This window comes from Pontibacter chinhatensis (assembly GCF_900113285.1).
GTDB lineage: Bacteria > Bacteroidota > Bacteroidia > Cytophagales > Hymenobacteraceae > Pontibacter > Pontibacter chinhatensis.
Genome location: NZ_FOOT01000002.1, coordinates 806,124 through 863,794, shown reverse-complemented (window position 1 = coordinate 863,794; position 57,671 = coordinate 806,124). Strand labels below are relative to the sequence as shown.

Genomic DNA, 57,671 nt, shown 5'->3' with positions numbered 1-57,671 from the left:
AAGCAGTGCCATACCCTGGTTGTTAATCGGCATTACAATCTCTTGCATCTGTGTTAAAAGTTTAAGCTATTCGGCGTATGGTTAGGGCTGTTACCACTTCAGGTAGTTCAGCAGTTGTACATCGGTAGAGCGGATGTTACGGTAGGTCATCACGATAATGGCAAGACCTACGGTTACTTCGGCGGCTGCAACAGCCATGATGAAGAACACGAACACCTGCGCACTGGAGTCGCCCCTGTAAGAGGCGATGGCCGTCAGCAGCAGATTCACCGAGTTCAGCATCAGCTCCACACACATAAAAATCACGATGGCGTTGCGGCGCGTCAGTACGCCGATAACACCGATTACAAAAAGAGCCGCGCTGAAATACAGGTAGTAGTCTAACGGGATGGTTCTGATGACCTCAGGAATGTTGTTCATTTTTGTGTGACTGAGAACGTATTACTCTTAAATTACGATCCAAAAATCAAGTCGCAAAGTTATCCCCATTTTTGTAAAAACCATAACATATTTCCCTATTCTTCTTGCCCTGCAGCGGGCTTCCGTGCACAGTTAAGGCGTTCTCAAATCCGGCTTTTGATATTTCCGTGAAAGGATGATACAAACCCGGTTTATACTTTTGGAACCTGTTTCCGTAGCTATGGGAATTACTGTTTATACTTATGAGGAAATGCCATTTTTTATACTTTCTGTTGACCCCGCTGCTCCTGCTGGCCTGTAAAACAGAACCGCCTGCAACCAGCAGTACTGCTGCCCGACATACAGATCTGCCTGAGCCAGTACAGCTATCTGCCACCACCACCCGGCAGGTGTTTTATCAGGATCTGCCCTCTGCCTCGGGGCTGGAGTATGCCCAAGGCGCTTTTTTTGTACTCGGTGATGACTCGCCGTATCTTTACCGGCTGAACGAAAAGTATGAACTGACACAGCGCTACCCCATCTTCGACACGACAAGTATAAAGGGTGGCCGTATTCCGAAAGATCTCAAGCCAGACCTCGAAAGTATGGCGCTGCTTACCTATGGCCGTAACGAGATGCTGATCATGCTTGGCTCCGGGTCCGCTAAGAATCGGGAGGTAGGGTATTTGGTTAATCTGACCAAGGGTATGGAGGTGAAGGAACTGAATCTGTCGCGGTTTTATACTTTCCTAAGGCAGGTACTGCGGCTGGAGGCTACCGAGCAACTGAACCTGGAGGGCTTGGCAATGGACAAAGCCTATACTTATCTGTTGCAGCGTACCTTGAGTAAAGGGCAAAATGTGCTTTTCCGTTTTGAGGCGGATGCTTTTGAGGATTTTATACTTGGCCGTGGTGGTATCCCGGCGGTTGCGGTTTATTATTTCAGCCTGCCGCAGTTAGGGGAGCTGCATGCAGGTTTCTCCGGGGCCTTTGCCTTGGATGGTGAACTATTCTTTACGGCCTCAGTGGAGGAAACCCCCAACGCCATTGACGACGGCACGGTGCACGGTAGTTTCCTGGGTAGGATAGACTTGAAGATGCTGCCGCATGCCTCCGATGAGGCGAACCCTTTGGCGGTGCCGGTGGTGCAGCTAACGAACGAGGATGGCGGCCCTTACGTGGGCAAAGCTGAGTCGGTGGTGGTGCGAAAGGGGGAGGAAGGAAAGTATAAAGTGGTGGTGGTGTCGGATGATGATAAAGGGCACTCAGAATTACTGGAGCTGGATTTGTCGATTGCGCAGGGGCAGCTGTAACGTATAAAAGTGCCAACCTATAAAAAGCAAAAGGCCGGAAGTATGAACTCCGGCCTTTTGCTTTTTATACTTGTAAAGAAGCTTTGATCTAGAAATGGCTTTCGCCCTGCTCTTTTTTGCCAATCATTACGGCACCCACCATGGCTACCAGGAACAAGACAGAGGCAAGCTCAAAAGGCAGCAGGTATTCAGTGAACAGCACATAGCCCAGGTTCTCCACCATACCCGCCTGCGAGTTGTAGGTCTCCGGGTTAAGGCCTGCGATGGTCGCATCTTTCAGGGCGGCAACCAGTACCACGAACATCATACCGCCGGCTATGGCCCCTGCAAACTTGCTGATGGTGGAGGTTTTAATCTTGTCTCCCGCTTTACTCATGTTCAGGAACATGATCACGAAGAGGAAGAGTACCATGATGGCACCCGCGTATACAATGATGTTCACCACGGCCAGGAACTGCGCGTTCAGCAGCACATAATGGCCGGAGATGGTGAAGAATGTAATGATCAGGAACAGTACGCTATGCACTGGGTTCTTAGAAAGAACTACCATCAGGGCGCACAGCAGCGTTAGTGAAGCAAGGAAAAAGAAAAGGCTGTCCATTATGGCTATTTCGTTTCAGTGGTTTTCAGTGGCTCAACCAGGCGGTCTTTGCCATAGATAAATTCGTCGCGCTCAAAGCGGGCAGGGGCAATCTTATCGTCCTGCAGGAAGATGGCCGCCTTCGGGCAAGCCTCCTCACACAGTCCGCAGAAAATGCAGCGCAGCATGTTCACCTCGTAGGTTACGGCATACTTCTCCTCGCGGTACAGGTGCTCCTCACCGGCTTTGCGCTCTCCGGCCGTCATGGTGATAGCCTCGGCTGGGCAGGCTACGGCGCAAAGACCGCAGGCGGTGCAGCGCTCGCGGCCCTGCTCGTCACGCTTCAGTACGTGCAGGCCTCTCCAGTGCTCGCTACGCTCGCGCGTCTGCTCCGGGTATTGTACGGTTGCTTTCTTTTTGAAGAAGTGCTTCAGTGTGATTCCAAGCCCCTGCGCGATAGCAGGAAGGTAGGCGCGTTCTGCGAACGTCATCTCCTTCTGCGTCACTTCCTTTCTTCTATTTGATAGTGGTTCCATCTCTATGTCTTTTTGATAGCAGGGCTGGCAGTTTATATTTTAACATGCTGCCTGCCGCTGGCATTCAAAGTTCGATACTATAGTTTAAAATAAATAGTCTTTCAGCAGAATTCCGGCCGCTGTCAGCAGGATGTTCAGGATAGACAGTGGAATCAGGATGTTCCAACCCAGTTTCATCAGTTGGTCATAGCGGAAGCGCGGCAGTGTCCAGCGTACCCACATGAAGAAGAAGATGAACAGGAATATCTTGATGAACATCGCCACCACGCCTATAATCGTTACCACGTTATTGGCCAGCACCGGATCGCTGATTGCCTGGCGCAGGTTCTCCATGAATGGGAAGTTGTAGGCGCCAAAGTATAGCGTAGACATAACCGCCGACACTACAAAGATGTTGATATACTCGGCAAACAGGTACATGCCCAGCTTCATCGAGCCATACTCCGTGTGGTAACCACCAATCAGCTCGGCCTCAGACTCCGGTAAGTCAAATGGCGTTCTATTTGTCTCCGCAAAGGCACACACCAGGAAAATCAGGAAGCCCAGCGGCTGGTACCAGATGTTCCAGTTAAAGCCGGCCTGCTGCTCGGCAATCTCGCGCAGTGACAGGGAACCTGTCATCATCAGCACCGCAATGAGGGAAAGGCCCATGGCTAGCTCGTAGCTGATGGCCTGCGAAGCCGCACGGATGGCGCCTAGCAATGAGTACTTGTTATTGGAAGCCCAGCCACCGATCATCAGACCATATACACCCAGCGATACCACACCAAAGATGTACAGCACCCCGATGTTTACTTCTATTGCCTGCAGGTATACTTCGCGGCCACCAATAATGAGCATGTCACCGAAGGGGATTACCGCACTCGACATGGTCGCTACCAGCATAGCCACGCCCGGGCCGAGGATAAACAGCGCCTTGTTAGCTTTCGTCGGGATGAAATCCTCCTTGAAGAACAGCTTGCCGGCGTCGGCCAGTGGCTGCAGCAAACCAGCCGGACCGGCACGGTTTGGGCCCACACGGTCCTGGATAAAGGCGGCTATCTTACGCTCAAAGTAAGTAGAGTAGGTGGCTATCAGCAGGGTAATACCGAAGATAACCAGAATGTAAATCGCTTTGTATAATAGGTCTACAGACTCCATTTCTTATTCCTGTGGCAGGTTTTTCTTAGTGGATGTTGGCAGGTTTGGAACGATCGGAACATTTACCACCGGCAGCTCATAATGGTTGGCAGAGATTACAGAGCCTCTGTCGATGTGGCGAGGACCTTCAATCGTCCAGTCTTTCACCTCTTTCTTGTCGAAGCGGCAGGTGTTACAGATAAACTCCTCCACCTCGTTGTACTGGTCCTTGCGGGCCGTTACGCGCAGCACCTCTTCGCCTCGTGTCCAGAGCGTAACCTTGCCGGAGCAGGTAGGGCAGTCGCGGTGGGCATCCATTGGTTTGGTAAACCACACACGGTTCTTAAAGCGCCATGTCTTGTCTGTCAGGGCTCCCACCGGGCACACATCAATCACGTTACCAGAAAAATCGTTGTCGATCACGTTTTCGATGTAAGTACCGATCTCGGCAGCATCGCCACGACCCAGTACGCCATGCACGCGCTTCTCCGTGATCTGGTCGGCCGTATACACACAGCGGTAGCACAGGATGCAGCGCGTCATGTGCAGTTGGATGTATGGGCCCAGATCCACTTTGTTGAAGGTGCGGCGCTCTTCTTCGAAGCGCTGTCCGCTAATACCGTGCTCGTAAGAAAGATCCTGCAGGCTACACTCACCGGCCTGGTCGCAGATAGGGCAATCCAGTGGGTGGTTGATGAGCAGCATCTCCACGATGCCCTTGCGGGCGTTCAGTACATCCTCGTTGGTTGTGTTTTCCACCACCATGCCATCCTGTACCTGCGTGATGCACGAGGCAACGAGCTTCGGCATCGGGCGTGGGTCTCTGGTAGAGCCCTGCGTTACCTTCACCAGGCACACACGGCACTTGCCACCGCTGCCCTTCAGCGGGGTATAGAAGCACATGGCAGGCGGTACTACGTCGCCCCCGATTTTTCTTGCAGCCTGAAGTATGGTAGTTCCGTCTTCTACCTCTATCTCAATGCCGTCTATCGTTACTTTAGCCATTGTTGTTATCGTTGTCCGTTTTTCGGTATTCGTTGATCGCGAACACGTTAAACGATTTTAGCTATACTGTTTTAAGCCTTCCTACCCCTTATGTATGCAGGAAGTATGATTTTATACTTAAGCTGTTACCGTGTCAAGCTGGCCTCTGTACACCGCACCCGGAGCGGTTGCTTCCTTCGGATGCTTGATGTGCCACTCAAACTCGTCGCGGAAGTGACGGATAGCAGCTGCTACCGGCCATGCCGCCGCATCACCCAGCGGGCAAATGGTGTTACCCTCTATCTGCTTGGCTACGCTTACCAACAGGTCGATGTCCTGCTGATGGCCGTGGCCGTACTCGATGCGGTGCAGCACCTTCTCCATCCAGCCTGTACCTTCACGGCACGGGCTGCACTGGCCGCACGACTCGTGGTGGTAGAAGCGGGCATAGTTCCACGTGTTACGCACAATGCACTGGTCCTCGTCAAACACGATAAAGGCACCCGAACCCATCATCGAACCGCTCACAAAGCCACCGTCGGCTAGCGACTCGTAGGTCATCAGGCGATCTTCGCCGGCTGCTGTTTTAAGGATAAGGTTGGCTGGCAGAATCGGCACGGAAGAACCGCCCGGTACTACCGCCTTCAGCTGCTTTCCTTTCCAGATACCGCCCAGGTACTCATCGGAGTAGATGAACTCCTCTACCGGCACGCCCAGCTCGATTTCGTAAACGCCTGGGTTATTGATGTTGCCGCTGGCTGAGATAAGCTTGGTACCGGTGCTTCGACCAATACCGACCTTGGCATACTCTGCGCCGCCGTTGTTCACGATCCATGGCACAGAAGAAATCGTCTCCACGTTGTTTACCACGGTAGGGCAGGCAAAAAGGCCTTTCACCGCCGGGAACGGAGGCTTGTTACGCGGGTTGCCGCGCTTACCTTCCAGCGACTCCAGCAATGCGGTTTCTTCACCGCAGATGTAGGCACCACCACCGGGGGCCACGTGCAGATCCAGGTCATAGCCGGAGCCAAGTATGTTTTTGCCAAGCAAACCAGCAGCATACGCTTCTGCGATGGCCTTCTCCAGTATGCGCAGCACAAACAACAACTCACCACGAATGTAGATATAAGAGGTGTTGGCACCGAGCGCGTAGCTCGATGTGATCATGCCCTCAATCAGCGCATGCGGGTTTTTCTCCATGAACCAGCGGTCCTTGAAAGTGCCCGGCTCCGACTCGTCGGCGTTGCACACCAGGTAACGCGGAACACCCTCCGGCTTGGCCAGGAAGCTCCATTTCATACCCGTCGGGAAGCCAGCGCCACCACGGCCACGCAGGCCGGATGTCTTTACCTCTTCCACCACCTCATCCGGAGACATCGTTTTCAGGGCTTTCTCTACCGAGCGGTAGCCGCCGTGCTTACGGTATACTTCCAGCGTTTCGATGCCGGGAACGTTGATATGCTCAGTTAATATTTTAAGTCCCATTTTAGCAGGATATCTATGTCGGCAGTTGCCTATGCTGGTAACTAGCCATGGTTCATCTATTTATCTGGACAAAGGCGTTTTTGACAAAGGACAAAAGACTTTTTAATGGTTTGTGTCCTTCTCCTCTTTTGTCTTTTGTCAATCAGTCTTTTGTCAAAATTACTACTTCAGGTGATGTGGCTTTTCCACTTCGCTCTGGCGCATCATCTCCAGGAACTCGTCCAGCTTTTCTTCGCTGTCGAGGTTCTCGTAGAACTTCTCGCGCACCTGCAGCATCGGGCCTGAGCCGCAAGAGGCCAGGCACTCCACCGGCTTCAGCGTGAACATCCCGTCGGCAGTGGTCTCGCCCTCCTCAATACCCAGCTTCTGCTTGATCAGGTCGATGATCTGGTCGGCGCCGCGCAGGCAGCAAGGGCCGGTGCGGCATACTTCCAGCACATGCTTGCCAACCGGCTTGAGGTTGAACATGGTATAGAACGTCGCTACCTCGTATACTTCGATCGGCTGTATGTTCAGGATTTCGGCAACCTTGTCCATTACCTCCGGGCTCACCCAACCGCCAAACTCTGCTTGCGCAATGTGCAGGATCGGAAGTATAGCAGACTTCTGGCGTCCTTCCGGATAGTGGCTGATGTAGCGCTGGATCTCGGCCATTGCCTCATCAGAAAACTTCACTTCGTTTATTGTCTCTGCCATTTTATTCATTTATCATCTATCATTTAGCAATGATCAATGATCAATGGGAAATGATAATTGTTCTAAGTTTATGCGTCCAGTTCCCCGGCGATTACGTTCAGGCTGCTCAGCGTCAGAATCGCGTCGGCCAGCTGTCCACCTTTAATCAGCTCAGTATAAGACTGATAGTAGATGAAGCATGGGCGGCGGAAGTGCAGGCGGTACGGCGTGCGGCCGCCATCGCTGATCAGGTAGAAGCCAAGCTCTCCGTTGCCTCCCTCCACGCTGTGGTATACTTCACCCACCGGAGCCTCAATCTCACCCATCACAATCTTGAAGTGGTAGATGAGCGCCTCCATGCTGGTGTATACTTTCTGCTTTGGCGGCAGGTAGTAGTGCGGGGCATCGGCGTGGTAAGAGCCTTCAGGCAGGTTTTTGTAGGCCTGCTCAATGATCTTAAGGCTTTGCCATACTTCCTCGTTACGCACCAGGTAGCGGTCGTAGGTATCGCCTTTGGAGCCCACCGGGATTTCGAACTCGAAGTCGTCGTAAGAAGAGTATGGGTTCATCACGCGCACGTCGTAGTCAACGCCGGTGGCGCGCAGGTTCGGACCGGTAAAGCCGTAGCTCAGGGCACGCTCAGCGGAGATAGCGCCCACGCCCACGGTTCGGTCGATGAAGATACGGTTGCGGGTCAGCATTTTCTCGAACTCCGCCCATACTTTCGGGAAGCGCTTGAGGAACTCGTCGATCAGGTGCAGGGCCTTCGGAGATAGGTCGCGCTCCATGCCGCCGATGCGTCCCATGTTGGTCGTCAGACGGGCACCGCATACTTCCTCGTAAATGTCATAAATGTGCTCACGCTCCTGCATCACGTACAGGAAGCCGGTAAAGGCACCGGAGTCCACCCCCAGGATCGAGTTACAGATCAGGTGGTCGGAGATACGGGCCAGCTCCATCATGATCACGCGGATGTACTGCGCGCGCTTGGGCACCGTAATGCCCAGCAGCTTCTCCACCGTCATGTGATACCCCATGTTATTGATAGGGGAGGAGCAGTAGTTCATGCGGTCAGTCAGCGGCGTGATCTGGTAAAAAGGCCTCCGCTCTGCTATCTTCTCGAAGGCACGGTGGATGTAGCCAATCGTTGGCACCGCATCCACAATCACTTCCCCATCCATTTGCAGGATGTTCTGGAAAATACCGTGCGTGGCCGGGTGGGTTGGACCCAGGTTGAGCGTGGTAAGCGGCCGCTCTTCCTTAATGGAGAGTCCGTGGTCTTTGCGGAACTGCTCTATCTCGGTAAGCTCGGCGGTTTTATTTTCAGTAGCCATTATGGTCTCCTTTTCTGTCAGTTATAGTATGGGTAACTATAAAAAACTGGCTTAACGTCCGAAAAATGTGTTAATCTTATCTTCCCTGGTCTGGTCTTCCAGCGGGTACTGCTTCAGCATCGGGTGGTACTCCATCTCCTCGATATTGAGGATGCGCGTCAGGTTCGGGTGCCCGGTAAAGATAAAGCCGTAAAAGTCAAAAGCCTCACGCTCCATCCAGTTGGCGGTGGCGTAGAGGTCGGTCATGGTTGGCAATACCGGGTCCGAAGCAGGCCTGTACACTTTCAGGCGGATGCGGTAGTTGTGGCGCAGGCTGTGCAGCTGATACATCACACACATTTCCTTATCGCCCTGGCCCGGGTAGTGGATACCGCACATGGTCGTCAGGAAGCTGATCTGCAGCTCCTTGTCGTCGCGCAGGTACTTTATCAGGTCATGAATCGTTTCACGGTTTGTCGTGATCGTCATGATACCATCCGGATTGTATGGGTCCTGGATGTTTTCTTCCCCAAACTCGCTGATGATCTTGCCGAGTACGTTTTCGTTTGTAAGCTCCATGCTGCTTATTTAATGTTGTATGAGGCTAACAGTGCCTGGTATTCCGGAGAGTCGCGGCGGCGAAGCGATTCGCTTTCAGCGAGCTCCTGCACGCGCATCAGGCCGTCCAGGATTTGCTCAGGGCGCGGCGGGCAGCCTGGCACGTATACATCCACCGGCACGATGCGGTCGATGCCCTGCAGTACAGAGTAAGTGTCGAAGATACCGCCGGAAGAGGCGCAGGCACCTACGGCAACCACCCAGCGCGGCTCGGCCATCTGCTCATACACCTGCTTTACCACCGGTCCCATTTTCTTGGCAATGGTACCCATTACTAGCAGAATGTCGGCCTGGCGCGGCGAGAAGCTTGGGCGCTCCGAGCCAAAGCGGGAGATGTCGTAGTTGGCACCCATGGTGGCCATGTACTCGATACCGCAGCAGGAAGTGGCAAAAGGCAATGGCCAAAGCGAGTGCTTACGGGCCAGGCCAATTACTTTCTCCAGGGAGGTGGCAAAGAAACCTGCGCCGGAATAGCCCTCAGGGGCCTCTGCCATGGTAATATCTTTATTGTTTGTATCGCTCATGTCAAGATTATTTTGTTGCTCTGAAAGTATGGTTTGAACCGGCTTTAAGAACAACGGTTAATCCTCAAAAGTTTAATGTTCAGGTCCTACTTAAGTATGCCTTTCTTGATTTCGTAAAAGAAGCCCGCCAGCAGTACAGTAAGGAAAATCAGCATCGGGGTGAAGAAGGCCATGCCATACTCCCGGAAGTTTACCGCCCAAGGGTACATGAAGATGATCTCCACGTCGAAGAGCACGAACAGGATAGCCGTGATGAAGTATTTGTAGGAGATCGGGGTACGGGCATCACCTACGGACTCGATACCACTCTCAAAGGCGGCGCCCTTTACCTCACTGGTTCGCTTGGGGCCAAGGATGTGGGTAAGCACCAGTGCAAAAACCACAAACCCGAGCGCAGCCGCAAACTGAATCAGGATAGGGAGAAAGTCCGATGGTAGATACTGATTTACAGATGGTTCCATTACGTTGTGTCGCTTTCTTGAAATTTGGGAGCAAAATTAGGTATAAATAGCCATTAATCAAAAGTATACCTGCACTGCAAAATAGCTTAAAAGCGTTAGGATAGGTAGGTTCTAAGAAAAATAAAGTTAAAACAATATTAAATATACAAAGGCCACGCCCCGTTATAGGGCGTGGCCTTTGTGGTGGCTGCCGTTTGGCCGGCGGTTACTTGTTCTCTCCCAGGAACGGGTAGCGGTAATCCACTGGCGGAACGAACGTTTCTTTGATAGAGCGGGCCGATACCCAGCGCAGCAGGTTCAGCATGGAGCCGGCCTTGTCGTTGGTGCCGGAAGCGCGGGCGCCGCCGAATGGCTGCTGGCCTACCACCGCACCGGTCGGCTTGTCGTTGATGTAGAAGTTGCCGGCTGCCTGGTCCAGCTTCTTGGTGGCGTACTCCACAGCGTAGCGGTCCTGCGAGAAGATGGCGCCAGTCAGGGCGTAAGGCGATGTGGAATTTACCAGCTCTACGGTATCCTCGAAGTTGTTCTCGTCATACACGTATAGGGTGATAACCGGTCCGAAGATTTCCTCGCACATGGTCACGTACTGCGGGTTGTGCGCAAGAAGCACCGTTGGCTCCACGAAGTAGCCTTTCGACTTGTCGTAGTTGCCGCCGGCAATTACCTCTACTTCGTTGCTCTCCTTGGCGTTGTCGATGTAGCGGGCAATTTTGTCAAACGACTTCTCGTCGATAACGGCGTTAATGAAGTTGCCGAAATCCTCCGGCGCGCCCATCTTGAAGGACTTCAGGTCTTCCTGCACGTAGCCTTTCACCTCGTCCCACAGGTTGCTTGGGATGTAAGCGCGCGAGGCGGCAGAGCACTTCTGGCCCTGGAACTCGAACGCGCCGCGGGAGATGGCTGTGGCCAGCGCCTTGGCATCGGCCGACTTATGGGCAAGTATAAAGTCCTTGCCGCCGGTCTCGCCCACAATGCGCGGGTATGATTTATACTTGTGGATGTTGGTGCCGATGGTCTTCCAGATGTTCTGGAACACGCCGGTGCTGCCTGTAAAGTGGATACCGGCAAAATCAGCGTGGTTGAAGATAACGTCTCCGGCTGTTGGGCCGTCCACATACACCAAGTTGATGACGCCGTCCGGCAGGCCTGCCTCGCGGAACAGCTCCATGATCATCTGGGCAGCGTAAATCTGGGTGTTGGCCGGCTTCCATACCACCACGTTGCCCATCATGGCCACGCAGGAAGGCAGGTTGCCGGCAATAGCCGTGAAGTTGAACGGCGTCAGGGCGAACACGAAGCCCTCGAGCGGACGGTGCTCCATGCGGTTCCATACGCCCGGCGAAGACTCCGGCTGCATCTGGTATACTTCGGTGGCATACTGGGCGTTAAAGCGCAGGAAGTCGATCAGCTCGCAGGCTGAGTCAATCTCGGCCTGGTAAGCGTTCTTCGACTGGCCCAGCATGGTGGCGGCGTTCAGGCGTGCTCTCCAGGGGCCGGCTAATAGCTCAGCGGCTTTCAGGAAGATGCTGATGCGGTGCTCCCAGCCCATGGCGGCCCAGGCTTCGCGGGCGGCAAGCGCGGCGTTAATGGCTTGTTCCACGTGTGACGCGTCGCCCTCGCTGAAGTGGCCGAGGATGTGCTGGTGGTCGTGCGGCTGCACTACCGGCTTCTTGGTATCGGTGTATACTTTGTCGCCGCCGATGTACATCGGGATGTCCAGCTGCTTCGACTTGAGTTCTTTATAAGTGCGCTGCAGTTCCTCGCGCTCCGGGGAGCCCGGCGCATACGATTTTACAGGCTCGTTTACTGGGGTTGGTACTCTAAAAAATCCGGTTGCCATTACGTATATAGTTACAGATTTGAGAATTAGGTTATACAATAGTATACGTAGCCGCCAGGGGCTATCTATACAAAGGTAAGGCATATTATTTGATTTTCCGGCATCAGCAGGCGGCAGGTATTATGCCTTAGGCATGCGCAGGCATGGTATTCGCAAACGCAGGAACCACACTTTTTGCCCTGAGCTATTAAATCAATCCATCCCTATTTTATTATATCTCTGAATTATTTATAACTTGATAGCGAGAAAGTAACGCATTGTCCACTTTATACAGAAAGTCACAGACAAACAACATGAGAAAACTAACCATAGGGGTGTGGGTGCTTGCCCAGGCCATGCTGATGAGCTGCTCCCAAGTTTCCACGGATACCGCTGCCGTATCGTCCGCCAACGAGGCGAGTGCAGCAGCGCAGGGCCTGGAGCTGAAGTTAGAATTGGCTGATAATTACCACGAGGGCAAGGCACAGTCCCGGTCGGTTTTAACGATAACCAACAATGGGGCGGAGGCACTTCCTGCCAAAGGGTGGAAGCTCTATTTTAACGGAGGTGCCGTCAGGTCGGCTGACACGACGGTGGCGATTGTAAAGCACTTTAACGGTGACCTGCACTACCTGGCTCCGGGGCCGGAGTTTAAGGAAATAGCGCCTGGTGCGTCGGCTACGGTAGAGGTGCTGGGCCGCGCTGTCCGGAATGTTTCCAACTTCCCCGTTGGGTTTTACATCGTTTATGATGCGGAGCCGGGAAAAGGTATCCCTGTTTCGCTGAAAGTTGAGCCGGGAACCCACTTTGATGAGGCCACCCAACAATTCGCAGCCAAGACCTATGAGGCGAACGCCGCGATACAAGATATGCCAGCGACAGCACTGACCAAGGTTTTCCCGACGCCGGTTTCTTACCAGGAAAAAGGCGCGCCATTTGTGGTAGACGCCAAGGTAACCCTGGTAGCAGACGCAGACTTCAAAAAGGAAGCAGAGCACCTGGCAGCGGTACTGGCTACGGCCACAGGGCAGCAGCCTGCTGTACAAAGCAATGCCACTGGCAAGGCAATTTTCCTTAGGAAGAAGCCTGGCATGGGAGCAGAAGAGTATACACTGAGTGTAACACCGGAGCGAATTGAGATAACCGCTTCCTCAGCTGCCGGCGCCTTCTACGGCGTGCAGTCGCTGAAAACGCTGTTGCCGGCCACGGCCTACGCGGGCAAGGCGGCCACGGTAGAGGTGCCAGGCGTAGAGGTGAAGGATGCGCCGCGCTTTGGCTACAGAGGCTTTATGATGGACATGGCCCGCAATTTCCAGCCGAAGGCGGAGGTGCTGAAGGTGCTGGACGTGATGGCCCTGTACAAGATGAACAAGCTGCACTTCCACTTCAGCGAGGATGAGGGCTGGCGCCTGGAAATCCGTCCGTTGCCCGAGCTTACCGCTGTGGGCGGCACGCGTGCCCATACCACCGATGGCAGCAGCATTGTGCCTTCCTACGGTTCCGGGCCAGATGCGGCTAACAAAGCGGGTACGGGCTTTTACACCAGAGAGGACTTTATTGAAATCCTGAAGTATGCGCGCGACCGCCACATCGAGGTAATCCCGGAAATAGAGTCTCCGGGCCACGCCAGGGCGGCCATTAAGGCTATGGATGCCCGCTACACGAAGTTGATGGACGAGGGCAAAAAGGAGGAAGCAGAGCGCTACCTGCTGCGCGACCTGAACGATAAGTCGGTGTACCGCTCGGTGCAGGGCTGGAACGACAACATCATGGACGTGTCGCTGCCTTCTACCTATACTTTCCTGGAAACAGTGGTGGATGAGATTATGGCCATGTATAAAGAGGCCGATGCCCCGCTGCACACGATACACTTTGGCGGGGATGAGGTACCGTCAGGGGTGTGGGAGAAATCACCATCCGTGCAGCGCCTCATCAGCCAGAACGCAGAGGTGAAAAATACAGACGACCTGTGGTACTACTACTTCGGCAAGGTGAACCAGATGCTCAAGAAGCGCGGCCTGTACCTGTCGGGTTGGGAGGAAATAGGACTGCGAAAGGAAGTTATGAACGGAAAAGTGAACTGGGTGCCGAACCAGCAGTTCGCCAATGAGAACTTCCATGTAAACGTATGGAAAAACGACCCTGGTTCAGGAGCCGAGGACTTGGCCTACCGCATGGCGAATGCCGGGTATAAAGTAATCCTGACGGGCGTGACTCACTTTTACCTGGACCTTGCCTACAACACTTCCTACGGCGAGCCGGGCCTGTACTGGGGTGGCTATGTAGACATCGACAAGCCGTTTTACTTCATTCCTTACGATTACCTCCGCAACCTGAAAGAGGATAACAAGGGGAACCCGCTGGACCGCTCCATCATCAAGAGCAAAGAGCCGCTGACCGAGAAAGGAAAGTCGAATATTGTGGGCATCGAAGCGCCGCTGTGGTCTGAGACAAACCTGACCACCGAGGCCTTCGAGTATAAGTTGCTGCCTAAGCTGCTGGGTGTGGCTGAGCGTGCCTGGTCAAAGGACCCAAACTGGGCCAAGGAAAAAGATGCGGCGAAAAGCGAGAAGCTCTACAGCCAGGCCTGGTCTGAGTTTATCAACGTGGTAGGCAAGCGAGAGCTGCCGCGGCTGGATGCCTACGCAGGCGGGTATGGCTACCGAATCCCGACGGCGGGTGCAAAGGTGGTAGACGGAAAAGTAGCGGCCAATGTGCAGTTCCCCGGCTTCACCATCCGCTACACGACAGACGGCACAGAGCCAACAGCAACTAGCCAGAAGTATACGGCGCCTGTTGAGGCAACCGGAGCCGTGAAGCTGCGCGTGTTTAACGCTGCAGGGCGTGGCGGACAAACCATCACCATCCAAAACCAAACCTCCATGTAAGCAGCCCTGGCTGAAGAGAGGCATCAAAAGTATGGCCACAGGTTGCAGTACGCAGCTTGTGGCCATACTTTTTTACACAGGTTTCGGCTACAGTTCCGGCTGACTGACCAATTACACTTTGCTGCTTACGGGAGACTAGCGGAGCGATCGCGCAGCATTTCCCTCATTCTGCAAGTAGAATTTTCTGATTTATACTTCCTCTTATACTCTGAAGTATACTTTGTTTGCTCCTTGATTCTCGCTCTTTCGGGTTTGCCATTCCAAAGTATAATAGCCGCTATTTGCTATACTTTTAAGGAATGCGAATTGCACAAATTTATACTTTGTACTTGTTGAGAATCAGGTGAAAGTATGTTTTTGCGGACGGAAGCTAAGGTTATGATGTGGGGGAGTGTAACCCAAATTGCACTATCCTGCGTATAAGGTTCCGGCCACTGCCAGTAGGCGGTGGTAGTAACCAAAATTTTAAGTACTATGAAAAAGACAACGAAGACCTACGCAAAAGTAATGCTGGCTGCGGCCCTGGGCTTTTCTTTTGCTGCTGAGGCCGCAAACTATACCTTTGCCGAAGCTAATGCTGCGGTTGTAACTGTACAGGATGATAAACTGCCGATGCAGCAGGAACTGCTGGGCGAGCATGCCGACATAAACGCCATCACGGCCGCCAACATGCGCCAGGCCTACATCACGTTTATGGAGAACGTGCGCGAGAAGAAAGCCAACTGGGGCGATGAGGACTGGCAGAACGCCAAAAACGTGCTGGAGCGCCTGAACGCCCACAAGGAGACTGTGGAGAAGGAACTTGGCACCGACGACAAAGGCAAAATTAAGATGCTGCAGGCCGAGTTCAGAACCCTGGAGACAGGCGGCGACATAAAAGACTAATTAAATAGCCAAGTATAAACGAAAAGGGCGGTGGTTTTCCACCGCCCTTTTTTGTTATAGTATCTGCTTCAGCTCGCTCAGGCAGCTTATCTCGTAAGTCGCTTTCGGCCGCTGGCGCGTCTTTATCCTCTCCGGGTTAAAGTATACCTGGTCTATGCCGGCGTTGCGGGCACCCTCGATATCGCACTCGAAGTTATCGCCAATCATAAGGCACTGCTCGGGGTTCACGTCTATCCTGTCGAGCAGGTGGCGGAACATGCGCTGGTCCGGCTTTTTATACCCGCAGCACTCAGAGGTAACCACTTCCTTAAAGTAATCGTGCAGCATGGCCGAGCTCATCTTTACCTGCTGCACCTCCTTAAAGCCGTTGGTGATGATGTGGAGGCCATACTTCGGCTGCAGGTACTCCAGCACCTCGTAGGTATGCGGGAACACGGCTTTCTTGGTAGGGCAGAGCGAAGTGTAGGCTTCCGAAATGCCCTCCGGCACCTCGTGCTCCTCCAGGCCCAGGCCGGTCAGGGTTTTCACAAAGCGGCTCCGGCGCAGTTCCTGCTGGTCTATCTTGCCTTTGTTGTAGAGGTCCCAGAGGCGCATGTTCACAAACCTATACTTGCGGTAAAACGAGTCGCAGGTGAATTTGCCATACTTTGCCAGCTCAAACTGCTCGTACAAAGTATAAAGGGTCTCTTCGGAGTTCTTCTCAAAATCCCACAGCGTATGGTCCAGGTCGAAGAGAATATGCTTGTATGCTTTCATATCAGGGTATAACAGGGTCAGGTAGAAGTAAAACGCCTTTGTGGGGCGGATGTTTCGGGAGCAGTGCAGAAAGAGATGGCGCCGTTTTGGAACTGCTATACTAAAACGATGGTTCGGGAGTTATACTTTGCCGGGATTTAAGATGCTATCCAGCGGCGGTTCTGCAGCTTCGTGACGGCCAGCTCGCGGTTAGAGTACAAAATCTGGTATACTTCCAGGTCCTTCTGCAGGATGGTGTCGCGCTCCATGTAGGAAAAGATCTGGTTCACAAAGTCGGCCCCCTCATCCTTTATGGAATAGTACACCCACTGGTCCAGCTTGCGGGGGGCCACCAAACCGGCATTGCGCAGGTAAGCCAGGTGGCGCGAGGTCTTGGTCTGGGTAAAGTCCAGCACCTGCTCCAGGTCGGAGGTGCACATCTCGCGGTTGCGCAGGATCAGGTGAAGTATGCGCAGCCTGGACTCGTCGGCAAGAGCTTTGAGTACCTGCTGCCCGAAGGCCAGGCTAAAGTGTTTCAGTCTCATAAGGGTTGTAATAGTGGCCGGGGCTGCCTGAACAAAATTAGCCAAAAGTGGCTATTATAAAAGAATTAATAAGTATAATTGTAGCCTATGACCTTTCCTGCTATTCTACGTGCTTCCCTCCCGAATGCCCTGAAGTGGATGTGGCTACCGCTGTTTTTGCTGCTGCTGACGCCTGATAAGGCCGAGGCGCAGACCAGGCAGCGCGTGGTGCAGCTCTCCGGCTTTGTGGCCACCGGCGACAGCCTGTACGGTGTGGCAGGGGCGGGCGTATTTGTGCCGGGCACCAACCGCGGCACCTACACCAACGACTACGGCTACTTCTCCATGCCGGTGCTGGCCGGCGACAGCGTGCTTTTTGCCGCGCTGGGCTTTAAGACGCAGTACCTCATCATCCCCAAAAACTACGAGAGCCAGAGCTACTCTATCATCATGCAGATGCAGGAAGACCCTACCGAGCTACCCACTGTGGAGGTATTTCCCTGGCCCACCGAACGCGACTTTAAGGAAGCTGTGGCCAACGTAAGGCTCCCTGACAAGGGTACGGCCATCATCACCCGCGATTTGGACCCGCGCCGCCTGGAGGAAATGTCGCGCATCACCCCGATGAGCGACGCGCAGAACTTCCGCTTCTGGCAGCAACAGCAGATACAACAGCAGCAAAACCGGCACATGTACCCCACGGTTAACATGATGGCCATCCCGCAGCTGCTACGCGGCCTGTTAAACGGCAATAAATAGTAACACAACACTCCTTTCCGGAAGTATAAGTATGGTATAGGCCCCGGCCTGTAGCGACGGCAAAATTGCATTCGGCAACTAACAAACCGGTGTTTCGTTTGTTGCCTATATAGTGCTTTGCGCATTTATATAGCAAAACAACAATGTTTTTGACCGCTACAAGCTTTAACAAACCATACTATGCTTGAACCTGAAGAACTTTCCCTTAACATCCCTGACACGACAAAACCCCGGGTCGTGATTATTGGCGGGGGCTTTGGAGGTATAAACCTTGCCAAACAGCTCCCCAACAAAGATTTTCAGGTGGTGATGTTTGACAGGCAGAACTACCACGGCTTCTGGCCGCTGCTTTACCAGGTGGCCTCGGCCGGCCTGGAGCCGGATTCGATTGCCGAGCCGCTGCGCAAAATGTTCAGCTCCGACAAGTACCCGGACTTCCACTTCCGCCTGGTAAAGGTAACCGGCATTAACCCGGAGGCCAGGGTCGTGCACACCGTCATCGGCGACGTGTCTTACGACTACCTGGTGATTGCCACCGGCACCAAGCCCAATTACTTCGGCAACGACCAGATAAAGAAATTTGCCTTCCCGCTCAAGCAGATACCCGAGGCCCTGAACCTGCGCAGCCAGATTTTGCAGTGCTTTGAGCAGGCCAGCATGACCAAGGACCCCGAAAGGCGCCAGGAACTCATGAACTTCGTGATTGTGGGCGGCGGCCCTACCGGCGTGGAGTTGGCCGGTGCCCTGGCTGAAATGAAGGCTCACGTCCTGCCTACCGACTATCCCGGCCTGGATTTCAGCCAGATGAACATCATCCTGGTAGAGGGCATGGACCGCCTGCTACCGCCCATGTCGCCGGAGTCAAGCGAGAAAACCTACAAGTACCTGCATGAGCTCGGGGTGGATATCCGGCTGGGCACGCTCGTGAGCTCTTACGATGGTGTGCTAGCCATGCTCAAGGATGGCGATCAGATTAGAACCAATACCCTTATTTGGGCGGCAGGCGTGTCGGGAGCCTTGATAGAGGGCTTGCCGGAAACCTCCGTGGAGCGCGGCCGCATTCTGGTGAACGAGTACAACCATGTGCTGGGCTATGATAACATGTTTGCCATCGGGGACATTGCTTTCATGAAACTGCCGGATTTCCCGAAAGGGCACCCGGGAGTGGCACAGCCTGCCATACAGCAAGGCAAGCTGTTGGGCAAGAACCTGCCACGCCTGCTGCGCAAAGAGCCGCTGGAGCCCTTCAAGTATAAAGACAAGGGATCGCTGGCCATTATCGGGCGCAACCGTGCCGTAGCCGACCTGCCGGGCAATCTGCACTTTGGGGGCTTCCTGGCCTGGGTGGTGTGGCTGTTCGTGCACGTGATGGCGCTGGTGGGCTTCCGCAACAAGCTGGTGGTGCTCAGCAACTGGGCCTACAGGTTCTTTACCTACGAGAACGGCACCCGCCTGATTATCCGTCCTTTTGTGCGGCGCGGCGACAGGATAGGGCGCAAGTTTATTGATAAGTATCAGGCGGATTGATGGGAAGATAGATTAGAAATTGGGACTAAGCCCTAGAGAATTGCTATTAAAGTATAACTTCACGGGCACAACCTTTCTAACCCTTCGCCCATGCAAACGAACGCCTTCTTTACCCGCTTTAAGCTGCCAGCCACGCCAGTGCTGGGGCTGGCAGCTCTTTTATTTTCTGTAGCGGCTTGTAACAATGCCGTCGAGCAGCAAGACACAGCCACTGCCACTACAACTGAACCAGAGCCTATGGAAATGAGCACGTTTTACGTGGGCACCTATGCCAAACCCGAGGAGGAGAGCATCTTCCTATACAGCCTTAACCCTGAGACAGGTGAGCTGACGCGCGTGGCCGGCTTTAAGGCCGGAGAGAATCCCTCGTACCTTACATTGGACGCTACCGGGGAGCACCTGTACGCAGTAAACGAGACCACCAATTTTGAAGGCAAGGAAAGTGGTGCGGTAAGTGCATTTGCCGTGGGAGAGGAGGGGAAGGAGCTAACCCTATTGAACCAAGCTCCATCGGGTGGCGGCGCGCCTTGCCATATCTGGCTTTCCGGGGGAAATACGGTGCTGGTAGCCAACTATGTGGGCGGAAACGTGGCCGCCCTGCCGGTGCAGGCGGATGGACAGCTGGGACAGCCGCAGGTGCTGCAGCACAAAGGCACCGGCCCGAACAAGGAGCGCCAGGAAAAGCCGCACGCTCACTACATCGCTCCTTCGCCAGATGGCAAGTATAGCTTTGCCGTGGACCTGGGGGCTGATAAAGTGTTTGGATACAGGCTAGAGGACGGGAAACTAGCTCCGAACAACCCTGCCGTAGCCTATACTTCAGCGCCCGGCTCTGGGCCGCGCCACATGGCCTTTCACCCGAGCGGCAAGTACGCTTACCTGCTGCACGAGCTTAACTCCACGGTAACCGTTCTAGAGTACGATGCCGCGAAAGGCACTTTCACAGAAGCACAAACCCTGACTACACTGCCGGAAGATGCTAAGGGTGACAATTATCCGGCGGCCATCAAAGTATCGGCGGACGGCAAGTTCCTGTATACGTCTAACCGCGGGCACAACAGCATTGCCGTGTTCGCCGTGGAACAGGAGGGTAGCCAGCTGAAACCAGTACAGCACATGAGTACCGGCGGCGACTGGCCCCGCGATTTCTCCCTCGACCCATCCGGAAGTATACTTTTGGTAGCCAACGAGCGCTCCAACAACATCACCGCGTTTAAGGTAGACAAAGCCACAGGCAAACTCTCCGCCACCGGCCAGGAGGCGCAGGTGCAGAAACCGGTGAATCTGGTGTTTAGGTAAGTAATAGGACAGAAGAACTTTAGACAGAGGATAAAAGACATTTCAAGTATAAAGAGCAACAATTCAGGTAGATGCTTAATGTTGTTCCAGGGTTTATACTTTAAGTTAACTTAGTGTCATACTTATCATTTTATACCTTGAAGTATGCTGACGGAGCCAAGTAAGCATAAATAGCCTGTTATACTTCTTTCCTTCGTCAAATGGTCTTTTGTCTAACTACCCTTTGCCTATACTTTAAGTGATGATAGAACTACTTGCAGAGACACACGAAGACATGCTGGCCGTGCGGGTAAGCGGCGAGCTGACCAACGACGACTTTGACCTGTACCGCGAGCAGATCAGGGACAGGATGAAGCGCTACGGTTCTGCGCGGCTATACTACGAGATGGTGAACCTGAGTTGGGTAAAGCCCGGTGCCGCACTGGAAAACGCCCTGTTCGATTTGGTGCACGGCCGCGAGTACGATCGCGTAGCCATGGTAGGCGAGAAAGTATGGCAGGAGTGGGCGGCTAAGATCATCAGCCCGGTAAAAAAGAAGGGCGTGCGCTACTTTAACCTGGCAGACCGCGAAAAGGCGCTGCGTTGGGTGCAGACGGGAGAGGAATAAAAAACGCCCGCAGAACAAGCCAGTTCTGCGGGCGTTTACTTTTTTAAAGTATACTGTTGCTACTGCGCCAGCGCCTCTGCGCGCACCTTCTGGAAGAACAGCAGGTGGTACTCTAGCGCATTGCCCCAGTAAGCCCAGGTATGGGCACCCGGACGCTCGATGTACTCGTGCGGCACCTTCTCATACACCAGGCGGCGGTGTAGCTCGCGGTTATCTTCAATCAGGAAGTCATCCACGCCACAGTCAATCATAAACTTAACGCCGCTGGCCTTTAGCTGCGGCACCATGTGCACGACAGAGTTCTGGCGGAACAGCTCCTGGTTTTCCTGCTTTGGCCCCAGCAAGGCCTCTATACTTTCAAGCAGCTTATCCGAATCAATCCTGGACACGTTCAGCGCCCCGCTCATACTTCCGGCGGCCAGGTAGAGCTCCGGGTGGCGTGCCGACAAGTATAAAGCGCCGTGCCCGCCCATACTCAGGCCCGAGATAAACCGTCCACTGCGGTCGCTGATGGTGCTATACTTGCGCTCCACCTCCTGCCGCAGCTCCTGCGTGATATAGGTCTCGTACTGGCTGGACTTGTCCACAGGGCTGTCGAAGTACCAGCCGCTGAAGCCGCCCTCCGGCGTAACGATGATGAGTTGGTATTTGTCGGCCATACTTTGCAGCAGGTCTTTTTGCGGCGGCGTTTTGAGCCAGTTGCTGAAGTTGCCGCTGTAGCCGTGCAGCAAGTATAAAACAGGGTAGGGGCCGTTCTTTTTCTTGCCGTGCCCTTCGGGTGTCACCACGCCGGCCTTCAGCGTTTTATGCATCGATGGGCTCTGAATCACCAGAGTATCGACCTTGGCTGCCTCGGCAGTAAGTACACAGAGGAACAGCAGGAGGAAAGTATAAATTCTCTTTTGCATAGCGGTTAAGTATAGATTATGCAAAATATAGATAAAGCGGTAATTTTAAAGTATAAACCTGCTTTTAAGTATAGCGGTGCCTCCCGCTTCTAAACGGCTTTATGGAAAGTATAAATCGGTATGAAAAGGGGGACTAAGGCGCCTACAACACAAAAGCCATCAGATAATAACCCGATGGCTTTTGCTGTTTAGTATAAGCTCTTTTGCTTAATCTACAGTGTCTTCAATCTCGTTTGCCATTTTCTCGTGAGACTCCAGCTTTGGCAAGGTCTTAGCCGCCAGGGCTTTTACCTGCTCGTTCTGTGCGTTTCTGGTCTTAGCCTCAAACATAGCGATATCCATTTTATGGGCGCGCTCCATGGTGTCCATATAGTCTTCATCAAAGCCAGCGCCGGTCTTGCTGGCAAGCTTATCCACCATGGTTTGGTGCATCGGCATCATGGTAGTTGGCAATTCTACACCCATTTCAGAAGCGATAGACTCCATTTCCTGGTTGGCTTCTGTATGGTGATCTATCATCATCTGGGCATACTCCTTCACCTTAGGGTCTGTGGCCTTCTCAAGCGCCATCTCACCTAGCTCTATCTCCAGCAGGTTGCTGCTGGCGGCTGTCATCATAAAAGTGGCGTCATCCAGGTTGGTCAGGCTGGTCATGTCCATGGTGGCATCCATGCCGGAGGTGGCTGTAGCTGCCCCAGTTGCCCCGATGGTTCCGGGTCTGTCGGTGTTGGTGCCTGTCGTTGTCGTGGTGCCGGTATTTCCTGTGTTTGTAGTTGTGTTCGTGTTGGTGGTCGTTGTTTCATCGGTGGTTCTGCCAGGAGAGGTCACGGTCTCAGACCTTTCCATCGAAGTAGAGTCGGCAGTAGCAGAGCCTGTGCTGCTACATGCGGTTGCGGCCATCATTGATCCCGCAACAAAGTATAACATGACTTTTTTCATAGCTTTCAAAGTTTTTAAATCCAACTTTTTATACGCCAGCGTTTTAGGGGAGTTGAATCCTGTGCAAAAACAATTTTCATAAACCTGTTTAAAACTTTGTTTTAATATGATTAAGTATAGATAAGTGCAATTTTAGGAGATGGCATAAGCTGCCCGGGCACCACCTGTATCCAAAAGTGCTGGCCCGGAAAAAGAAAAAGCGACACCTCATCAGAAGTGCCGCTTTTTTGTAGCTAAACTTTAAACTAATCTATTCTTATTCATTCGTCGGGATTTGCACATCCACGTTGTTGAAGCGGATGCGGCCATCCTCCAGCACGGCCTCCACCACAGAGTCTTTGTTGATGGTGCCGGCCAGAATCTCCTTCGACAGCTCGTTGAGTACCTGGCGCTGCAGCACACGCTTCAGCGGACGGGCGCCAAACTGCGGGTCGTAGCCCTGCTCGCCCAGGTAGTCCAGCACCTCTTCGGTTGCGACAAGCCGTATGCCGGCCTCGTCCAGACGGTCCTGGATGTGGCCAAACTGGATGGTAACGATCTTGCGGATATCCTCGCGACTCAGTGGACGGAACATCACCAGCTCGTCGATTCGGTTGAGGAACTCCGGCCTGACCGACTTCTTCAGCAGCTCGAACACCTCGTCCTTGGTGCGCTCAATCACCTCGTCGTGGTTGATCTCATCCATCAGCTCAAAGTTGCTCTGGATGATGTGCGAACCGATGTTGGACGTCATGATGATAATGGTGTTCTTGAAGTTCACCACGCGGCCCTTGCTGTCGGTCAGACGGCCGTCGTCGAGCACCTGCAGCAGGATGTTGAACACGTCCGGGTGCGCTTTTTCAATCTCATCCAGCAGCACCACCGAGTAGGGCTTGCGGCGCACGGCCTCTGTCAGCTGACCGCCTTCGTCGTATCCAATGTATCCCGGAGGCGCCCCAATCATACGGCTCACGGCGTGGCGCTCCTGGTACTCACTCATATCGATGCGCACCATGGCGTTCTCGTCATTGAACAGGTAATCGGCCAGCGCCTTGGCCAGCTCGGTTTTACCCACACCGGTCGTGCCCAGGAAGATGAAGGAGCCAATCGGGCGTTTCGGGTCCTGCATACCGGCACGGCTGCGGCGCACAGCGTCGGAGATGGCCTCGATGGCTTCTTCCTGACCGGCTACGCGTTTGCCCAGCTCCTGCTCCAGGTGCAGCAGCTTCTCGCGGTCACTCTGCAGCATTTTGCTCACTGGAATGCCGGTCCACTTGGCAACCACTTCGGCAATGTCTTCGGAGTTCACCTCTTCTTTGAGCATCGGGTTTTCGCCCTGCATCTGGCGCACTTGCTCCTGTAGTTCTTTCAGGTGTGCCTCTGCTTCCTGAATCTTGCCGTAGCGCAGCTCCGCCACGCGGCCATAATCGCCGCTGCGTTCGGCCTGCTCTGCCTCGAGCTTATAGTTCTCGATGTTCTCTTTCTCTTTCTGGATGCCTTCTATAATCTGCTTTTCGTTCTGCCACTTGGCTTTCAGGTCATCGCGTTTGGTGGACAGCTCGGCAATCTCCTTCGAAAGTATGGCTTCCTTGTCGCGGTCGTTTTCGCGGCGGATAGCCTCCCGCTCAATCTCGAGCTGCATGATGCGGCGCTGAATCTCGTCGAGCTCCACCGGCAGCGAGTCGATCTCGATGCGCAGTTTGGCGGCCGCTTCGTCCATCAGGTCAATGGCCTTGTCGGGCAAAAAGCGGTCTGAGATGTAGCGGTTCGAAAGTTCCACGGCCGCAATAATGGCGTCGTCCTTAATACGCACCCCGTGGTGTACTTCATACTTATCTTTGATACCGCGAAGTATGGAAATGGCATCCTGCACGCTTGGCTCGTCCACCATCACCGCCTGGAAACGACGCTCCAGGGCCTTGTCCTTCTCGATATACTTCTGGTACTCCTTCAGGGTAGTCGCACCAATGGCATGCAGCTCGCCGCGGGCCAGGGCCGGCTTCAGCAGGTTAGCCGCGTCCATGGCGCTGTCGCCACCGGCTCCGGCGCCAATTAATGTATGGATCTCGTCGATGAAAAGGACGATCTCGCCTTCGGCATCCACCACCTCTTTGATTACCGCCTTCAGGCGCTCCTCGAACTCACCTTTATACTTGGCACCTGCCACCAGCAGGCCCATGTCCAGGCTCATGAGCGTCTTGTTTTTCAGGTTCTCCGGCACGTCGCCACTCACGATGCGCTGCGCCAGGCCTTCCACAATGGCGGTTTTACCCACGCCAGGCTCACCCAGCAGTACCGGGTTGTTCTTGGTGCGGCGGCTCAGGATCTGCAGCACGCGGCGAATCTCCTCGTCTCGGCCAATCACAGGGTCTATCTTGCCGCTGCGGGCCATCTCGTTCAGGTTGCGGGCATAGCGCTTGAGCGAGTTATACTTGGCCTCCGCGTTCTGGTCGGTTACCTTGGCGCCGCCACGCAGTTCTTTTATCGCTTTCTTGAGGTCTTTCTCGTTAAAGCCCACATCCTTCATCAGGCTGGCTACCCGGTCACGACCGGCCAGTATGCCCAGCAGCATGTGCTCAATGGCCACATACTCATCGCCAAACTCCTTTAGGTAGGAGGTTGCTTTCTGCAAAGCCGCTGCCGCATCATTCGCCAGGTATGGACTACCGCCGCTCACTTTGGGGTAGGCGGCCACAATCTCATCCAATTTACTGTGCAGGATGTTGCCGTTGATGTTGAGTTTCTGGAGCAGGAAGTTGGTTACGTTCTCGTCTGTCTCCAGTATTGCTTTTAAAATATGCCCGGTTTCAATAGCCTGCTGCTGGTTGCCGCCTGCTATCTCAGTGGCCTTTTGGATGGCCTCTTGGGCTTTGATGGTATAGTTATTAAAGTTCATATCGTTTTACCTGTTTTCCCCTAATCTTCATTCTACGAGCTTAGCAGCAAAGGATACACCAATGGTATTATGGTGTGATTCTACTGAAATTATGACAGGTTTATTTCGCGTAAAATGGAGTTCTAAGGACATAATGGCATAGAAGCATCTGCAAAGAAGTATAAAACGGCAAAAGGCAGCTCTAGTGGCTGCCTCCTGCTGCTATTCAAATTAATCTAACCTTATCTTGCTTATTTATTCTGCCATTTGCAGTTCCACTGTTACCTGTAGCTCATCTTCCACTTTAAACAGTCCGCCCATTTTTTTTGGTGTGGCCAGGCCCAGCTCGGAGAAGTTCAAACAGATGTTGCCTCTCAGGTTACTGGCGCCTTTGCCGGCACAAGGGTAGAAGCTCACGTTCTGCAGCGGAATGCTTTTGCCTGCCACTAACAGGTTCAGGTCGCCTTTGTAGTTTTTGCCCTCCCGTCTCAGGTACACCACCTCAATCTTGGTGTAAGGGTGCTGGCTGGCGTTCAGCGTCTTCTCAAAGTCCTTGTTGAGGAGAATATTGCCGCAGTTAAAATCCTTTACAGGTATGGCCAGTTTTAGCCTTTTTCCCCGGGGAATCTGCCTGTTGAGCAAAAGTGTATCTTTCTGGCTGCTGCTACTGGTGTAGGCGCAGTTGATGGTGCCTAGCGAGGTGCCTGCGGCTACGGTTACTTTGTTGCCCGTAATCACGACAAACTCTTTTTTCTCGGGCAGTACCGCTGCGCTCATCAGCATAGAGGCAGCAACCAGAAAGATACGAACAGGTAACATGGTTATTCAGCTTTAGAAAGATATGGCTCCTTCAATCATGAAGCCTTCGAACTCACCGCCGTGGCGGATATCGGTAGGAGCAAAGCCTTTGTATTGCTGCTTCACGTACTCCGCTTTGGCAAGTATATTTTTAGTTACAAACCAGCCGCCGCCTACCTGTATTCTGTTCAGGTTCACTTTGTTGTTAAGCACGTCCGGAGTTGCAGCCAGTGGGGCCAGGCGTCCTTCTACGGCATTGTAGCGGCCTGCCACGTACAGGTTTTCGTTGCTTCCGAAGCGGTACACCACATCAGTGCCTACTTGTGTCCAGGTGCGGTCTTTTGGCTCGTCGGCTGCGCCAAGTCTGCCTTTGCCTTTGGCCTGCTCAAAGTTGCCGAAGAGCTCCAGGCCGCGGTACTTCACGAACGGGTTGATAACCATAGCTGTGATGCTGTTGGTAAGGCCCGGGTTGATATGACCTGAAGTGAAGTGCGTAGCTGTCGTAACGGCTACACCGCTTGCAATTCGGGCAGGGTCCATCACCAGGTAGTAGCGTGAGCCGGCACGGTCGCCGCCATACAGGGTGTTTCTCACAGAGCCGGCAGTGGTGTACACAGAGCCCGTTAAGCGTACCCGAAGGTCTTCGTTCAGCTGGCTGTCGTAGCCCAGTTTACCGATGAAAGAGGGCTTGCGCTGGTCCGGATTCTGGATACCACCCTGGATTTCACCGCCTGTTACGGAGCCTACTGCCAGGAAGCCATTGTTCTGGTAGATAACCTCAGCACCGATTTCAGTGGTGAAGGCATCCATGATGTAGTTGCCCACGAAGGGGTTGTGCAAGGCATGGGCGTTATCGGTTCTGCGGAAGTGGGCGTCGCCGTAGTTGATTTCCATGTGGCCCACTTTCAGGGTCAGGTTCTCCATCAGCTTGTCCACCAGCGGGCTGTTCAGGAATTCCGCCTTATCTACCTGAATGTAGCCACCTTTTACCCAGGCCTCTGGGTGGTGTCTGGAAGACAGGTAAGTAATCAGGTTGAGTCGGATACCGTCGGCCAGCGCCACATCCAGGTTCAGGTTGGCTGCAGCCAGGTTAAAGCCGTTCTCGATAGGCATCAGCTGGTTGAGGTTCACCTCGTTGTTGCCTTGCTGCTGCATCAGGGCTGTGGCCGAGTTCTTGTGCTTCAGGCCCTGGAACTGCTGCGCAAAGCCGCCGCCAAGTCTCACTTTAATGCCATCAAAGGCTGCTGTGTCCTGCTTCGGCGTTTCGAAGGTATTCAGTCCCCTTTTATCGTAAGGGCGGGCGTATGGCAGGTCAGATAACGTAATCTGCGCAAAGGAGCTCAGGCTTAAGCCAAGCATCAGGCCCAGTGAAAGTGTAAACTTTTTCATGACGTTCAGTATTTAAAATCGTTAGTTTTTTGTGTAAGAAGCAACGGGCTGGAAGCCTACCTTGAAGTTGAGTTTAAGCTCGTTACCGGTTTTTACAGTGCCTAAAAGCGCTGTAGGTGGCTTGATGCCGAAGTCGGTGAACTTGATGTTCGCCTCACCTGCCATTTGCACCAGGCTGGATTTTGTGCTTGTCTCCACGTTAAAAGTCACAGGCTTGGTAGTACCGGCGATGGTCAGGTTACCTGTAGCCAGGCCGCGGTTGTTGTCCAGTGCGCGGAAAGAAGTCAGCGTGAATGTGATGTCTGGGAACTTGGTAGCCTTAAGCGACTCGTAGGCTAGGTCGTCCATCTTAGTCGTGCCACTTTTGATAGACTGGGTCTTCATGGTCACGGAGGCAGACTTCACGGTTTTAAGGGTGCTACCCTCCACAATTATTTCAGCTGTGCCCTGGGCCTGCGCGGAAGTCATCTCCCAGTCGTGCAGGGTAGAGGTGCCTTTTACTTTTAGCTCAGGCTTTGCGGCCAGTTTATACTGATCCTGGGCGAGCAGCGTGTTGCCTAGGCTTAATCCTAACAGGAGGCTAAGCAGGCTTAGCAGTTTTATGGGATTGAAAGTTCTCATGATGCAAGGGGTTAAGGTTGCTACTATTTTGTGTTATTTCTATGATGCAAAACTATAGCAGCCCGCCTCCGCAGCGAATGACCTTGCGCAGTTAAAGAAGTGATCTTAGCCGCTTTTTAAGGTGATAAAAAGCAGTAAGTGCCTATGAAAGCCGGTTTTTGCCCTCTTTGGCGGCTTTTTTGTGTTTCTGGAGCGTATGCGATCTCCCTTTCAGGTGAGAATAGTGTAGCGAAAAATATCGCGTGATTGAGGAAAGTGTAGTTGAACTGGAGTTGTAAACAGGGCGGGTTGTATTTCCTATGAAAGTATAAATAGTTGATAGTCTAATAGTTATACCTTGAGGCGTAGCTTTGCCTGCTGAAAATAGAAAAATACAAAAGAAGGGAAGGTATACTTTGTTATTTCACCTCGCTCTTGAAAACAGCCGCGTAGTGGTCGGCCAGGCGGGTGGGCTCGGGCAGTTTATACTTGGTGGCGCAGGCCAGCGCTATACTTGTCGCGGACTCCAGGTCCATCAGATGGCCGGGCGAGACGAAGACGGGCTTGATGTTATCCTTGGTGCGGAGCACGTTGGCGATGATCTCATCCTTATACACCAAAGGAGAAATGGAGCCTTTAGTAGCGGCGGGCTCTTTATACTTGCCTACCAGCACTTTCTTGGCCACGCCCATGGTGGGCTTGTTCAGGTGCAGGCCCAGGTGCGTGGCAATGCCCAGGCGGCGCGGGTGCGAAATGCCGTGGCCGTCCACCATGATCAGGTCGGGCTTTTGTTCCAACTTTTCGTAGGCTTTGAGCAAATTGGGTGCCTCCCGGAAAGCCAGAAAGCCCGGGATGTAAGGCAACTCCACCGGGCCATGGTGCCATACTTTCTCCACCACCTCCAGCTCCGGATAGGTTAAAAGTATAAAAACCGAAAGGATGGTGTCCTCCCCGATAAAGGAAGAATCGCAGCCGGCTATCAGCTTCAGGTCAAAATCCGGCTTCTGGATAACGATGCGCTCCTGCATCCGGCGCTGCTCTTCGGTGAGGCGGGCAAGTGTAGCCGGGTCCGGGGCAGGGTAGTCGAAGCGTCGGAAGTAAGACATGGGAGTTAGAGGGTTAGAGAGTTTAGGAGTTAGAGAGTTGTGGAGTTAAAAAGTTAGAAGGTTAGAAAGTTAGAAGGTTAGAAAGTATGGGCTTGGTTTGAAGTCTAAGCTCATTGTTACGTGCATACGTTTTTTCTGATTAATGGTGGTAGCTGTAGAAGCTCCTTGAAAGTATAGACTCATCACAATCCAACCTTTCCAGTTCTAAGACGCAACGTATTGCGTCTCTACGACTCTTTAACTCCTAAATTCTCTAACTCTCAAACTCCCAAACTCTCCTCAGGCGCTGCAGGGGTAGATTAGCTTTGCGAACAGCAGATACCAGCGGCCTTCTACAAAGCCGAAGTGAAACTCGAAGGAGGTGGCGGTGTGCAGGACGGATTGCTGTACCAGCGGCAAGGTGGCTTCTACCTGTTTTAACTGTGCCGGAGGCAGGTCGGCATAATTCCAGTAGCCGCTTTTCACGAAAGGCCCGGGGCCGGCTGCAAAGCACCCGTCCTTGCTATAGCCTGATTTACCGGCTTCGTAATCCATGTCTGCACAGTTGAAGGTAGGCCAGGATTCCTGTTGCAGGTCGCAGGTTTTTACCTCGTCTTTTACCGTCAGGAAAGAGCGATCCTGAAACGCACGTTTAAAGCTGCTGATATTTCTTACGAAAGTCATTTTAGGCACCGCGCCCGGCTGCTCAATCACCCATAAGCCATACTTCGGGTGCAGAAACTGGTTTAGAGCGGCCGTATCAGCAGCCTGCAGTGCCGAAAAGAACTGGTTGAATGCCTGCTCAAAAGTAGTGTCGGCTGCCACCGTTCCTTCCTGCTCCGTCTCCAGGGAGTTCGTCTGCTGCTCGCCATCAGGTTTCCTGTCAGGGCTGCAGGCACTCAATAGAAGCAATAAGGCAAGTATAAAGTATAAATAACGCATCGTGATTCAGGCCATACTTCTCCTGATACGCACAGCGGGGGCAGGTGTATACTTTCTGAACTTTGGGTAGGGTGGTTCGTAATCAAAGTAGGCAGATAACCAGATGCTTATACTAGTGTAAGATAACAAGCTATGATGAACTATACTTTCAACGACAGTGTCCGGATAGAGCTGAAGGATGCCCATTTAGTTGGCGATTTGGTGATTCCGGAGAACGCCTCCGGGTTAATTATCTTCTCGCATGGCAGCGGAAGCAGCCGCCTCAGCAGCCGCAACCGCTTTGTGGCAGATCACCTGCAGCGGTCGGGTTTTGCCACGCTGCTCTTCGACTTGCTCACCGAGGAGGAAGACCAGGAGTACAGCAACCGCTTTGATATCCCCAAACTCACGCGCCGCCTCATCGACACGACCTACTGGGTGCAGCAGGACCCGCGCACCCAGGATTTTAACCTGGCTTACTTTGGGGCCAGCACGGGAGCCGCCTCCGCCATCGGAGCCGCTGCCGCCGAGGGACCTGAGATTGTAAAGGCCGTGGTGAGCCGCGGTGGCCGCCCTGACCTGGCCGATGCCGTTTTACCCGACCTGCGCGTGCCGACGCTGCTGATTGTGGGTGGCAAGGATGAGGAAGTGCTGGCGCTGAACATGCAGGCGCAGGACCAGATGCAGTGTATCAAGGATTTGGAAATCGTGCCCGACGCCACGCACCTGTTTGAAGAGCCGGGTGCGCTGGAAATGGCTGCCCAACTGGCCACCGACTGGTTCCGGAAGTATGTGAAGCCCGAAAAGCAGCAGCCCCTGCGCCAGGACCAGCCCTAGGATAGTTGTGAATGAGCGAATGAGTGGGTGCGTGAATAGTTGTTGATTGTTCGTTACTCGCTACTTGCAGCTATAGTTTATGGACGGTCGGCTTTGTCTGAGTTTGATACTTAACGATTCTATACTTGCCGGTGCGCACAGCTACATACACTCATTTACTCAATCACTCATTCAAAATTAAAACCATGGATATGATCCGAAACAGGGAGGAGGCGGCGCAACTGCTGACAGAGCGGCTGCAGGAGTATACCGGAGAGCAGGGGGTGGTGCTGGCCATTCCGCGCGGTGGCGTGCCGGTAGCTGCCCCTATAGCCAAGAAGCTGGGCATGCCCCTGGAGGTAACGGTATCCAAAAAGATAGGCCACCCCCTGAACCCCGAATTTGCCATCGGTGCCGTAAGTATGGACAGCGTTAGTTACAGCCCGCGCCCTGATGTGCCGGAAGCGTATATCCGGCAGGAGGTGGGGCGCATCCGGGAAAGCCTGAAGCAGAAGTATAGCCTGTTTATGGGCAAGCGGCAGCACATCCCGCTTCAGGACCGTGTGGTGATTATTGTGGATGATGGCATTGCCACCGGCCGCACGCTGGAGGCCACTGTGGAGCTGGTGCGAAAGGAGCATCCGCGCAAGATCGTAGTGGCTGTGCCTGTTGCCCCTCCCGAGGCCGCCACACGCTTCTCTAAGATGGTGGATGACTTTGTTTGCCTGCTCACGCCCCCGTTCTTCCAGGCGGTAGGCCAGTTTTATGTGCAGTTTTCCCAAACCTCCGACGAGGAAGTGATACAGCTGCTGGAGGAGCAGGACAAAGTATAACTACCGTTCCACCACAAACTTCGAGAAGTATACTTTGTCGCCAGCCAGCACCCGCACCAGGTAAATGCCCGCGCCGTGTAGTTGGTCTGTGATTATTTTCGTGCTGAAAGTGCCGTTAGGAGCCTGAGCCAGTTGCTGTTTGTGTACCAGTTTCCCCTCTTTGGTATACACATGCACGTCAGCTAGCTGGCTGGGGTGGCTGTGCTGCAGGTGCAGCGTCACGTGCTGGCCCTTGCTGCTGGTGGGGTATACTTTCAGCCTCTGCGGTTGCTCTTTCACCTGCACATGCACCACCTGCGATAGATGGCTGGTGCCGTCGGTATCTACCTGCCTTAACCTATAGTATACATCACCCGGAGAAGCTGTAGAGTCCGTGAAAGTATAGTTCTGTGCTACTACAGTGGTACCGGCCCCCGCAACCCGGCCAATCTCCAGAAACTCTACCCCGTCTTTCGAACGCTGCACTTCAAAATAGGCATTATCCGTCTCAGATGCGGTTTGCCACTCCAGTTGCACCTGCCCGTTTATACTTGGGCGGGCGCTGAAACTGGTAAGTTCCACGGGGAGCGGAACGATCTCCTCATTCATGAGGGCGTCGAACCAGCGCTGAGCCATTTTTCGCTCGCCAATAAAGTTAGGGTGCAGGCCATCATGCGTATCACCCTGGCCTTCGACTGAGTTCGGGTTCCAGGTGGCATCGAAGTCGGTACTTTGGTCTACTACAATTACCGGAGACTGAAGCGTGGTGAGTTCCTCTGCAAGGGCAGGGATGCGTGCGTTCAGCTTGCTGATGTTCTGATTTGCCTGTACGTTGCCCACGCCCTCATCTGCCGGAATGAGCTGCGCCATGAAGATGACCACATCCGGATTATCAGCCCGAAGCTGGCGTACCACCTCCCGGAGTTCGCCCAGCGTTTCCTCTACACTCTGGTTCTGAAACATATCATTGGTGCCCAGGTGCATCAGTACAACATCCGGCGTATACCTTTTAAGCCATTGGCTTAGCCGCTGTTTGTTTGGTTCTCCTTCTTTCCCGTTAAGTATCTCGTCCACACGCCAGCCCCAGTGGCCTTCGTTGTAATTCGTATAGATTTTCCCTTTATACTCCGTGCCTTTTACAGCAGGGTTGTCACCGTTTTTGTTTTCATGGTGCGAGCCGACGAATTCAAAATCCACCTCTGCATCAATCAGCATCTTCCAGAGCTCATAGCGGTAGCTGGGGTGCTTGTTGCTATCACCTTGGGTGATGGAGTTGCCCAAAGGCATGATTTTAAGTTGCGCGGAGGCCGGTAAAACTAAAATAGCGAAGCAGGAAATAAGCAGAAAGCGTAAGACGTGTAAGCTAAGTGAAGTGTAAATTGTACTCATAAGCTAAGTAGTAGGTAAGTAGTAAACGAGCTAACAGGGACGTTAGGTGAGGGGGTAACAGTTACACGAGCGGTTGTAAGAATGGGTAAAAGTAAGCTTAGGGTAAGGGAATAGGGCTGTTTTATAAGGGAAGGATATAGCCGACTGCGCTTATGGAGCAACTGAAGAGGTCGCCGGAGCTGTAAAAAGTATAACTTTATTGCTGGTGCCTGGTTGCAGTAGCATGGGGCAGGAGGCCCTATACTTTGCAGAGGTATGAGTTTTATGCCGAAGGAAAGCCTTCCTGCACTAGCCTATATCAAAAAGACTCTTATATTTGCTTTTAGAACTATATGTATTTATCTGCTCAGAAACAGCAGTATTTTAATCTAATATTTTAACATGACGACAAAAGCATCAAAAATAATCTACACGATTACCGATGAGGCTCCTGCGTTGGCGACACGTTCGTTCCTGCCAATTGTACAGGCCTTTACAAAAGCTGCCGACATTGAGATAGAAACAAGAGATATTTCCCTGGCGGGCCGTATCATCTCCGCCTTCCCGGAAAACCTTTCCGAGGAGCAGCAGCAGTCGGATGACCTGGCGTACCTGGGTGAACTGGCGAAAACGCCGGAAGCGAACATCATCAAGCTACCAAACATTAGTGCCTCTATTCCGCAGCTGACGGCGGCTATCAAGGAGCTGCAGTCGCAGGGCTACAACATCCCGAACTATCCGGCGGAACCTAAAACAGAAGAGGAAAAAGACATTAAAGCCCGTTACGCCAAGATTTTGGGTAGCGCCGTAAACCCGGTGCTGCGCGAGGGTAACTCTGACCGCCGTGTGGCGGATGCGGTAAAGCAGTATGCCAAGAAGCACCCGCACTCCATGGGTAAGTGGTCTGCTGACTCTAAAACACACGTGGCCCACATGACGGGCGGCGACTTCTATGGCAGCGAGCAGTCTGTGGTAGTGGATAAGGCAACGGATGTGCGCATCGAGTTTGTAGGCGCGAACGGCGAAACGAAAGTGCTGAAAGACAAGGTGGCCCTGAAAGCCGGTGAGGTGATGGATTCTTCTGTGATGAGCCGCAGCGCGCTGCGTTCCTTCCTGGAGAAGGAAATCGCGGAGGCCAAGGAGCAAGGTATACTTTTATCGCTGCACCTGAAGGCTACCATGATGAAGGTGTCTGACCCTATTATGTTCGGCCACGCGGTAACCGTGTTCTTCAAAGATACTTTTGCCAAGCATGCCGCTACGTTTAAAGAAATCGGGGTGGACGCGAACAACGGCCTGGGCGACGTGTACGCGAAAATCCAGAGCCTGCCAGCTGAGAAGCGTGCTGAGATTGAGGCTGACCTGAAAGCCGAGATGGCGCAGCGCCCTGAACTGGCAATGGTAAACTCTGACAAAGGCATCACCAACCTGCACGTGCCAAGCGACGTGATCATCGACGCATCTATGCCGGCGGCTATCCGTTCTTCCGGCCAGATGTGGGGCCCGGACGGCAAACTGCACGACACCAAAGCCATCATTCCGGACCGCTCTTATGCCGGTATCTACCAGGAGGTAATCCAGTTCAACAAAGAGAATGGCGCATTCGACCCAACTACGATGGGTACGGTGCCGAACATCGGCCTGATGGCGCAGAAGGCGGAAGAGTATGGCTCGCATGATAAGACGTTTGAGATAGCTGCTGCTGGTACCGTGCGCATTGTGGATGCAGCCGGTAACACGCTGATGGAGCAGAAAGTAGAGGAGGGCGCTATCTTCAGAGCTTGCCAGACGAAAGACCTGCCGATTCAGGACTGGGTGAAGCTGGCCGTAACCAGAGCTAGAATTACCAACACGCCGGCTATCTTCTGGCTGGATCCGCAGCGTGCCCACGATGCCAACCTGATTAAGAAAGTAGAGAAGTACCTGCAGGACCACGACACCAACGGCCTGGAGATTAAGGTTATGTCGCCGGTAGAGGCCATGCGCTATACTTGCGAGCGCGCCAAAGCGGGCAAAGATACCATCTCAGTAACCGGCAACGTACTGCGCGACTACCTGACGGACCTATTCCCAATCCTGGAGCTGGGCACGAGTGCCAAAATGCTTTCCATCGTTCCGTTGCTGGACGGGGGTGGCTTGTTCGAAACAGGTGCCGGTGGATCTGCACCGAAGCACGTGGAGCAGTTTGTAGAGGAGAACTACTTGCGCTGGGATTCGCTGGGTGAGTTCCTGGCCCTGGCTGTGTCGCTGGAGGACCTGGCGTACAAGACCAAGAACGAGAAAGCCGAAGTACTGGCAGAAGCCCTGAACCAGGCCAACGCCAAGTTCCTGGAGAACGACAAGTCGCCGGCCCGTAAAGTAGGCGGCATCGACAACCGCGGCAGCCACTTCTACCTGGCCATGTACTGGGCCCAGGCGCTGGCCGAGCAGTCGAAGAACCAGGAGCTGAAAGACCGCTTCTCTAAACTGGCCAAAGAACTGACCGACAACGAGCAGAAGATAGTAGACGAGCAGATCGCCGCCCAAGGCAAACCGGTTGATATCGGTGGGTACTACCACCCGAACGAAGAGAAGACCAGCAAAGCCATGCGCCCAAGCGAAACTTTGAACGCTGCATTAGCTAACTTCTGAGAAGTATAAAGTATAAAAGGGAAAGGCTGCCTGAGCGATTGGGCAGCCTTTCATTTTTCAACTAAGATAGAGCGAGGTATCTAAAGAAATAGGTAATTAGACCTGGGTTTGATGTAAACAAAGTGAACTTATTTGGTCCTACTTTAATTAATATAGTCTAAGAATTATTTAAAATATATTGATAAAACTTTTAGCCCCATTTAGTCCAAGTATGAAGCCTTTTTACAGTTCCCGCAGACTCCTATTATTACTCCATTCGGCCTTATTCATGCTTTTTGTCCAGAACAATCTCTGTGCGCAGAATATTAATAACTTAAAAAACCTTAATGGGTTTAGGGATTTTAAGTATGGTGATAAGAAAGAAAAGTTTGATGGAAAATATAATTTAGAATTAGATGTTACTGCAAGCGAAGGAAAGAACACGGAGTATATTGTTGAGAATTTTTATAATCGCAACAGAGATTACAAAAAATTCGGTATTGAATTCGACGGTACAAGGTTATTCTTTACAGAAAACAAGTTGTACCAGATCTCCTTATCAAAGATGATGAGTTTTGAAGATGTCATTGTAGAACGTGATGCAATGAAAAGTATTGGAGGGAGAACTACTCTTGACAAAATATTAGATGAATTGTCCCTTTTATTTGGTGAAGAAGTCCATAATAGTAAAGGCCTCAATAATGAGACGATAGTTACTTTTAAAGATCCTTCTATAGATAATGTCTGTGAGTTGACAGTTGAAGTTAATGAGGTATTCAGAACGATGTTTATTACACTGACCTTTTATAATAAACCTCTTACTAATATCTCTAGAATAAATAAATTTAACTGATAACTGATGATTCAGTGTAAAGTTGGCAGCCATTGTGGTTGCCAACTTTATTTTTTAATCTTAATTAGTACCTGGAAGTCTTCCCATACCACACATGCCGCAAGTTTAGCGATAGCGCAACTTGTGGCTGCACATGAGGCCAGTTTGTAACTGGCGTTTTCAGCAAACTATACTTTCGGCAGTTACAAACTGACGGCCAATCTAACCACCAGTTACCGCTTCACTCAAACTGGCGGTATGCACGTATAGTATGCCATGAGCAGAAACTATAAGATTAGCGATCAGAGCCAGCTGCACTTTATTTCTTTCGCAACGATACATTGGATAGATGTTTTTACCAGACCTGCTTATAAACACATCGTAGTTGACAGCCTAAATTACTGCATCAAGAACAAAGGACTAGAAGTATTCGCTTGGTGTATCATGTCCAACCACGTGCATCTCATTATCGGCTCACAGAAAGAAAATCAATCCCACATCATCCGCGACCTGAAAAAGCATACTTCCAAGACCATAGTAAAAGCCATAGTCGATAATCCTCAGGAAAGCCGCAAGGAGTGGATGCTCTGGATGTTCGAGCGGGAAGGTAAGAGGAATAGCAATAACCAGGATTTCCAGTTCTGGCAGCAGCACAACCAGCCTATCGAACTCAATTCGAATATCCTAATAGAGCAGAAGCTGAACTACATTCACAACAACCCCGTGGAAGCTGGCTTTGTATGGGCGCCGCAGGATTACCCTTATAGTAGTGCCACAGACTACGCTGGCCAAAAAGGAATGGTGGACATTATACTTTTAAACTAAGCATGCCGCCAGTTTGAGCGCAGTGGTAACAGGTGGTTTGGCATGGCTGTCGGTTCGTAAAGATGTTATACTTATACTTTCGCCAGTTGCAAACTGGCGCTATGATTAGCCACAAGTTACGCTGTCGCTAAACTTGCGGCATGAGAAACAGAAAGCATAAAAACAGCAGCGGCAGCCATACTTTGGCTGCCGCTGCTGCTTTATACCTTTATATATCCCTAATCCGCATTAACACCAATATCCCCCTGGGCTACGATGACATCTAATTGTTCAGGGCTCAGGTGCACATTCACATGGCCGTCATACTTCAGCACATCCTTGTAGCCAAATGGCGTGCCGTCGTCGAGCTCTGCCACGTTAGACATGCTCATGCCCGTGGTGCCGTTCACCGGGTTAAAAGTATACACTATGCCGCCACCTTCCTCTGCAGAGTTTTCATGAATATGGGCCGGATGCACGCCTCCTTCCGGAGTGCCTTCCAATGAAATGGTGGCTAACGCTTCCCCGTTTCTCCTCTCCTCAAACAAAACGGTGCCGCTAATACCTGGTACAGCCGCCTCTTCAAGTTCGTAGCGCTTGGCTTTGCCTGTCAGCTCATTCTGCCCGATATCGCCTTGCGCCACAATCACGTCCAGTTGATCCTCGCTCAGGTGCACGTTCAGGTGACCATCGTACTCCATCAGGTCCTCGAAGGTAACGGGATTTCCACTGTCATCTTCCTGTATAATAGTGGTGCTGGTGCCTGTCGTGCCGTCCACTGAGTTTAATGAAATAACGATAGGACCGCCCTCAGCTGCGGTGTTGGCATGGATGTGGGCAGGATGTACTCCTCCGGTGGGTGTTCCTGTCAATACAATAGTGACGGATGTTGTTCTTGCGTCTACTCTTACAAAGGTAGCGGTACCCTCTATGTTCGGATCTGCTACGGATTCCAGATCATACACCTTCGTGTCAGGGAAAGGTATCGGGGAGTCGTCATCGTCCTTACAGCCGGTAAAGACAATCGTGCTGAGCACTAACGCTAGTGCAAAGACATTGATTTTGGATAGGCTGTGTAACATAGGCTTAAGAATTAAAATGGTAATAAAAAATTTACTATTGGTATTATTTTAATTTAACTTCTTGATTATCATTATGTTCTCTGTTTTTTGTCAGGGAAGCTAAAAACAGAGCCAGCGGTATAGAAGTGGCTTTAAGCAGAAATGCCAAAGGGGAGCGCACTTTGATGCTATTTTCTTCTCCTTATATCTGAATAAATTGATGCAGAAGCACTCAGAAAGCTCGTTCTCGTCCTTTCGGGCTTGCAACCTGAAAGAGCAGTTATGAAAAGTCTGGCCAATTGCGAACCTGTTGTAACCTTTGCCGCAAAACCTGCTACAACCGAAGGTAAACGAGCAGCTATGACGATGAACAATACATTGGAACCGCATGCCTTCACTATCGTGCTGGCAGGTGCCACAGGGGATTTAGGAGGGCGCATTGCCAAGTCGCTTCTGGCGAGGGGAGCCCAGGTGCGCGTGCTGGTCCGCAGCAACAGCGACAGGGAAAAAGTGGAGGCATTGCGAAAGGCAGGAGCCACTATCTGCGAGGTGGATTTCCATAACGCTGCTGCACTGGCCAAAGCCTGCGAGGGGGCAACTTGTGTCGTATCAGCACTGTCGGGGCTGCACTATGTGGTAGTGGGCATTCAGACCTTGCTGCTACGTGCGGCGGTGGCTGCAGGCGTGCCCCGTTTTATTCCTTCCGACTTTGCCATCGATTTTACGAAGCTGCCTTACGGCCGCAACCGCAACCTGGACCTCCGGAAGGCATTTAAAGAGCGATTAGATAAAGCCCCGATAGCCGCCACGTCCATTTTATGTGGTATGTTCGCCGACCTGCTCACCGGGCAAGCGCCCATCGTCCTTTTCCCATTAAAGCGGGTTTTGTACTATGGCGATGCAAACCAGCTGATGGACTTTACCACCATCCAAAATACCGCTGAATATACTGCCGCCGCAGCCCTTGATTCCTCCACACCCCGTTACCTGCGCATTGCCGGAGACGTGCTTAATGTGCATGGGTTGAGAGAAGCTGCGAGTAAGGCTACCGGCGAAGAGTTTAGCTTATTCAAGGTCGGTGGATTGGGCTTGCTGGAAACTCTTATAAAAATCACAAAAGCACTTACGCCAAATAAACAGGAAGTCTTTCCGGCCTGGCAAGGCATGCAGTACATGCGCGATATGTACAGCGGACTGCCCAAGCTGGAGCCGCTGGATAACAACCGCTACCCTGATATAGCGTGGACGAGCGTAGCCGAGGTGCTGGCGAGGCGGTAGGTAAGGAACTATACTTTATAAGTATAGCTTATGCAGCATTTAACTTGCAACATCCCTCTTAGGAGGCTTTTGCCGCTTCAGGTAAGTATACATCATCCCCAAAACGCCGCCACCCAAGGCCGCGTAGCCATACCCGATTAAAAAACCATAGGCCTTACTCTCGGCACCCAGCCATAGCGAGGCTGCAAGAGCAAGGATGCCTGTCACGAGAAGTACTGTCGCTTTGGTGTAATTCATCCTGTTTTCCATATTCCGGAGCATTAGGTTATTTCTGGTACGCATAAGCCTGCCTGTGGCTAAATGCCTGGTGCCTGTACTAATATAGCAAGTCCAGCCGCATGCGTTACCACTATTAGACCAGCAAAGCGATAAACCAGACCAGCAGGTGTTTTCTCTGGAAATCCTGTCTAGGCTGCCCATCCGAATTATAAACCTGCAGGGCAGCCAGCAGCTATGAAGGCCTGCCACAGGCCAACATAAATGAGCTGCCAGAAATAGCTACTGAAGCGGTACTAAATAAAAAGCGGCAACCAAAGTATGGCTGCCGCTTTTTTATACTTGTCTAAAGTCTATACTAATAACCAAACAGCGTTTCCAAATCCAGCTGTTTTACTTTGCCATACTTCTCGAGATCCTTAAAGTTAAGTCTGTCTTTAGAGCCGATCACAAGTATAACCTGTGGCTGGGCTTTTACATACTTCTGCTGGAACTCCTTCAGCTGGTCGAAAGTCATGGAGTTGGCGCTTTGGTACACGTCCTGGCGGATGTCATAGTTCAGGCCCAGTTTCTTGGCACGTTCGTAGTCGAAGAGGATGCCGGACTTGGTGATGCGCTCGGTAGAGATGCTGTTGCGCAAGGCGGCCTGGGCGTTCTGGAAGTTGGCGTCGGCCAGCGGCATATCCGTTAGCAGCGCCTGCATGCCCGCCATCGCCTCAGACAGCTTATCGGCCTGTGCCCCTATGTAAGATACCAGGTAGTTGGCGCGCTCTTTCTTGGAAGCCGTGCCATAGTACGAGTAAGTAGAGTAGGCCAGAGCCTTCGACTCGCGCAGGTCCTGGAACACGATGCCGCCCATGTACTCGTTGTAGAGGCGCACTACCGGTATGATGTCCTTGCTATACGGTACCGACTTGCTCACGAACAACATCTCGGCCTGTACCATGTTATAGTCGGCCCAGTACACGGTAGGCTCTTTGATGTCCAGCTCTGGGTAAACTACTTCTGCAGGTACCGGCTTGAGTTTGGCCGGTACGTTGTGGCCGGTGTTCAAAGCTGCTACCAGGTTCTCTGTTTCACGTGGACCATAGTATAGCACACGGTGCTCGTAGGTCGGGATGCTCTTGATGATGTTCACCAGTTCCTGCGGCTTCAGGGCCTTGAGCTGCTTCTCGCTCAGCACGGTGTTAAACGGGTTTTTGGGGCCATACTTGGCGTAGTTCATCATGGCCTGCTGCAGAATGATGCCTTTGTTTTTCTTGGCATCGTCGCGGGCTTTCAGTACCCCAGCCACCATGTCGTTGAGCGCCTGTTGGTCTGGCTTGGCGTTGGCCAGTACGCTCTCAAACAAGTTCAGGCCTTTCTCGAAGTTCTCATCCAATCCTGTCAGGCTCACATATACCTGGTCGCCGCTGGAGAACACATCGAACGAGGTGCCCAGCTGGTAAAACTCCTTCTGCAGCTGCTCGGCCGTATACTTGTCGGTGCCCAGGTACTTGAGGTAATTCACGGCCATGCCCAGTTTCGGGTCGTTGTTGGTGCCCATGTCCAAGATATAGTAGAGCTGGAACAGGCCGTTTTCCTTGTTTTTGGTGTAGAGCAGCGGGATGTTCTGCTTCAGTTTCGTTTCGGTGATGTCTTTGGTGTAGTCTACAAAAACCGGCTCCAGCGGCTGTACTTCCTTGGCCATAAAGGTCTTGTAGTACTCCGACTGCGCATCGCGGTTAACGGCTACCGGCGTGATGGCCGGCTTCTCTACTTTCTGGGCGTTCGGGTCTTTGCCGGTTTTCTTGTATACCAGCACGTAGTTGTTGCCGAAGTACTTGTTGGCCACGTCCATCACGTCCTGCTTCGTAATCTTGGCAAACTCGGCCGGACGGTTCACAAACTTCTGCCAAGGCATTTCATAGATAAAGGACGTCACGAAGGCATCCGCACGGTTGCTGTTATCCTCGTAGGCCTTCATGGTGTTGATTTTGTCGTTGTTCACCACGGCCTGTATCAGCGACTCGTCAAAAGAACCTTTCTTGATCAGCTCCAGCTGCTGCAGCAACAGGTCGCGTACCTGGTCCAGCGTCTGGCCCTGGCGCGGCATGCCCGTCATCCGGAACGTGCCGTAGTCTTTCATCGGCGTGTCGTAGGCGTAGGCCTGTAGCACTTTCTGCTGCTGGTTCAGGTTCAGGTCTATCAAGCCGGCCTGGCCGTTGTAGAGCAAATTGCTGATCATCTGGATTACCAACGCATCTCTTTCGTTGATGCCTGGCGTACGGAAGGCAAGCGATACGTTCTCCGCGTCCGGCCCCAGCACCTCTTTCACAATCGGCTGCTGGATGGGCTGCTCCTGTGCCACGGTAAAGGCGGGCTCCGGCTGCTTCTCCATACCTCCCCAGTACTTATCGATCAGGCGGATGGTCTGGTCAAAGTCCAGGTCGCCGCTCATGGCAATGGCCATGTTGTTGGGGATGTAGTACTTGGTGTAGTACTTCTTGATCTCGGTGATAGAAGGGTTTTTCAGGTGCTCGATGGTACCAATCGTGGTCTGCGTGCCATATTGGTGCGTCGGGAAAAGGGCGGTGTTAATGACCTCAGCTACTTTGCGGCCATCGCTGTCCAGGGTGCGGTTTTTCTCTTCGTACACGGCCTCCAGTTCGGTATGGAAAATACGCGGTACCATGTCGGCAAAACGGTCGGCCTCCAGCTCGATCCAGCGCTCCAGTTGGTTGCTCGGGATGTCGTTGGTATACACCGTCTGGTCTACCCAAGTATAGGCGTTGGTTCCTTTGGCTCCGATGGCGCCCAGGATCTTGTCATACTCGTTGGCAACGGCATACGTGGCGGCCACGCCGGAGATAGAGTCGATCTGGTGGTAGATTTTCTTGCGCGCGGCTTCGTCTTTGGTGGTCCTATACTTTTCGTACAGTGCCTCTATCTTGTCCAGCTCTACTTTCTCTTTCTCCCAGTCACGGGTGCCCAGCTCAGTGGTGCCTTTAAACACCATGTGCTCCAGGTAGTGGGCCAGGCCAGTGGCATCGGCCGGGTCGTTTTTAGAACCGGCGCGCACCGCAATAAAGGTCTGGATGCGCGGCGCCTCTTCATAATCCGACAAGTATACTTTCAAGCCATTGTCCAAGGTATAAATGCGGGCGTTGAGCGGGTCGTTGGGGACAGTCTCGTACTTATACTCCTTCTCGGCAGGGGTTGCAGCCGCTGTTACAGCCGTATCAGGGGTGGATTGGGTTTGGTATGCTTCGTTTTTGCATTGCGTGAACGTAAGGCCCAGCGCAAGCAACAGCAAAGAGGAACCTCTTTTTATCGCCATAGTTTTGATGATGTAGTTTTTATAAAGATAGTAGGATTTTGTTTAAATAACATGTGTTCTTTTTTGCTTCTGTTATACTTTATACTTGCTGCCATTCCCGCTGTTCCAGACATCCTTGTCCGGGACCTTCTCTGCTGCGGATTTCCAAGTCCGCGTACACCATACTTTTATACTTACCGGTTTATACTTCCTATAGCTACCGCTTCTTTCCACTGGAACCAAGCTATCCTTGCTAGCTCCCGTTCATCCTCTAGCCTTACATACCTATAGTTTCATCTCCTACTTTCTACCCTCCTAGGCCGGGAGGCCTCGCCTTCGGGCATCGCGCGGTGTGTCTGAAGCTGCTCCTCGCTCCGCTGCGGGCTGCCCTTCGGGCACCGCAACATCCACAAGGCGCTCAACCCAAAGGCTGGGAATAGGTTCGATAGCCGCTGCTACTGGAAAGGAAAGTATAAATTAGTAATTCAGAGCTGTCCCCTTGAGGACAAGCGAGAACGGGAGTTCGAAACTTGCGAGCAAAGCTCAATAGGGGTGTTAATACGTTTGCTATGAAACTTATACTTTAGCATAAGCAAAAACAGACTCCCCTCCTCGGAGGGGCTGGGGTGGGTTATACTTCTGCAGCTATGAAACTTATACTTCAGTCCAAGCAATAAAACTCCCCGCCTTAGCTAAGGAGGGGTAGGGGTGGTTGGACCCGGCTCTGCATAAATCTCCCTCCCCTGCTTTTAGGGGAGGGTTGGGGTGGGGTAACAACAGCAATTCTAAAAATCAGCGTCCAGGCCGAAACGTTGTTTCAGATCGATGAGCACCGGGTACTTTTCAGACAGGTAGTTAAATTTGTCTGCCGAAGTATAGAGTTTCCGGCCCTCGTCCTGTACTTCCACCACTTCAGCGCGCAGTTGTATACTTCGGTTGCCCAGTTGCTGCTTCAGCTCGCGCAATATGTCGGGGCGCAAAGCCGTGAACTGGTCCATTAGCACATGGTTTTCCAGCTGAAGAACGATCTCGTTGTCGGGGCTGATGTGGTACTGCCGGTTGAGGAGCGTGTAATCCATCATGTTCTCGGCCTTCTTGCGGCGGAGAATGCTGTGCCACACCGTCTTCAACCTGGCCTCATCCACCGGCACAATAGCGCCGTAGCTTCCTTCGTCCTCTTCCTCTGCAACAGCCACACTCGCCACGGCCACCTGTGGGTTTTGCAGGTCTTTCAGGCTGGGCAGTTTGCCCAGCTTCTTCGGTGGAGGCAGCTGTACGCCTGGGCGCGGCTTCTCCGGAGCGGGCGCAGCGGCCTTAGGCGGAGCAAGCTGTGCCTCTGGTGTTACCTGCTGTGGCTGCGGCGCTTGCTGCAGTCGCTCCGATGGCACGCTGCTGGCGGACACGGGCTGCTGCAACTGTGCCGAAGGTGTAGCGGCAGGGGCGGTGGCACCGTTTGCACTGGTAGAGGCTGGTGCCGGAGCCGCTACCTTAGCTTTTTTTGGTTCTGATCCCTCCTGGGCAAAGTTCAGGGCCGCATTCAGGTGGGCCAGCTTCATCAGGCACAGCTCCACGTGGAGGCGCTGGTTTTTGCTGCTCTTATAGTTGGTGTCGCAGGTGCTTACCAGGTTCAGGCCCGAGAGCAGGAACGAAACAGAAGCCTTCTGCGATTGCTCGGCATACTTGGCTTTGATGTTGTCCGATACCTCCAGCAGCTGTATGGTTTGCGGGTCTTTGCACACCAGCAGGCTTCGGAAATGCTCCGCAATGCCGATCAGGAAGTTATGCGCATCAAATCCGTTCTTCAGGATCTCGTCGAACAGCAGCAGCGAGCCGGGCAGGTTCTGCGCCAGCAAGTGGTCCGTGAGCCGGAAATAATAGTCGTAATCAAGTATGTGCAGGTTCTCAACCGTGGCCTTGTACGTTACGTTGTGGCCCGAGAAGGTCACCATCTGGTCGAAGATCGAGAGGGCATCGCGCAGGGCACCGTCCGCTTTCTGCGAAATCAGGTGCAGGGCATCAGGCTCAGCCTGTATACTTTCCTTTTGTGCGATGTTGCCCAAGTGGCGCACCATGTCCTCAATCCGGATGCGGTTGAAGTCAAAGATCTGGCAGCGCGAAAGTATGGTGGGGATAATCTTGTGGCGCTCGGTGGTGGCCAATATAAAAATGGCGTACGAAGGCGGCTCCTCCAGGGTCTTCAGAAAAGCGTTGAAGGCCTGGTTGGAGAGCATGTGCACCTCGTCTATGATGTAGATTTTATACTTTCCGGTCTGAGGGGCATAGCGCACTTGCTCCACCAGGTTTCGGATGTCCTCTACCGAGTTGTTGGAGGCGGCATCGAGCTCGTGAATGTTAAAGGAGCTGTTGGAGTTAAAGCTGCGGCAGGATTCGCACTCGTTGCAGGCCTCTACCTCCGGAGTAATGTTCTGGCAGTTAATCGTTTTAGCCAAAATACGGGCACAGGTAGTTTTACCCACCCCACGCGGACCGCAGAAAAGGAAAGCCTGCGCCAGGTGCTTGCTGCTGATGGCGTTTTTAAGGGTGTTGGTGATGTGGTGCTGCCCCACGACGCTATCGAACGTGGCCGGGCGATATTTACGCGCTGATACTACAAAGTTCTCCATTGCATACAAAGATAATCAATCCGAAGCTCAGATGGGAGAAAGTTTGGGAGTTTAAGAGGTAGAGAGTTTAGGAGTTAAGGAGTTAGAGAGTTTAAGAGTCAAAGAGTTGTAGAGACGCAATACTTTGCGTCTCTAGAGTTAGAAAGTTATACTTTCCTCTGGCTTACATCGTGTACAGGGTGGCACCCACGACCAAAAGTGCGCAGATAGTAAAGAGGGTGCTGTAGGCGAAGAATAGCACAACCACCTTCGACACTGTCATCCACCGCGACCCTTTGTAGGTATTGCGCATCGACCTGTAGATGTACCACATAGCCCCCAAAACGCCCAGAAATATAAAGTATTCCGACAGGGAGGGCAGGAGCCAGCCCAGCAAAATCAGAATGGAGCCAAACAGGAACAGGAACGAGTGCACATGGATAGAGTAAATCAGGTGTTCCACGTAGTATTTGGAGGACCGCCAGTTTACCAGCTTCAGGATAAGGGCAAACAGGGGCAGCAGCAGGAACATAACCTTCGGGAAGTGGCCGACAAGCTTGTTTTTGAAGAGGGCAAGGCTCAGTTCGTCGCTCATTACCTTTTTCAGCTTAGCAGTTAAAGATTGTACAAAAGCGTTATCTTCTCCTATATCTATGCGCAGCTCGTCTTTGCCTTTCTTGTCTGCCGCAGCAATAGCCTCGCCAATGGTTTCGGCCTGCAGGGTAGTGTCTGCCACGCCTGTTGGTTGGCCCAGGGCGGCGAGCGAAGTATGATTTCCTGCTTTCTCAAGCGCCCTTCCGCTCAAAGGTCCCTTCAAACTGCCAATTATTTCCTGGGCTTCAGCCTTTTCTTCAGGCGTAACATCCTCCACAAGGTTGTTTCTGTTGATGTTGGTATTGGCCGTGAACAGGAAGAAAAACACGATGCTGATGAAGATGTACATGCTGATAGGGCTGAGGTAGGAGGCGCGCCTGCCGGCAAAATACTCTTTGGTAAGAAATCCGGGCTTCGTGAAAAGCGGAACCATGCTGCTGAAGAACTTCGACTCGAAGTGAAAATAGTGCCCCACGCTGTGCATGGCCAAGTGCAGAAAATTCTCACGCAGTTCCAGGTTCTCTTGCCCGCACTCCGAGCAGAATTTGCCTGCCACAGTGGCCCCGCAGTTCAGACAGTTATCTTCGGTCCGGTAATGTTTTTTCATAGTGTTCAGAGTATGTATTCCCAAACTGGCCAAGCAGCAGATCGCAGTGCCAGTTTAAGGGGCTAAAGTAAGCATTTGTAGCATTTTCCTGTGATGCTGTGCCTGAATATTTATGAATTACTATAAAGTTATATCAGAAGCTGGCAGGAAAGAGACTTGCCGGGGTGCAGTACACAAGCTTTTGGGAAGCTATTGGCCATTCTGCAACAGCAGGGGAGTATAACAACAAAGGCAGCCGCTTTTTGCGGCTGCCTTTGCTTATAAATAAAAAGTATAGAATCGTGCTACGGAAAGCTTAGTATGGCTTGGCCGAGTGCGATTTCTTCTGCGCCTCCTGCACACCCTGCTCGCCGGTCACGTTGCCCATCGGACCGTCCATACCTTCCGACATCTTCTGCTTCATCTCCTTGGTCACCTGCTCGATGCGTTCCCGAACAAGGCGGCCATAGGATTCATCGGCCTGCGTGAAGTGGTTCAGCATCTTCTCCTGGATGCGCGGGTCGCACTTGGCCAGGTCGTTGCCCAGGTTGTTGATCAACTCCTCGCGCTCCCAGGCCTCGAAGTTGCGGAAGGTCTCACCGGCCTGCTTAAACGGATTAGCCCGCTCAATTGGCTGGCGCACCAGATTCGCTTCGTAGCGCGGAGTATACTCTTTGCCTGCCATCGGCGATTCCTCCAGGCCACCAAGTATGGATGGCTCATAGTTTACGTGGATGTTCTGGCCCTCGGCAAAATCAGTGTCGAAAGCCATTTGGCCCCCGCGCTGGTTGGTAGCAACATGCGTTTTAGGAGCGTTTATAGGCAACTGCAGGTAATTTGCTCCAATGCGGTAGCGTTGCGTATCAGAGTAGGAGAAAGTACGGCCCTGCAACATCTTGTCATCCGAGAAGTCCAGGCCATCCACCAGCACACCTGTTCCGAAAGCGGCCAACTCCACCTCGTTAAAGTAGTCCACAGGGTTCCGGTTCAGCGTCATTTTGCCGATCGGGTACCACGGAAACTGCTCTTTAGGCCATAGCTTGGTGTCGTCCAACGGGTCGAAATCCAGTTCCGGGTGGTCATCGTCGCTCATAATCTGCACGTTCAGTTCCCACTCCGGAAACTCGCCGCGCTCGATGGCCTCGTACAGGTCCTGGGTGGCGTGGTTAAAGTTCTTACCTTGTATTTCCTGGGCCTCTTTCTGCGTCAGGTTACGGATGCCCTGCAGCGGCTCCCAATGGTATTTTACCAGTACAGCCTCGCCCTCGGCGTTCACCCACTTGTACGTGTTTACCCCGGAGCCTTGCATCTGGCGGTAGTTGGCCGGAATACCCCACGGCGAGTACAGGAAGGTAACCATATGGGTTGCCTCCGGCGTGCCCGCAAAGAAGTCGAAAATGCGCTCGGCGCTCTGTATATTAGTTACTGGGTCAGGCTTCTGCGAGTGAATCAAGTCCGGAAATTTCATGGCATCGCGGATGAAGAAAATCTTCAGGTTGTTGCCCACCAAGTCCCAGTTGCCATCTTCGGTGTAGAACTTCACGGCAAAGCCGCGCGGGTCGCGCAATGTTTCGGGGGAGCCCGACGGATGTCCTACGGTAGAGAAACGCACGAACGTTGGTGTCTCCGCGCCCTTTTTAAACACCTTGGCGCGGGTGAATTTCTCTACCGGGTCGTTGCCTACCATGCCATACGACACGAAAACACCGTGGGCACCGGCACCACGGGCATGCACCACACGCTCCGGCACACGCTCCCGGTCGAAGTGCGACATTTTCTCGATGAAGTGGTAGTTCTCCATCGTGGCTGGGCCGCGGCTACCTACGGTCCGGATGTTCTGGTTATCAGTTACAGGGTGGCCCTGCCGGGTGGTGAGAGTGCGACCTTTGCCTTGCTGGCCGTTGCCTTTGCTGGCGGTGCGGTACTTTTTCTTTTCGTTCATAGCGCGATACCGGTTGATGATGAATACGTTAACTATACCGATATACTCTATGTGTACCCTTTATGTTTATAAATAATATCTATATCATGCTTTGAAAAATCTATAATCGCATAAGTATAGTTAAATTGATTTAGGACTTTTAGAAGTATGGCTACTTTGCCGGAAGCCGGAGAGAGCATGGCATCAGCAGGATCAGAATACCAGTGTAAAGGTACTGCCCACGCCCTCTTCGCTCTCCACGTTTATACTTCCTTTGTGCAGGTGCATGATGTGCTTGGACAGGCTCAGACCGATGCCCGAGCCTTCTTTGTGCGAGGTGAAGAAGGGGATGAAAATATTCTCTAGCAGTTCCTCGGGTATGCCGGTGCCGTTGTCATGTACTTCAATGGTTACTTTGCTGTCCTGTTGTTTGGCTACAAGTATAATTTCAGGGGAGGGCCGCCCCTGCACGGCCCGCTGGGCGTTGGTTACCAGGTTGATGAGTACTTGCTCCAGCAGGCTCACGTCGCCGGTGACTGTTAGGTCAGTAGGCGTTACTTTACAAGTATAGCTGATGCCGTCTTCCTTCAGGCGCGGGCGCATGAGGGCATCTATACTTTTAAAAAGCTCCTGCACGTAAATGGTAGTCAGGTTCAGGTGCTGCTGCTTGTTGAGGTTGCGGTAAAACTGCGTGAAGCGCAACAGGCCCTCACTGCGCTTTTTAATGATGCCGATACCTTCTTCAGTGTCTTCCAGCAGCTCTAAATCCACGGGGGCATCCGGCTCGGAAGTATAACGCTCGCGCTCCAGGTGCAGGTGCTTGCTCAGCGTGTCGGCCAGCGAGGCAATAGGGGCCACCGAGTTCATGATCTCGTGCGTCATCACACGCAGCAGTTTTTGCCAGGCCTCGGTTTCGGTGGCATCTACGGTGGCGCTCACGTTTTTGAGCACGATAAGCAGCAGGTCGCGGTGCTGCATGGTAAAGGCCGTGGCCGACACCAGCAGCTGTGCCTGTCCGGCAGGTAGCTTCAGCTTCACAAGTATACTTTCGCCGGATTTTATACTCTGCAACGACTCGTGCAGGGCAGGGTAGCGGTTCTCCAGGCTGTTTATACTTTTAAGGTATGGCAGGCCCAGCATCTTTTTAAAAGCGTCGTTCACCCACTCCACTTCGCCGGTTTCGGCATCTACTGCGATAATTCCAGTATCTACTAGCTGCAGGATGGTTTGCATGTACTGGAACTGCGCCTCGCGCTCGATGTGCAGTTGCCGGAAGGTATCGTTGATGAGATTAAAGGCCTTGTGCAGCTCCTGCAGCGAGGAATTGCTGTGCTCGTTAAAGCGCTGGGTAAAATCGCGCTGCTTCACGGCCTCCAGGAACCTGGCCAACTCGTTGTTGCTGCGGGTTACATAGCGCGCCATCTCCCATACTTGTGCCAGCATGATAAGTACGCCTGATGTTACCTGCAGCCAGGTATACTGCGTCAGGTACTGGAGCGTGACGAACATCATGCCCAGCAAAAGTATAAACCGGACCAACAGCCCGAGCTCCAGACGCTTAGATATCATACTTGTTCAGGCGGCGGTAAAGGGCGGTGCGGGTAAGGCCAAGCTCCTTGGCAGCTTTGGAGATGTTGCCTTTGTTCTTCTCAATCACGCGGCGGATCGTTTCGCGCTCTATCTCGCTCAGCGGCATGCTCGTATCGGCGGCAAAAATAGGCATGGCCGGTGCGGCAGGCGCTGCCTCCATAGGCGAGAAATTGAAGTCCTGCGGTTGCAGCACCGGTCCTTCGGCTAGTATAATGGCACGCTCCACGGCATGCTGCAGCTCGCGCACGTTGCCGGGCCAGCTGTGCTGGTTAAGCTTTTGCAGGGTGGCAGGCGCAAACTCCGGCACCTGCTTGTGGTTTTTGCGGGCGTAGATTTCAGCAAAGTGCCTGGCCAGCAGCTCCACATCGCCGTGGCGCTGGCGCAGCGGGGGCAGCGTTATCTCCACGGTGTTGATGCGGTAGATTAAGTCTTTGCGGAACAGGTTTTTGGCGGCCAGCTCGTAAATAGGCTCGTTCGTAGCCGAGATCAGGCGGATATCCACCGGAACAGGCGTGTTAGAACCCAGCGGCGTTACCTGCCGGTTCTGCAGCACCGTGAGCAGCTTGGCCTGCATGGACGGCGAAATGTTGCCGATCTCATCCAGAAACAAGGTACCACCATTGGCGGCTTCAAAGCGGCCAGGACGGTCTTCGCGGGCGTCGGTAAAGGCGCCTTTCTTGTAGCCAAACAGCTCGCTCTCAAACAGGCTGTCGGTCAGGGAGCCCATGTCCACACTCACAAAAGGCTTAGTCGCCCGGAACGATTTCTCGTGCAGCGCCCTTGCCACCAGCTCCTTGCCTGTGCCATTCTCACCCAGTATAAGCACATTGGCCTCGGTAGGGGCAATTTTCTCTATTTTATGAAGTATGTCGTGCAGCGCCTCCGATTGGCCAAGTATAGAAGTATGGGTAACAGCGCCCGGTGCGGCAGGCTTGCCTGATTTCTTGCCGCTTTTGGCCTGCAGGGCGTTGTGCAGCGTTTCCAGCAGCTTGTCGTTGTGCCAGGGCTTTACAATAAAATCGTAGGCACCCTGCTTCAGCGACTTTACCGCCAGCTCCACATCGCCATAGGCCGTGATGAGTATAACCGTGGCATCCTTGTCCTTCTCCAGAATCTGCCGCAGCCAGAAGATGCCTTCGTTGCCCGTGTTCAGAGCGCTCTTGAAGTTCATGTCCAGGAAAATGACGTCGAACTTTTGCTTCGAGAGCAGGCTGAGCAGGTTGTCCGGGTTCTTTTCGGTCACAACTTCTTTCACTTCTGTTTTGAGCAGCATCTTCAGCGCAAAAAGCACGTCGCTTTCGTCGTCAACTACTAAAACGCTACCGGTTTTTCCTGTGGCCATAGGTATTCTCGCTTATTGAAGGATCGAATATAAGTATTCTATTCAAATAATAATAAAGGAGGCGGAGATGGGACTTTTCAGGCACGTATGGCTATGTTTATACTTGTAGCGGAAGCGCACAGGTGTAGCAGGCAAAGGTGTATCGAAAGCGTACACTTTGTTATACTTTGTGTTGTGTAAATGGTTGATTATTAACGTTTTTATACTTTGGCATTTTAATTTCTTAGCACTTTGCTGTACCTCGTAGCAATTGCCCTGAAAAAATATCGCAGCCATACGTTTATACCGCCACAAAGCCTAAAACTATGATCCAGAACTATCTTAAAATAGCCTACCGCAACCTGATGCGCCACAAGGTCTTTTCGCTCATCAACATCTCCGGCCTGGCGCTGGGCATGACCTGTAGCATACTTATACTTTTGTGGGTGAAGGACGAGCTGAGCGTCGATCGTTTTCATGCAGACCTGGACAACCTGTACCGGGTGATGGAGACGCAGAAGTACCCCGGTTCGGATAACTTCACGACAGAAGCCACGCCAGCGCTACTGGCCGAGGCCCTGGAAGCGGAAATGCCCGAGGTAAAACATGCCGTGCGCAGCACCACATGGCCCTGGCAGCAGCTCTTCGCCTACGGCGACAAATCCCTGAAGGTGAACGGCCGCTACACCGATCCGGAGTTTTTCGAGGTGTTCACCTTCCCGCTCTTGCACGGCGATGCCAAATCGGTACTCGCGCAGCCACGCTCCGTGGTGATTTCCGAAACGGTGGCCAGGCAGTTCTTCAACTCCCCAGAAGAGGCGATGGGCAAGCTGTTCAGGATAAACGAATCCCAAAGCTATAAAGTGACCGGGGTGATGCAGGACGTGCCGAAAAACTCCACCATGCAGTTCGATTACGTGATGCCGGTGGAGGATTGGATCAACAGCCCCGGAAACGAGTGGCTGCAGGAGTGGGGAAACAACGCGCTGCGCACTTTTCTGCAGCTGCAACCGGGCACCGACATCGCGGCTTTCAATGAAAAGGTGAAGCCCTTCATCCAAAAGTATGATAAGGAGTCAACCACGGAGGTGTTTGTGCAGCCTGTGGCCGACATGTACCTGTACAACGACTTCCGGGAGGGCAAACAGGGCTTTATCGAGCGGGTGCGCCTGTTTTCTGTCGTGGCAGTGTTCATCCTTGTTATTGCCTGCATCAACTTCATGAACCTGGCCACGGCGCGCTCTTCCAAGCGCGCCAAAGAGGTGGGCGTGCGCAAGGCCATCGGGGCCAGCAAGGGCTCGCTGGTGCGGCAGTTTATGGTGGAGTCGGTGCTGATGGCGTTTCTGGCGCTGTTCGTGGCCGTCAACCTGGCCGGTATCCTGCTGCCCGACTTCAACGACCTGACGGGCAAGTACATCTCCCTCGATTTCACGGACCCTTCGCTGGTGCTGTTGCTGCTGGGAGTAGCCCTGCTGACGGGTGTCCTTTCAGGCAGCTACCCGGCTTTCTTCCTCTCCTCCTTCGATCCGGCCAAAGTGCTGAAGGGCACCGTGAAGGTGGGCAGCCGGGTAGCAGGAGTCCGGGAGGGACTGGTGGTGTTCCAGTTTATACTTTCGGCCCTGCTCATCATCAGCACCCTGGTAGCCTACCTGCAGCTTAACTACATCCGCACTAAAAACATCGGCCTGGACCGCGAAAACCTGGTATACGTGCCGCTGGAGGGCGCCCTGCGCGACCGTTACGACGTGGTGAAGCGTGAGCTGCAGAACACGCCGGGGGTGCTGAATGTCACGGCCAGCGACCAGCCTCCTATCTCGGTGGGCAACTCTACCGGAGGCATCGAGTGGAAAGGAAAAGACCCGAATACGAACGTTTTGTTCAGCGTGATGTCGGTGGACTATGACTTTATAGAAACCATGGACGTGAAGCTACTCGAGGGCCGCACGTTCTCCAGGGAGTTTGGAACAGATACCGCGTCCTTTATCATCAATAAAGAGGCGGCCCGCCTGATGCAGATGCAGGACCCCGTGGGCCAGTGGCTGAAGTGGAGCATTGAGGGGCGCGTGATCGGCGTGATTGACAACTTCCATACTACGTCGATGCACATCCCGGCGCAGCCGCTTATCCTGCGCCTGCATCCTGATTTCGATAACCTGCTGTTTGCGCGCCTGGAGGCCGGGCAAACCAAGCAGGCCCTGGCGGCCATCGAGCAGATTGTGAAACGACATAACCCGGCCTATCCCTTCGAGTACCACTTCCTTGACGAGGATTTTGAGAAGATGTACAAGGCGGAAGCCATCATGGGCCAGCTGACGAAGTATTTTGCGGGTATCGCCATCTTCATTTCCTGCCTTGGTTTGTTTGGCTTGGCCCTGTTTACGGCAGAGCAGCGCACCAAGGAGATTGGCGTGCGCAAGGTGCTGGGCGCCTCCGTGGCAAGCATCGTGTACCTGCTTTCCAAGGATTTTCTGAAGCTGGTGCTGATCGCTAACCTGATCGCGCTGCCGCTGGGCTGGTACTTCATGACCAATTGGCTCAACGACTACGCCGACCGCATGGAGCTAAGCTGGTGGATCTTTGCCGTGGCCTTTATCGCGACTGTCATCATCGCCATTGTTACCCTGAGCTTCCATGCCATTAAAACGGCGGTGGCCAACCCGGTAAACTCACTCCGGACAGAGTAGGGTAAAGTATAGATGGAAGTATAAAACCTAAGTTCCGAACAACCCACTCCACCCCCTTTCTTGAAGCAGGGTCGTTTGAACCTCACTATTTGTCATCCTGAAAGGATCTTGGTAGCAAGTCGCAGAGGCTTAACCTCCCTTCCACCAAGATCCTTTCAGGATGACAAATAGTTTAAAGGCATAGTGAGTAAGATGAACCCATCCTGCCTACCTGGGGAGCTTTACTCCTTCACCAAAGTATAAATCAAAGTATAAAGTATAGATTTTAACCCGAAGAAGCGCCCGCCCTGCAAGCTACCCAGCCTGCAGGGCGGGCGCTTCTTTTAAAGGCAGCCTCAAGGGCATTTAAAAAATGATTTCAGGAAAGTATGGATGTGTTACGGAAGCGCACAGGTGTAACAGGCAGGGGTGTATCGGAAGCGAACAGTATAAAATTGGATGCGTGGTTAGGTTGCTTAAAATCAGTGTTTTACATTTTTGGCATCCAAATTTCTTATAGTGTTTATGCCGGCGGGCAGTTAAATGACAAAGTATAAAGCCGCAGCCGGAAACAGCGTCTGAACCATACATACACAAGATAAAACTATCATTCACCAATCACTAAGTACAAAATAAAACTATGAAAAAGTCATTCACATTTCTGCTCCTGATGCTGGTACTACTGGCGCCATCCTTCGCACAGAAAATCCATATGGGGCTGCCCGTGGTAAAGGCAACCGCCGCCGTAGCGGACTACAGAGTGGGCAAAGAGCTGATTAAAGGGAACTGGAACATCATGCCCCAGATTTCGCCAGACGTGCTGAAAGTGGCGGTGCACAAAGGCAAAGAGGACGTTACTTTCTACACCAACACCGACTCCATCAGCTTTAAAGTACAGGCCGGTAAATCGTACCGCTTTTACGTGAACCTGAACGACACCGCTTATGCCTTAACAGAGCTGCAGGGTTTTGGCTTTGAGGCGGTGGAGTTTAACAAGAAGCAGCCCGTGCCGGCTTATACGTTCGTGTATGAGCAAAACCGCAACAACGCCTACTTGCAGGAGCTGCGCACCAAGTATAACCTGGATGCTATCGTGGCAGGCGCTGCCAACGATACCGAGAAAGCGCTGCGCATGGTAAACTGGGTGCACAAGCAGTGGCAGCACAACGGCATGAACGAGCCCAGCAACCCGGATGCGCTGACCATACTGGCTGAGGTGAAAGAAGGCAAACAGTTCCGCTGCGTAGAGTATGGCATCGTCACCACCGCCTGCCTAAACGCCATCGGTTTGCCCGCCCGCACCATGGGCCTGAAGATGAAGGACGTGGAAACAGTGGAGTTCGGCGCCGGCCACGTGCTGCTGGAAGTATACCTGCCGGATTTGCAGAAGTGGGTGATGCTGGACGGCCAGTTCGACGTGATGCCGGTGCTCAACAACGTGCCCCTGAACGCCGTGGAGTTTCAGCAGGCCATTGCGAAAGATTATGCCAAGCTGGAAATCAGAAGCCTCTCCGGAACAAGCAAAATGCAGTACGTGAACTGGGTGTACCCTTACCTGTACTACTTCGACGTGAAGTTTGATAACCGCGAGGGTGTGGCCTTTGAGCGGGAAACCATCGATGGCAAAAGCTCGCTGATGCTCGTGCCGGTGGGAGCCAAGGTGCCGGAAGTGTTCCAGCGCAAGTATAAACTGGACCGCTACAAGTATACCAACTCGCTCACAGACCTGTACCAGGCACCTGTGCTACCAGCTGCCACAACCACGGCATCGAGGTAAGTATAAAAGTATAAACCTGAAACTTTTTGGCTGCTGCTTTGCGTTAATTATTCGCTGGCAGCAGCCAAAAAGCCATAAATAATCGTTATGTTTGTGGCATACTTCTTGAAGTATAAATGCCAAGAATTCGTTCTTTAACTTAATGGGGATGACTGGAATTGACAGCTTGAGCAAATTGCGTGTAAGCATGTCGGGTGATGAACGTACCACCTGTCAAAAATCCGTTCGAACAATAACTGGCGAATCTAATTACGCCATGGCTGCTTAATCTAGGTATTAAGCACTAGCCATAGTCTCGTGCAGGTTTCGTGAATCTGCCTGCATATATGAGGCTTCGATCCGATTTACTAGTCTGTGTAAAGGTGTGGTGCACAGGCGAAACTAAAGCACCTAAGGAGTGCGCATAAGTTTGGTTTATACTTGCAAGCTCCCGACAATCCGAATAAACCTAAGCATGTAGAAGGCACGACGGTTTCCTTGTCTGGACCAGGGTTCGAATCCCTGCATCTCCACTTATCATCAAAAAGGCCTTGCAAGTTTTATACTTGCAAGGCCTTTTTCGTTTCTGGTTATCTAGTTTAAGATGATCTATTATCCTGAGGAAACACTATTAAGACACTTCTCGCGGTGTTGGCTCTTCGCGGGTGATGGGCACTTCCGTAAGTTCGTTCTTTGCCCCCATCCTGTTCAGGAACAGGTATCCTGATAAACCGGCAACAACGGATGCTACGAGAATAGCAAACTTGGCCTGCGTTTGAAAGTCAGGGTCGCTGAAAGAAAGCAGGGCGATAAAGATAGACATGGTAAAGCCAATGCCTGCCAATAAGCCTAAGCCTACGAACTGTAACCATTTGGTGCCTGCAGGCAGCGAGCTAATCCCCAGCTTTACTGATAGCCATGAGAAGAAGACAATGCCGATGGGCTTGCCTACTAAAAGGCCAAAGATGATACCCATGCCCAGCGTGTTGGTTAGGCCA

The 57,671-nt window shown here is 52.7% G+C and carries 48 protein-coding genes and 1 other RNA gene (2 of these 49 cut by a window edge); 16 read left to right on the top strand and 33 right to left on the bottom strand.

The annotated features are described in order from the left end of the window. On the bottom strand, positions 1-48 hold the beginning of the coding sequence (gene nuoL, locus BM040_RS08805; protein ID WP_092100152.1) for an NADH-quinone oxidoreductase subunit L. It extends 1,917 nt beyond the left edge of the window; the window shows 48 of its 1,965 coding nt (coding positions 1-48); the start codon lies at positions 46-48; its stop codon lies beyond the left edge, outside the window. A gap of 42 nt (positions 49-90) precedes the next feature. Next, the gene (nuoK, locus tag BM040_RS08800) at positions 91-420 is read right to left on the bottom strand and encodes an NADH-quinone oxidoreductase subunit NuoK (RefSeq protein ID WP_092100150.1); all 330 of its coding nucleotides are present in this window, start codon (positions 418-420) and stop codon (positions 91-93) included. 242 nt (positions 421-662) lie between these two features. Here nuoK and BM040_RS08795 point away from each other — a divergent pair, with 242 nt between their 5' ends. After that, a complete protein-coding gene (locus BM040_RS08795) occupies positions 663-1,712 on the top strand; it encodes a DUF6929 family protein (protein WP_245756150.1) in 1,050 nt (349 codons plus the stop codon). A gap of 88 nt (positions 1,713-1,800) precedes the next feature. On the opposite strand, the gene BM040_RS08790 is transcribed toward BM040_RS08795, so the two are convergent. The 11 genes from BM040_RS08790 to pruA all read right to left on the bottom strand — a co-directional run bounded on the left by BM040_RS08790 (position 1,801) and on the right by pruA (position 11,847). Next, the gene (locus BM040_RS08790; protein ID WP_092100148.1) at positions 1,801-2,313 is read right to left on the bottom strand and encodes an NADH-quinone oxidoreductase subunit J family protein; all 513 of its coding nucleotides are present in this window, start codon (positions 2,311-2,313) and stop codon (positions 1,801-1,803) included. 5 nt (positions 2,314-2,318) lie between these two features. Further along, on the bottom strand, positions 2,319-2,828 hold the full coding sequence (locus BM040_RS08785) for a NuoI/complex I 23 kDa subunit family protein (RefSeq protein ID WP_092100146.1): 510 nt from the start codon (positions 2,826-2,828) through the stop codon (positions 2,319-2,321). Between the two features lie 84 nt (positions 2,829-2,912). Continuing rightward, positions 2,913-3,968 (bottom strand): NADH-quinone oxidoreductase subunit NuoH, encoded by a 1,056-nt coding sequence (gene nuoH / locus BM040_RS08780; RefSeq protein WP_092100144.1) that lies wholly within the window; start codon positions 3,966-3,968, stop codon positions 2,913-2,915. Between the two features lie 3 nt (positions 3,969-3,971). Further along, on the bottom strand, positions 3,972-4,952 hold the full coding sequence (locus tag BM040_RS08775) for an NADH-quinone oxidoreductase subunit G (RefSeq protein WP_092100142.1): 981 nt from the start codon (positions 4,950-4,952) through the stop codon (positions 3,972-3,974). A 117-nt stretch (positions 4,953-5,069) separates the two neighbouring features. Next, a complete protein-coding gene (gene nuoF / locus BM040_RS08770; RefSeq protein ID WP_092100140.1) occupies positions 5,070-6,416 on the bottom strand; it encodes an NADH-quinone oxidoreductase subunit NuoF in 1,347 nt (448 codons plus the stop codon). A gap of 162 nt (positions 6,417-6,578) precedes the next feature. Next, positions 6,579-7,112 (bottom strand): NADH-quinone oxidoreductase subunit NuoE, encoded by a 534-nt coding sequence (nuoE, locus tag BM040_RS08765; RefSeq protein WP_092100360.1) that lies wholly within the window; start codon positions 7,110-7,112, stop codon positions 6,579-6,581. A gap of 68 nt (positions 7,113-7,180) precedes the next feature. After that, positions 7,181-8,425 carry an NADH dehydrogenase (quinone) subunit D gene (nuoD, locus tag BM040_RS08760; protein ID WP_092100138.1) on the bottom strand — a complete coding sequence of 415 codons (1,245 nt, stop codon included), beginning with the start codon at positions 8,423-8,425 and terminating at the stop codon, positions 7,181-7,183. A 51-nt stretch (positions 8,426-8,476) separates the two neighbouring features. Then, complete coding sequence (locus tag BM040_RS08755; RefSeq protein ID WP_092100136.1) at positions 8,477-8,983, bottom strand: NADH-quinone oxidoreductase subunit C; 507 nt, start codon at positions 8,981-8,983, stop codon at positions 8,477-8,479. Positions 8,984-8,988: 5 nt separating this feature from the next. Then, on the bottom strand, positions 8,989-9,546 hold the full coding sequence (locus tag BM040_RS08750) for an NADH-quinone oxidoreductase subunit B (protein ID WP_092100134.1): 558 nt from the start codon (positions 9,544-9,546) through the stop codon (positions 8,989-8,991). Between the two features lie 86 nt (positions 9,547-9,632). After that, positions 9,633-10,007: an NADH-quinone oxidoreductase subunit A gene (locus tag BM040_RS08745; protein WP_092100132.1), complete on the bottom strand. Its 375-nt coding sequence runs from the start codon at positions 10,005-10,007 to the stop codon at positions 9,633-9,635. A gap of 205 nt (positions 10,008-10,212) precedes the next feature. Further along, on the bottom strand, positions 10,213-11,847 hold the full coding sequence (gene pruA / locus BM040_RS08740; protein ID WP_092100130.1) for an L-glutamate gamma-semialdehyde dehydrogenase: 1,635 nt from the start codon (positions 11,845-11,847) through the stop codon (positions 10,213-10,215). A 293-nt stretch (positions 11,848-12,140) separates the two neighbouring features. Here pruA and BM040_RS08735 point away from each other — a divergent pair, with 293 nt between their 5' ends. Further along, positions 12,141-14,714: a family 20 glycosylhydrolase gene (locus BM040_RS08735; protein ID WP_092100128.1), complete on the top strand. Its 2,574-nt coding sequence runs from the start codon at positions 12,141-12,143 to the stop codon at positions 14,712-14,714. Positions 14,715-15,188: 474 nt separating this feature from the next. After that, the gene (locus BM040_RS08730; RefSeq protein WP_092100126.1) at positions 15,189-15,599 is read left to right on the top strand and encodes a hypothetical protein; all 411 of its coding nucleotides are present in this window, start codon (positions 15,189-15,191) and stop codon (positions 15,597-15,599) included. Between the two features lie 54 nt (positions 15,600-15,653). Here BM040_RS08730 and BM040_RS08725 read toward each other — a convergent pair whose 3' ends face one another. After that, positions 15,654-16,355 (bottom strand): YjjG family noncanonical pyrimidine nucleotidase, encoded by a 702-nt coding sequence (locus tag BM040_RS08725; RefSeq protein ID WP_092100125.1) that lies wholly within the window; start codon positions 16,353-16,355, stop codon positions 15,654-15,656. A 137-nt stretch (positions 16,356-16,492) separates the two neighbouring features. Next, a complete protein-coding gene (locus BM040_RS08720; RefSeq protein ID WP_092100358.1) occupies positions 16,493-16,879 on the bottom strand; it encodes an ArsR/SmtB family transcription factor in 387 nt (128 codons plus the stop codon). 87 nt (positions 16,880-16,966) lie between these two features. Here BM040_RS08720 and BM040_RS08715 point away from each other — a divergent pair, with 87 nt between their 5' ends. From BM040_RS08715 to BM040_RS08700, 4 genes are all read left to right on the top strand, one after another. Continuing rightward, positions 16,967-17,617 carry a carboxypeptidase-like regulatory domain-containing protein gene (locus BM040_RS08715; RefSeq protein ID WP_245756149.1) on the top strand — a complete coding sequence of 217 codons (651 nt, stop codon included), beginning with the start codon at positions 16,967-16,969 and terminating at the stop codon, positions 17,615-17,617. A gap of 180 nt (positions 17,618-17,797) precedes the next feature. Next, positions 17,798-19,144, top strand: a complete 1,347-nt coding sequence (locus BM040_RS08710) for an NAD(P)/FAD-dependent oxidoreductase (protein ID WP_092100124.1) — start codon at positions 17,798-17,800, stop codon at positions 19,142-19,144. Between the two features lie 90 nt (positions 19,145-19,234). Then, positions 19,235-20,443, top strand: a complete 1,209-nt coding sequence (locus BM040_RS08705; RefSeq protein WP_092100122.1) for a lactonase family protein — start codon at positions 19,235-19,237, stop codon at positions 20,441-20,443. Between the two features lie 241 nt (positions 20,444-20,684). Then, a complete protein-coding gene (locus BM040_RS08700; RefSeq protein ID WP_092100120.1) occupies positions 20,685-21,050 on the top strand; it encodes a SpoIIAA family protein in 366 nt (121 codons plus the stop codon). Between the two features lie 59 nt (positions 21,051-21,109). Here the strand turns inward: BM040_RS08700 and BM040_RS08695 are convergent, their stop codons facing one another. From BM040_RS08695 to BM040_RS08660, 8 genes are all read right to left on the bottom strand, one after another. Beyond that, positions 21,110-21,958, bottom strand: a complete 849-nt coding sequence (locus BM040_RS08695) for an alpha/beta hydrolase (RefSeq protein ID WP_092100118.1) — start codon at positions 21,956-21,958, stop codon at positions 21,110-21,112. Between the two features lie 207 nt (positions 21,959-22,165). Beyond that, on the bottom strand, positions 22,166-22,897 hold the full coding sequence (locus tag BM040_RS08690) for a DUF4142 domain-containing protein (protein ID WP_092100116.1): 732 nt from the start codon (positions 22,895-22,897) through the stop codon (positions 22,166-22,168). Positions 22,898-23,153: 256 nt separating this feature from the next. Next, positions 23,154-25,772, bottom strand: coding sequence for an ATP-dependent chaperone ClpB (gene clpB / locus BM040_RS08685; protein WP_092100114.1), 2,619 nt, complete (start codon positions 25,770-25,772; stop codon positions 23,154-23,156). Between the two features lie 234 nt (positions 25,773-26,006). Further along, complete coding sequence (locus BM040_RS08680) at positions 26,007-26,570, bottom strand: hypothetical protein (protein ID WP_139217787.1); 564 nt, start codon at positions 26,568-26,570, stop codon at positions 26,007-26,009. A gap of 12 nt (positions 26,571-26,582) precedes the next feature. Next, positions 26,583-27,938 (bottom strand): hypothetical protein, encoded by a 1,356-nt coding sequence (locus tag BM040_RS08675; RefSeq protein ID WP_092100110.1) that lies wholly within the window; start codon positions 27,936-27,938, stop codon positions 26,583-26,585. Between the two features lie 21 nt (positions 27,939-27,959). Beyond that, positions 27,960-28,559, bottom strand: coding sequence for a YceI family protein (locus BM040_RS08670; protein WP_092100108.1), 600 nt, complete (start codon positions 28,557-28,559; stop codon positions 27,960-27,962). 398 nt (positions 28,560-28,957) lie between these two features. Beyond that, positions 28,958-29,644 (bottom strand): deoxyribonuclease V, encoded by a 687-nt coding sequence (gene nfi / locus BM040_RS08665; RefSeq protein WP_092100106.1) that lies wholly within the window; start codon positions 29,642-29,644, stop codon positions 28,958-28,960. Positions 29,645-29,923: 279 nt separating this feature from the next. Then, entirely contained in the window at positions 29,924-30,565 is a 642-nt protein-coding gene (locus BM040_RS08660; RefSeq protein ID WP_139217786.1) for a hypothetical protein, read from the bottom strand. A gap of 132 nt (positions 30,566-30,697) precedes the next feature. On the opposite strand from BM040_RS08660, the gene BM040_RS08655 reads away from it, so the two are divergent. Both BM040_RS08655 and BM040_RS08650 read left to right on the top strand, forming a co-directional pair. Continuing rightward, positions 30,698-31,381 carry a dienelactone hydrolase family protein gene (locus BM040_RS08655; protein ID WP_092100102.1) on the top strand — a complete coding sequence of 228 codons (684 nt, stop codon included), beginning with the start codon at positions 30,698-30,700 and terminating at the stop codon, positions 31,379-31,381. Between the two features lie 185 nt (positions 31,382-31,566). Continuing rightward, positions 31,567-32,193, top strand: coding sequence for a phosphoribosyltransferase (locus tag BM040_RS08650; protein WP_092100100.1), 627 nt, complete (start codon positions 31,567-31,569; stop codon positions 32,191-32,193). Here the strand turns inward: BM040_RS08650 and BM040_RS08645 are convergent, their stop codons facing one another. Continuing rightward, positions 32,194-33,459, bottom strand: coding sequence for a GDSL-type esterase/lipase family protein (locus BM040_RS08645; RefSeq protein ID WP_092100098.1), 1,266 nt, complete (start codon positions 33,457-33,459; stop codon positions 32,194-32,196). A gap of 483 nt (positions 33,460-33,942) precedes the next feature. Here BM040_RS08645 and BM040_RS08640 point away from each other — a divergent pair, with 483 nt between their 5' ends. The 3 genes from BM040_RS08640 (at position 33,943) to BM040_RS08630 (ending at position 37,807) form a co-directional block, all read left to right on the top strand. After that, positions 33,943-36,171 carry an NADP-dependent isocitrate dehydrogenase gene (locus BM040_RS08640; protein ID WP_092100097.1) on the top strand — a complete coding sequence of 743 codons (2,229 nt, stop codon included), beginning with the start codon at positions 33,943-33,945 and terminating at the stop codon, positions 36,169-36,171. Positions 36,172-36,382: 211 nt separating this feature from the next. Continuing rightward, positions 36,383-37,003 carry a hypothetical protein gene (locus tag BM040_RS08635; RefSeq protein ID WP_092100095.1) on the top strand — a complete coding sequence of 207 codons (621 nt, stop codon included), beginning with the start codon at positions 36,383-36,385 and terminating at the stop codon, positions 37,001-37,003. A gap of 255 nt (positions 37,004-37,258) precedes the next feature. Beyond that, positions 37,259-37,807: an REP-associated tyrosine transposase gene (locus tag BM040_RS08630; protein WP_092100093.1), complete on the top strand. Its 549-nt coding sequence runs from the start codon at positions 37,259-37,261 to the stop codon at positions 37,805-37,807. Between the two features lie 218 nt (positions 37,808-38,025). Here the strand turns inward: BM040_RS08630 and BM040_RS08625 are convergent, their stop codons facing one another. Continuing rightward, a complete protein-coding gene (locus BM040_RS08625) occupies positions 38,026-38,868 on the bottom strand; it encodes a CHRD domain-containing protein (RefSeq protein ID WP_217646737.1) in 843 nt (280 codons plus the stop codon). Between the two features lie 339 nt (positions 38,869-39,207). Between BM040_RS08625 and BM040_RS08620 the strand changes: the two genes are divergently transcribed. Then, positions 39,208-40,125, top strand: a complete 918-nt coding sequence (locus BM040_RS08620) for an NmrA family NAD(P)-binding protein (RefSeq protein WP_245756148.1) — start codon at positions 39,208-39,210, stop codon at positions 40,123-40,125. A gap of 39 nt (positions 40,126-40,164) precedes the next feature. Here the strand turns inward: BM040_RS08620 and BM040_RS08615 are convergent, their stop codons facing one another. From BM040_RS08615 to BM040_RS08585, 7 genes are all read right to left on the bottom strand, one after another. After that, positions 40,165-40,374 (bottom strand): hypothetical protein, encoded by a 210-nt coding sequence (locus tag BM040_RS08615; protein ID WP_139217785.1) that lies wholly within the window; start codon positions 40,372-40,374, stop codon positions 40,165-40,167. Positions 40,375-40,699: 325 nt separating this feature from the next. Further along, positions 40,700-43,660, bottom strand: a complete 2,961-nt coding sequence (locus BM040_RS08610; RefSeq protein WP_245756147.1) for a M16 family metallopeptidase — start codon at positions 43,658-43,660, stop codon at positions 40,700-40,702. A gap of 764 nt (positions 43,661-44,424) precedes the next feature. Beyond that, positions 44,425-46,263, bottom strand: a complete 1,839-nt coding sequence (locus tag BM040_RS08605) for a DNA polymerase III subunit gamma/tau (RefSeq protein ID WP_092100087.1) — start codon at positions 46,261-46,263, stop codon at positions 44,425-44,427. A gap of 163 nt (positions 46,264-46,426) precedes the next feature. After that, positions 46,427-47,443, bottom strand: a complete 1,017-nt coding sequence (locus tag BM040_RS08600) for a DUF3667 domain-containing protein (RefSeq protein ID WP_092100086.1) — start codon at positions 47,441-47,443, stop codon at positions 46,427-46,429. Between the two features lie 295 nt (positions 47,444-47,738). Next, the gene (locus tag BM040_RS08595; protein WP_092100085.1) at positions 47,739-49,364 is read right to left on the bottom strand and encodes a catalase; all 1,626 of its coding nucleotides are present in this window, start codon (positions 49,362-49,364) and stop codon (positions 47,739-47,741) included. A 192-nt stretch (positions 49,365-49,556) separates the two neighbouring features. After that, positions 49,557-50,912 (bottom strand): sensor histidine kinase, encoded by a 1,356-nt coding sequence (locus BM040_RS08590; RefSeq protein WP_092100084.1) that lies wholly within the window; start codon positions 50,910-50,912, stop codon positions 49,557-49,559. Further along, positions 50,902-52,275, bottom strand: coding sequence for a sigma-54-dependent transcriptional regulator (locus BM040_RS08585; RefSeq protein WP_092100083.1), 1,374 nt, complete (start codon positions 52,273-52,275; stop codon positions 50,902-50,904). The genes BM040_RS08590 and BM040_RS08585 overlap by 11 nt, the downstream gene beginning before the upstream one ends. Before the next feature lie 305 nt (positions 52,276-52,580). Here BM040_RS08585 and BM040_RS08575 point away from each other — a divergent pair, with 305 nt between their 5' ends. From BM040_RS08575 to ssrA, 3 genes are all read left to right on the top strand, one after another. After that, positions 52,581-54,938: an ABC transporter permease gene (locus tag BM040_RS08575; RefSeq protein ID WP_092100081.1), complete on the top strand. Its 2,358-nt coding sequence runs from the start codon at positions 52,581-52,583 to the stop codon at positions 54,936-54,938. Between the two features lie 619 nt (positions 54,939-55,557). Then, positions 55,558-56,694, top strand: coding sequence for a transglutaminase-like domain-containing protein (locus BM040_RS08570; protein ID WP_092100080.1), 1,137 nt, complete (start codon positions 55,558-55,560; stop codon positions 56,692-56,694). A 144-nt stretch (positions 56,695-56,838) separates the two neighbouring features. Then, positions 56,839-57,209, top strand: a transfer-messenger RNA (tmRNA) gene (gene ssrA, locus BM040_RS08565). A 95-nt stretch (positions 57,210-57,304) separates the two neighbouring features. On the opposite strand, the gene nhaA is transcribed toward ssrA, so the two are convergent. Further along, positions 57,305-57,671, bottom strand: the final stretch of a protein-coding gene (gene nhaA / locus BM040_RS08560; RefSeq protein WP_092100079.1) for a Na+/H+ antiporter NhaA. Its footprint extends 857 nt past the window's final position; the window shows 367 of its 1,224 coding nt (coding positions 858-1,224); its start codon lies off the right edge, out of view — the gene reads right to left on this strand; its stop codon occupies positions 57,305-57,307.

What these genes read in the sequence shown, in the direction of transcription:
- BM040_RS08795 (WP_245756150.1), top strand. Translation starts at nt 663, where the DNA reads ATGAGGAAATGCCATTTTTTATACTTTCTGTTGACCCCGCTGCTCCTG.
- BM040_RS08655 (WP_092100102.1), top strand. Translation starts at nt 30,698, where the DNA reads ATGATGAACTATACTTTCAACGACAGTGTCCGGATAGAGCTGAAGGAT.
- BM040_RS08575 (WP_092100081.1), top strand. Translation starts at nt 52,581, where the DNA reads ATGATCCAGAACTATCTTAAAATAGCCTACCGCAACCTGATGCGCCAC.
- BM040_RS08645 (WP_092100098.1), bottom strand. Translation starts at nt 33,459, where the DNA reads ATGCCTTTGGGCAACTCCATCACCCAAGGTGATAGCAACAAGCACCCC.
- BM040_RS08600 (WP_092100086.1), bottom strand. Translation starts at nt 47,443, where the DNA reads ATGAAAAAACATTACCGGACCGAAGATAACTGTCTGAACTGCGGGGCC.
- BM040_RS08595 (WP_092100085.1), bottom strand. Translation starts at nt 49,364, where the DNA reads ATGAACGAAAAGAAAAAGTACCGCACCGCCAGCAAAGGCAACGGCCAG.
- BM040_RS08675 (WP_092100110.1), bottom strand. Translation starts at nt 27,938, where the DNA reads ATGAAAAAGTTTACACTTTCACTGGGCCTGATGCTTGGCTTAAGCCTG.
- BM040_RS08635 (WP_092100095.1), top strand. Translation starts at nt 36,383, where the DNA reads ATGAAGCCTTTTTACAGTTCCCGCAGACTCCTATTATTACTCCATTCG.
- BM040_RS08670 (WP_092100108.1), bottom strand. Translation starts at nt 28,559, where the DNA reads ATGAGAACTTTCAATCCCATAAAACTGCTAAGCCTGCTTAGCCTCCTG.
- BM040_RS08690 (WP_092100116.1), bottom strand. Translation starts at nt 22,897, where the DNA reads ATGAAAAAAGTCATGTTATACTTTGTTGCGGGATCAATGATGGCCGCA.
- BM040_RS08755 (WP_092100136.1), bottom strand. Translation starts at nt 8,983, where the DNA reads ATGGAGCTTACAAACGAAAACGTACTCGGCAAGATCATCAGCGAGTTT.
- BM040_RS08790 (WP_092100148.1), bottom strand. Translation starts at nt 2,313, where the DNA reads ATGGACAGCCTTTTCTTTTTCCTTGCTTCACTAACGCTGCTGTGCGCC.
- BM040_RS08715 (WP_245756149.1), top strand. Translation starts at nt 16,967, where the DNA reads ATGACCTTTCCTGCTATTCTACGTGCTTCCCTCCCGAATGCCCTGAAG.
- nfi (WP_092100106.1), bottom strand. Translation starts at nt 29,644, where the DNA reads ATGTCTTACTTCCGACGCTTCGACTACCCTGCCCCGGACCCGGCTACA.
- BM040_RS08640 (WP_092100097.1), top strand. Translation starts at nt 33,943, where the DNA reads ATGACGACAAAAGCATCAAAAATAATCTACACGATTACCGATGAGGCT.
- BM040_RS08705 (WP_092100122.1), top strand. Translation starts at nt 19,235, where the DNA reads ATGCAAACGAACGCCTTCTTTACCCGCTTTAAGCTGCCAGCCACGCCA.
- nuoE (WP_092100360.1), bottom strand. Translation starts at nt 7,112, where the DNA reads ATGGCAGAGACAATAAACGAAGTGAAGTTTTCTGATGAGGCAATGGCC.
- BM040_RS08585 (WP_092100083.1), bottom strand. Translation starts at nt 52,275, where the DNA reads ATGGCCACAGGAAAAACCGGTAGCGTTTTAGTAGTTGACGACGAAAGC.
- BM040_RS08615 (WP_139217785.1), bottom strand. Translation starts at nt 40,374, where the DNA reads ATGGAAAACAGGATGAATTACACCAAAGCGACAGTACTTCTCGTGACA.
- BM040_RS08605 (WP_092100087.1), bottom strand. Translation starts at nt 46,263, where the DNA reads ATGGAGAACTTTGTAGTATCAGCGCGTAAATATCGCCCGGCCACGTTC.
- BM040_RS08680 (WP_139217787.1), bottom strand. Translation starts at nt 26,570, where the DNA reads ATGTTACCTGTTCGTATCTTTCTGGTTGCTGCCTCTATGCTGATGAGC.
- BM040_RS08610 (WP_245756147.1), bottom strand. Translation starts at nt 43,660, where the DNA reads ATGGCGATAAAAAGAGGTTCCTCTTTGCTGTTGCTTGCGCTGGGCCTT.
- BM040_RS08630 (WP_092100093.1), top strand. Translation starts at nt 37,259, where the DNA reads ATGAGCAGAAACTATAAGATTAGCGATCAGAGCCAGCTGCACTTTATT.
- BM040_RS08590 (WP_092100084.1), bottom strand. Translation starts at nt 50,912, where the DNA reads ATGATATCTAAGCGTCTGGAGCTCGGGCTGTTGGTCCGGTTTATACTT.
- BM040_RS08695 (WP_092100118.1), bottom strand. Translation starts at nt 21,958, where the DNA reads ATGCAAAAGAGAATTTATACTTTCCTCCTGCTGTTCCTCTGTGTACTT.
- nuoD (WP_092100138.1), bottom strand. Translation starts at nt 8,425, where the DNA reads ATGGCTACTGAAAATAAAACCGCCGAGCTTACCGAGATAGAGCAGTTC.
- BM040_RS08650 (WP_092100100.1), top strand. Translation starts at nt 31,567, where the DNA reads ATGGATATGATCCGAAACAGGGAGGAGGCGGCGCAACTGCTGACAGAG.
- BM040_RS08785 (WP_092100146.1), bottom strand. Translation starts at nt 2,828, where the DNA reads ATGGAACCACTATCAAATAGAAGAAAGGAAGTGACGCAGAAGGAGATG.
- BM040_RS08730 (WP_092100126.1), top strand. Translation starts at nt 15,189, where the DNA reads ATGAAAAAGACAACGAAGACCTACGCAAAAGTAATGCTGGCTGCGGCC.
- BM040_RS08700 (WP_092100120.1), top strand. Translation starts at nt 20,685, where the DNA reads ATGATAGAACTACTTGCAGAGACACACGAAGACATGCTGGCCGTGCGG.
- nuoH (WP_092100144.1), bottom strand. Translation starts at nt 3,968, where the DNA reads ATGGAGTCTGTAGACCTATTATACAAAGCGATTTACATTCTGGTTATC.
- pruA (WP_092100130.1), bottom strand. Translation starts at nt 11,847, where the DNA reads ATGGCAACCGGATTTTTTAGAGTACCAACCCCAGTAAACGAGCCTGTA.
- BM040_RS08775 (WP_092100142.1), bottom strand. Translation starts at nt 4,952, where the DNA reads ATGGCTAAAGTAACGATAGACGGCATTGAGATAGAGGTAGAAGACGGA.
- clpB (WP_092100114.1), bottom strand. Translation starts at nt 25,772, where the DNA reads ATGAACTTTAATAACTATACCATCAAAGCCCAAGAGGCCATCCAAAAG.
- BM040_RS08570 (WP_092100080.1), top strand. Translation starts at nt 55,558, where the DNA reads ATGAAAAAGTCATTCACATTTCTGCTCCTGATGCTGGTACTACTGGCG.
- BM040_RS08710 (WP_092100124.1), top strand. Translation starts at nt 17,798, where the DNA reads ATGCTTGAACCTGAAGAACTTTCCCTTAACATCCCTGACACGACAAAA.
- BM040_RS08750 (WP_092100134.1), bottom strand. Translation starts at nt 9,546, where the DNA reads ATGAGCGATACAAACAATAAAGATATTACCATGGCAGAGGCCCCTGAG.
- BM040_RS08725 (WP_092100125.1), bottom strand. Translation starts at nt 16,355, where the DNA reads ATGAAAGCATACAAGCATATTCTCTTCGACCTGGACCATACGCTGTGG.
- nuoF (WP_092100140.1), bottom strand. Translation starts at nt 6,416, where the DNA reads ATGGGACTTAAAATATTAACTGAGCATATCAACGTTCCCGGCATCGAA.
- BM040_RS08745 (WP_092100132.1), bottom strand. Translation starts at nt 10,007, where the DNA reads ATGGAACCATCTGTAAATCAGTATCTACCATCGGACTTTCTCCCTATC.
- BM040_RS08625 (WP_217646737.1), bottom strand. Translation starts at nt 38,868, where the DNA reads ATGTTACACAGCCTATCCAAAATCAATGTCTTTGCACTAGCGTTAGTG.
- BM040_RS08660 (WP_139217786.1), bottom strand. Translation starts at nt 30,565, where the DNA reads ATGCGTTATTTATACTTTATACTTGCCTTATTGCTTCTATTGAGTGCC.
- BM040_RS08720 (WP_092100358.1), bottom strand. Translation starts at nt 16,879, where the DNA reads ATGAGACTGAAACACTTTAGCCTGGCCTTCGGGCAGCAGGTACTCAAA.
- BM040_RS08735 (WP_092100128.1), top strand. Translation starts at nt 12,141, where the DNA reads ATGAGAAAACTAACCATAGGGGTGTGGGTGCTTGCCCAGGCCATGCTG.
- BM040_RS08620 (WP_245756148.1), top strand. Translation starts at nt 39,208, where the DNA reads ATGACGATGAACAATACATTGGAACCGCATGCCTTCACTATCGTGCTG.
- nuoK (WP_092100150.1), bottom strand. Translation starts at nt 420, where the DNA reads ATGAACAACATTCCTGAGGTCATCAGAACCATCCCGTTAGACTACTAC.